53 protein-coding genes, 2 tRNA genes and 1 pseudogene (1 of these 56 running past the window's edge) are annotated in these 55,472 nt (G+C 66.0%); 28 read left to right on the forward strand and 28 right to left on the reverse strand.

The window, feature by feature from the left end; genetic code table 11:
* The 4 genes in view from AC3WT0_RS12940 to AC3WT0_RS12955 are tightly spaced (each overlapping or abutting the next) and all read left to right on the forward strand, a layout consistent with a single transcriptional unit that may run on beyond the window.
* Positions 1–284, forward strand: the 3' portion of a protein-coding gene (locus tag AC3WT0_RS12940) for a hypothetical protein (protein ID WP_492753813.1). 49 nt of this gene lie to the left of the window's left edge; the window shows 284 of its 333 coding nt (coding positions 50–333); its start codon lies off the left edge, out of view; the stop codon is at positions 282–284.
* Positions 284–574 (forward strand): hypothetical protein, encoded by a 291-nt coding sequence (locus tag AC3WT0_RS12945; protein WP_492753814.1) that lies wholly within the window; start codon positions 284–286, stop codon positions 572–574. The genes AC3WT0_RS12940 and AC3WT0_RS12945 overlap by 1 nt, the downstream gene beginning before the upstream one ends.
* Entirely contained in the window at positions 571–1,305 is a 735-nt protein-coding gene (locus AC3WT0_RS12950) for a Lar family restriction alleviation protein (RefSeq protein ID WP_492753815.1), read from the forward strand. Before AC3WT0_RS12945 ends, AC3WT0_RS12950 begins: the two co-directional genes overlap by 4 nt.
* Positions 1,302–1,487 carry a helix-turn-helix transcriptional regulator gene (locus AC3WT0_RS12955; protein ID WP_492753816.1) on the forward strand — a complete coding sequence of 62 codons (186 nt, stop codon included), beginning with the start codon at positions 1,302–1,304 and terminating at the stop codon, positions 1,485–1,487. Before AC3WT0_RS12950 ends, AC3WT0_RS12955 begins: the two co-directional genes overlap by 4 nt.
* On the opposite strand, the gene AC3WT0_RS12960 is transcribed toward AC3WT0_RS12955, so the two are convergent.
* Entirely contained in the window at positions 1,484–2,827 is a 1,344-nt protein-coding gene (locus tag AC3WT0_RS12960) for a tyrosine-type recombinase/integrase (protein WP_492753817.1), read from the reverse strand. The genes AC3WT0_RS12955 and AC3WT0_RS12960 overlap by 4 nt on opposite strands.
* Positions 2,828–2,993: 166 nt before the next feature.
* Positions 2,994–3,083 (reverse strand) — tRNA-Ser (locus AC3WT0_RS12965).
* Positions 3,084–3,233: 150 nt separating this feature from the next.
* On the opposite strand from AC3WT0_RS12965, the gene AC3WT0_RS12970 reads away from it, so the two are divergent.
* Positions 3,234–3,986: a DUF1134 domain-containing protein gene (locus AC3WT0_RS12970; protein ID WP_492753818.1), complete on the forward strand. Its 753-nt coding sequence runs from the start codon at positions 3,234–3,236 to the stop codon at positions 3,984–3,986.
* A gap of 51 nt (positions 3,987–4,037) precedes the next feature.
* Here the strand turns inward: AC3WT0_RS12970 and AC3WT0_RS12975 are convergent, their stop codons facing one another.
* The 3 genes from AC3WT0_RS12975 to AC3WT0_RS12985 form a co-directional block, all read right to left on the reverse strand.
* Complete coding sequence (locus AC3WT0_RS12975) at positions 4,038–4,406, reverse strand: DUF1428 domain-containing protein (protein ID WP_492753819.1); 369 nt, start codon at positions 4,404–4,406, stop codon at positions 4,038–4,040.
* 18 nt (positions 4,407–4,424) lie between these two features.
* On the reverse strand, positions 4,425–4,826 hold the full coding sequence (locus AC3WT0_RS12980; protein WP_492753820.1) for a DUF1801 domain-containing protein: 402 nt from the start codon (positions 4,824–4,826) through the stop codon (positions 4,425–4,427).
* A 72-nt stretch (positions 4,827–4,898) separates the two neighbouring features.
* Entirely contained in the window at positions 4,899–5,813 is a 915-nt protein-coding gene (locus AC3WT0_RS12985; protein ID WP_492753821.1) for a LysR family transcriptional regulator, read from the reverse strand.
* A gap of 108 nt (positions 5,814–5,921) precedes the next feature.
* Between AC3WT0_RS12985 and AC3WT0_RS12990 the strand changes: the two genes are divergently transcribed.
* The gene (locus AC3WT0_RS12990) at positions 5,922–7,091 is read left to right on the forward strand and encodes an MFS transporter (protein WP_492753822.1); all 1,170 of its coding nucleotides are present in this window, start codon (positions 5,922–5,924) and stop codon (positions 7,089–7,091) included.
* 17 nt (positions 7,092–7,108) lie between these two features.
* On the opposite strand, the gene AC3WT0_RS12995 is transcribed toward AC3WT0_RS12990, so the two are convergent.
* Positions 7,109–7,504: a winged helix-turn-helix transcriptional regulator gene (locus AC3WT0_RS12995; RefSeq protein WP_492753823.1), complete on the reverse strand. Its 396-nt coding sequence runs from the start codon at positions 7,502–7,504 to the stop codon at positions 7,109–7,111.
* A gap of 91 nt (positions 7,505–7,595) precedes the next feature.
* Here AC3WT0_RS12995 and AC3WT0_RS13000 point away from each other — a divergent pair, with 91 nt between their 5' ends.
* A complete protein-coding gene (locus AC3WT0_RS13000) occupies positions 7,596–8,174 on the forward strand; it encodes an FMN-dependent NADH-azoreductase (protein WP_492753824.1) in 579 nt (192 codons plus the stop codon).
* Positions 8,175–8,210: 36 nt separating this feature from the next.
* Here AC3WT0_RS13000 and AC3WT0_RS13005 read toward each other — a convergent pair whose 3' ends face one another.
* From AC3WT0_RS13005 to AC3WT0_RS13020, 4 genes are all read right to left on the reverse strand, one after another.
* Positions 8,211–9,359: a DSD1 family PLP-dependent enzyme gene (locus AC3WT0_RS13005; protein ID WP_492753825.1), complete on the reverse strand. Its 1,149-nt coding sequence runs from the start codon at positions 9,357–9,359 to the stop codon at positions 8,211–8,213.
* Positions 9,356–10,618 carry a D-arabinono-1,4-lactone oxidase gene (locus AC3WT0_RS13010; RefSeq protein WP_492753826.1) on the reverse strand — a complete coding sequence of 421 codons (1,263 nt, stop codon included), beginning with the start codon at positions 10,616–10,618 and terminating at the stop codon, positions 9,356–9,358. The genes AC3WT0_RS13005 and AC3WT0_RS13010 overlap by 4 nt, the downstream gene beginning before the upstream one ends.
* Positions 10,619–10,744: 126 nt before the next feature.
* The gene (locus AC3WT0_RS13015; protein WP_492753827.1) at positions 10,745–11,902 is read right to left on the reverse strand and encodes an NAD-dependent formate dehydrogenase; all 1,158 of its coding nucleotides are present in this window, start codon (positions 11,900–11,902) and stop codon (positions 10,745–10,747) included.
* A gap of 271 nt (positions 11,903–12,173) precedes the next feature.
* Positions 12,174–12,677, reverse strand: a complete 504-nt coding sequence (locus tag AC3WT0_RS13020; RefSeq protein WP_492753828.1) for a Dps family protein — start codon at positions 12,675–12,677, stop codon at positions 12,174–12,176.
* 209 nt (positions 12,678–12,886) lie between these two features.
* On the opposite strand from AC3WT0_RS13020, the gene AC3WT0_RS13025 reads away from it, so the two are divergent.
* Genes AC3WT0_RS13025 through AC3WT0_RS13035 form a run of 3 tightly spaced genes read left to right on the forward strand, consistent with a single transcriptional unit; the run spans position 12,887 to position 15,271 of the window.
* A complete protein-coding gene (locus AC3WT0_RS13025; RefSeq protein ID WP_492753829.1) occupies positions 12,887–13,987 on the forward strand; it encodes a DUF47 family protein in 1,101 nt (366 codons plus the stop codon).
* 11 nt (positions 13,988–13,998) lie between these two features.
* A complete protein-coding gene (locus AC3WT0_RS13030; RefSeq protein ID WP_492753830.1) occupies positions 13,999–15,012 on the forward strand; it encodes an inorganic phosphate transporter in 1,014 nt (337 codons plus the stop codon).
* A gap of 22 nt (positions 15,013–15,034) precedes the next feature.
* Positions 15,035–15,271, forward strand: a complete 237-nt coding sequence (locus AC3WT0_RS13035) for a hypothetical protein (protein ID WP_492753831.1) — start codon at positions 15,035–15,037, stop codon at positions 15,269–15,271.
* Here the strand turns inward: AC3WT0_RS13035 and AC3WT0_RS13040 are convergent.
* From AC3WT0_RS13040 to AC3WT0_RS13050, 3 genes are all read right to left on the reverse strand, one after another.
* Positions 15,268–15,924 carry a response regulator transcription factor gene (locus AC3WT0_RS13040; protein WP_492753832.1) on the reverse strand — a complete coding sequence of 219 codons (657 nt, stop codon included), beginning with the start codon at positions 15,922–15,924 and terminating at the stop codon, positions 15,268–15,270. The genes AC3WT0_RS13035 and AC3WT0_RS13040 overlap by 4 nt on opposite strands.
* Positions 15,925–15,982: 58 nt before the next feature.
* On the reverse strand, positions 15,983–16,351 hold the full coding sequence (locus tag AC3WT0_RS13045) for a response regulator transcription factor (RefSeq protein WP_492753833.1): 369 nt from the start codon (positions 16,349–16,351) through the stop codon (positions 15,983–15,985).
* A gap of 76 nt (positions 16,352–16,427) precedes the next feature.
* On the reverse strand, positions 16,428–18,320 hold the full coding sequence (locus AC3WT0_RS13050) for a PAS domain-containing sensor histidine kinase (protein ID WP_492753834.1): 1,893 nt from the start codon (positions 18,318–18,320) through the stop codon (positions 16,428–16,430).
* 327 nt (positions 18,321–18,647) lie between these two features.
* Between AC3WT0_RS13050 and AC3WT0_RS13055 the strand changes: the two genes are divergently transcribed.
* The gene (locus AC3WT0_RS13055; RefSeq protein WP_492753835.1) at positions 18,648–21,116 is read left to right on the forward strand and encodes a TonB-dependent receptor; all 2,469 of its coding nucleotides are present in this window, start codon (positions 18,648–18,650) and stop codon (positions 21,114–21,116) included.
* 99 nt (positions 21,117–21,215) lie between these two features.
* Here AC3WT0_RS13055 and AC3WT0_RS13060 read toward each other — a convergent pair whose 3' ends face one another.
* Both AC3WT0_RS13060 and AC3WT0_RS13065 read right to left on the reverse strand, forming a co-directional pair.
* Positions 21,216–22,556 (reverse strand): HAMP domain-containing sensor histidine kinase, encoded by a 1,341-nt coding sequence (locus AC3WT0_RS13060; protein WP_492753836.1) that lies wholly within the window; start codon positions 22,554–22,556, stop codon positions 21,216–21,218.
* A 6-nt stretch (positions 22,557–22,562) separates the two neighbouring features.
* The gene (locus AC3WT0_RS13065) at positions 22,563–23,237 is read right to left on the reverse strand and encodes a response regulator transcription factor (protein WP_492753837.1); all 675 of its coding nucleotides are present in this window, start codon (positions 23,235–23,237) and stop codon (positions 22,563–22,565) included.
* Positions 23,238–23,351: 114 nt separating this feature from the next.
* Between AC3WT0_RS13065 and AC3WT0_RS13070 the strand changes: the two genes are divergently transcribed.
* The 3 genes from AC3WT0_RS13070 (at position 23,352) to AC3WT0_RS13080 (ending at position 27,195) form a co-directional block, all read left to right on the forward strand.
* Complete coding sequence (locus tag AC3WT0_RS13070) at positions 23,352–23,756, forward strand: hypothetical protein (protein ID WP_492753838.1); 405 nt, start codon at positions 23,352–23,354, stop codon at positions 23,754–23,756.
* Between the two features lie 89 nt (positions 23,757–23,845).
* Positions 23,846–25,849 (forward strand): TonB-dependent receptor family protein, encoded by a 2,004-nt coding sequence (locus AC3WT0_RS13075; RefSeq protein ID WP_492753839.1) that lies wholly within the window; start codon positions 23,846–23,848, stop codon positions 25,847–25,849.
* Entirely contained in the window at positions 25,849–27,195 is a 1,347-nt protein-coding gene (locus tag AC3WT0_RS13080; protein WP_492753840.1) for a PepSY-associated TM helix domain-containing protein, read from the forward strand. Before AC3WT0_RS13075 ends, AC3WT0_RS13080 begins: the two co-directional genes overlap by 1 nt.
* An 88-nt stretch (positions 27,196–27,283) precedes the next feature.
* Here the strand turns inward: AC3WT0_RS13080 and AC3WT0_RS13085 are convergent.
* Both AC3WT0_RS13085 and parE read right to left on the reverse strand, forming a co-directional pair.
* A pseudogene (locus tag AC3WT0_RS13085) lies at positions 27,284–27,757 on the reverse strand (FxDxF family PEP-CTERM protein); the annotation flags it as partial.
* A gap of 300 nt (positions 27,758–28,057) precedes the next feature.
* The gene (gene parE, locus AC3WT0_RS13090; protein WP_492753841.1) at positions 28,058–30,043 is read right to left on the reverse strand and encodes a DNA topoisomerase IV subunit B; all 1,986 of its coding nucleotides are present in this window, start codon (positions 30,041–30,043) and stop codon (positions 28,058–28,060) included.
* Positions 30,044–30,352: 309 nt separating this feature from the next.
* On the opposite strand from parE, the gene mgtE reads away from it, so the two are divergent.
* The gene (mgtE, locus tag AC3WT0_RS13095; protein ID WP_492753842.1) at positions 30,353–31,723 is read left to right on the forward strand and encodes a magnesium transporter; all 1,371 of its coding nucleotides are present in this window, start codon (positions 30,353–30,355) and stop codon (positions 31,721–31,723) included.
* A gap of 196 nt (positions 31,724–31,919) precedes the next feature.
* Here the strand turns inward: mgtE and AC3WT0_RS13100 are convergent, their stop codons facing one another.
* Together AC3WT0_RS13100 and AC3WT0_RS13105 are read right to left on the reverse strand one after the other, a co-directional pair.
* The gene (locus AC3WT0_RS13100) at positions 31,920–33,251 is read right to left on the reverse strand and encodes a M24 family metallopeptidase (RefSeq protein ID WP_492753843.1); all 1,332 of its coding nucleotides are present in this window, start codon (positions 33,249–33,251) and stop codon (positions 31,920–31,922) included.
* The gene (locus tag AC3WT0_RS13105) at positions 33,248–33,907 is read right to left on the reverse strand and encodes a GcrA family cell cycle regulator (protein WP_492753844.1); all 660 of its coding nucleotides are present in this window, start codon (positions 33,905–33,907) and stop codon (positions 33,248–33,250) included. Before AC3WT0_RS13105 ends, AC3WT0_RS13100 begins: the two co-directional genes overlap by 4 nt.
* A 60-nt stretch (positions 33,908–33,967) precedes the next feature.
* Here AC3WT0_RS13105 and AC3WT0_RS13110 point away from each other — a divergent pair, with 60 nt between their 5' ends.
* Positions 33,968–34,795: an ABC transporter permease gene (locus tag AC3WT0_RS13110; RefSeq protein WP_492753845.1), complete on the forward strand. Its 828-nt coding sequence runs from the start codon at positions 33,968–33,970 to the stop codon at positions 34,793–34,795.
* Positions 34,796–34,870: 75 nt separating this feature from the next.
* On the opposite strand, the gene AC3WT0_RS13115 is transcribed toward AC3WT0_RS13110, so the two are convergent.
* Positions 34,871–35,191, reverse strand: coding sequence for a DUF8200 family protein (locus AC3WT0_RS13115; RefSeq protein WP_492753846.1), 321 nt, complete (start codon positions 35,189–35,191; stop codon positions 34,871–34,873).
* 118 nt (positions 35,192–35,309) lie between these two features.
* Here AC3WT0_RS13115 and AC3WT0_RS13120 point away from each other — a divergent pair, with 118 nt between their 5' ends.
* From AC3WT0_RS13120 to AC3WT0_RS13155, 8 genes are all read left to right on the forward strand, one after another.
* Entirely contained in the window at positions 35,310–36,293 is a 984-nt protein-coding gene (locus tag AC3WT0_RS13120; protein ID WP_492753847.1) for an AraC family transcriptional regulator, read from the forward strand.
* Between the two features lie 21 nt (positions 36,294–36,314).
* Complete coding sequence (locus AC3WT0_RS13125; protein ID WP_492753848.1) at positions 36,315–37,025, forward strand: dienelactone hydrolase family protein; 711 nt, start codon at positions 36,315–36,317, stop codon at positions 37,023–37,025.
* 13 nt (positions 37,026–37,038) lie between these two features.
* Complete coding sequence (locus AC3WT0_RS13130; RefSeq protein WP_492753849.1) at positions 37,039–37,419, forward strand: nuclear transport factor 2 family protein; 381 nt, start codon at positions 37,039–37,041, stop codon at positions 37,417–37,419.
* 104 nt (positions 37,420–37,523) lie between these two features.
* Positions 37,524–37,889, forward strand: coding sequence for a MerC domain-containing protein (locus AC3WT0_RS13135; RefSeq protein ID WP_492753850.1), 366 nt, complete (start codon positions 37,524–37,526; stop codon positions 37,887–37,889).
* A 43-nt stretch (positions 37,890–37,932) separates the two neighbouring features.
* On the forward strand, positions 37,933–38,394 hold the full coding sequence (locus AC3WT0_RS13140) for a Fur family transcriptional regulator (RefSeq protein ID WP_492753851.1): 462 nt from the start codon (positions 37,933–37,935) through the stop codon (positions 38,392–38,394).
* Positions 38,395–38,469: 75 nt separating this feature from the next.
* A complete protein-coding gene (gene dxs, locus AC3WT0_RS13145; RefSeq protein ID WP_492753852.1) occupies positions 38,470–40,395 on the forward strand; it encodes a 1-deoxy-D-xylulose-5-phosphate synthase in 1,926 nt (641 codons plus the stop codon).
* Positions 40,396–40,463: 68 nt separating this feature from the next.
* The gene (locus AC3WT0_RS13150) at positions 40,464–41,747 is read left to right on the forward strand and encodes an alginate export family protein (RefSeq protein ID WP_492753853.1); all 1,284 of its coding nucleotides are present in this window, start codon (positions 40,464–40,466) and stop codon (positions 41,745–41,747) included.
* A gap of 45 nt (positions 41,748–41,792) precedes the next feature.
* On the forward strand, positions 41,793–43,076 hold the full coding sequence (locus AC3WT0_RS13155; RefSeq protein ID WP_492753854.1) for a methyltransferase family protein: 1,284 nt from the start codon (positions 41,793–41,795) through the stop codon (positions 43,074–43,076).
* A gap of 6 nt (positions 43,077–43,082) precedes the next feature.
* Here the strand turns inward: AC3WT0_RS13155 and AC3WT0_RS13160 are convergent, their stop codons facing one another.
* The 3 genes from AC3WT0_RS13160 to AC3WT0_RS13170 are packed head-to-tail and all read right to left on the reverse strand — an operon-like array spanning position 43,083 to position 45,607.
* Positions 43,083–44,471: a glutamate--cysteine ligase gene (locus AC3WT0_RS13160; protein ID WP_492753855.1), complete on the reverse strand. Its 1,389-nt coding sequence runs from the start codon at positions 44,469–44,471 to the stop codon at positions 43,083–43,085.
* 42 nt (positions 44,472–44,513) lie between these two features.
* Entirely contained in the window at positions 44,514–45,263 is a 750-nt protein-coding gene (locus AC3WT0_RS13165) for a 16S rRNA (uracil(1498)-N(3))-methyltransferase (RefSeq protein ID WP_492753856.1), read from the reverse strand.
* 8 nt (positions 45,264–45,271) lie between these two features.
* Entirely contained in the window at positions 45,272–45,607 is a 336-nt protein-coding gene (locus AC3WT0_RS13170) for an ArsR/SmtB family transcription factor (RefSeq protein ID WP_492753867.1), read from the reverse strand.
* A 110-nt stretch (positions 45,608–45,717) separates the two neighbouring features.
* On the opposite strand from AC3WT0_RS13170, the gene AC3WT0_RS13175 reads away from it, so the two are divergent.
* The gene (locus AC3WT0_RS13175) at positions 45,718–46,464 is read left to right on the forward strand and encodes a glucose 1-dehydrogenase (RefSeq protein ID WP_492753857.1); all 747 of its coding nucleotides are present in this window, start codon (positions 45,718–45,720) and stop codon (positions 46,462–46,464) included.
* A 126-nt stretch (positions 46,465–46,590) separates the two neighbouring features.
* Here the strand turns inward: AC3WT0_RS13175 and glnA are convergent, their stop codons facing one another.
* The 5 genes from glnA to AC3WT0_RS13200 all read right to left on the reverse strand — a co-directional run bounded on the left by glnA (position 46,591) and on the right by AC3WT0_RS13200 (position 52,735).
* Complete coding sequence (gene glnA / locus AC3WT0_RS13180) at positions 46,591–48,003, reverse strand: type I glutamate--ammonia ligase (protein ID WP_492753858.1); 1,413 nt, start codon at positions 48,001–48,003, stop codon at positions 46,591–46,593.
* A gap of 34 nt (positions 48,004–48,037) precedes the next feature.
* Positions 48,038–48,376, reverse strand: coding sequence for a P-II family nitrogen regulator (locus AC3WT0_RS13185; RefSeq protein WP_492753859.1), 339 nt, complete (start codon positions 48,374–48,376; stop codon positions 48,038–48,040).
* Between the two features lie 159 nt (positions 48,377–48,535).
* Positions 48,536–50,692 carry a PQQ-dependent dehydrogenase, methanol/ethanol family gene (locus AC3WT0_RS13190; protein ID WP_492753860.1) on the reverse strand — a complete coding sequence of 719 codons (2,157 nt, stop codon included), beginning with the start codon at positions 50,690–50,692 and terminating at the stop codon, positions 48,536–48,538.
* Between the two features lie 66 nt (positions 50,693–50,758).
* On the reverse strand, positions 50,759–51,592 hold the full coding sequence (gene map / locus AC3WT0_RS13195) for a type I methionyl aminopeptidase (RefSeq protein WP_492753861.1): 834 nt from the start codon (positions 51,590–51,592) through the stop codon (positions 50,759–50,761).
* A gap of 72 nt (positions 51,593–51,664) precedes the next feature.
* On the reverse strand, positions 51,665–52,735 hold the full coding sequence (locus AC3WT0_RS13200; RefSeq protein WP_492753862.1) for a DUF5694 domain-containing protein: 1,071 nt from the start codon (positions 52,733–52,735) through the stop codon (positions 51,665–51,667).
* 95 nt (positions 52,736–52,830) lie between these two features.
* Between AC3WT0_RS13200 and AC3WT0_RS13205 the strand changes: the two genes are divergently transcribed.
* The 3 genes from AC3WT0_RS13205 to AC3WT0_RS13215 all read left to right on the forward strand — a co-directional run bounded on the left by AC3WT0_RS13205 (position 52,831) and on the right by AC3WT0_RS13215 (position 55,198).
* The gene (locus tag AC3WT0_RS13205; protein WP_492753868.1) at positions 52,831–53,589 is read left to right on the forward strand and encodes a competence/damage-inducible protein A; all 759 of its coding nucleotides are present in this window, start codon (positions 52,831–52,833) and stop codon (positions 53,587–53,589) included.
* Positions 53,590–53,633: 44 nt separating this feature from the next.
* Positions 53,634–53,707: transfer RNA gene (locus tag AC3WT0_RS13210), tRNA-Gly, on the forward strand.
* A gap of 183 nt (positions 53,708–53,890) precedes the next feature.
* Positions 53,891–55,198: a tyrosine-type recombinase/integrase gene (locus tag AC3WT0_RS13215; protein ID WP_082665000.1), complete on the forward strand. Its 1,308-nt coding sequence runs from the start codon at positions 53,891–53,893 to the stop codon at positions 55,196–55,198.
* The last annotated feature ends 274 nt before the right edge of the window (positions 55,199–55,472 follow it).

Consider the following 55,472-nt stretch of genomic DNA (forward strand, 5'->3'; position numbering starts at 1 on the left):
TCGCTGAACTGGATAAGCGCTTCGGAGATCTTGAGCGCCAGGTCGCCATTCTCGCCTTCGCCAAGTCCGAGTGCGCCACACGAGACGCTGAGATCGAGAGGCTGACCGCCGCGCGCAATCTCGCTTACGGCTTGCTGTGGGGCATGTCGATCGACCGGCGGCGCGTCAGCGATGACCTTGCTGCCCGAGCGCGTGAAACTCTGCTCGCGACCATGAGCAAGGACGATCAGCGCGCCGGCATCGACGCCGCCCGCGCCGCCCTCTCAAACAAGGATGCTGGATGATGAGCAGGGGGCTTAGGAGCAACGGTCTTCCGCATGACGTGAAAGCGCCGGATGGCTTCCTTCTAGGCGGTTGGCGGCGAGTGTCGAAGGGTGGATACATTCGCCTCGGCGGTACGCGCTGGACGCACCCCAACCTCGCCGATCACGTGGGCGAATACTGCTTCGTCCACGTCGATTGCGGATGGGCCACAGAAGCGTCGTTCACCTTCGACGAAAAGCATCAATGGCAAGGGCCATGGAACGGTCAGCAGTTCAAAAATGGCCGTATCCCGTTGGAGATCGTCCAATGACCACTGAAACGAACGACACGCCTCCGGGGTGGAAACTGGTGCCGGTGGAGCCGACTAAGGAGATGACGGCGGCCTGCCTTCGGTATGCGCGCGTTGAAATCGATGTTCCGTCGATGATCTGGTCTGCCATGCTCGCCGCATCCCCCGAGCCACCCGCCCGCCATCTGCCGAGCAGGGAGGCGATTGTCGCGGTGCTGGCGGCAATCGAGCAGGCGCATTTCGATGATCAGCTTCTGCCGAAGCTGGATTGTCGCGAAATCGATGCTCTGGTCGCCACCCTCCTCTCCCTCCTTCGCGGCGATGCGGGCCACAATGAAGGCCAGCCTTTAATAGCGGAACGCGCCGATCCCAACGAGATGGTTGAGCTTCTGCCGTGCCCGTTCTGCGGGGCGACTTCCGACCTTTTGCTAGAGGCGATGACGCGCGCCAGTGACGATTTGTCTTGGTGGTCTGTCGAATGCACGGGATGCGGCGTCGAAGTCACCGACGATGAAAGTCAGGAGGCGGCTAACCGGCATTGGAACAAGCGCACCCCTACCACCGACCGCGAGAAGCTGGTCAGGGCCGTGGTGGAGCGGTGTGCGGGGCTAGCAAAGACTGGATGGGTCTCAGCTGATTATGATGTCGTCGGCGTCGCGGATGCTGACGTTTGCATGAAGCTATGCGAGCACATCACCTCCGCCATCCGCTCTCTCAATATCGACGATCTGGTGAAGGAGACCGGGAAGTGAGCACCGACAGGCTGCTGCGGCTCGATCAGGTGAAAGACATCACAGGAATCGGGAAGACGATGATCTATCGCCTCATCAGGGAGGATCGCTTTCCGAAGCCTTTCAAGGTCGGGGGATCGGCCAGCCGGTGGAGCGAATCCGAAGTGCTTGAATGGCGCGATGCGCAGAGAATTGCCGCCTAGAGCCTCCCGGCGCCGGTCGCCGCGTAGCGGATCGGTTGCCCGAGATGGATTTCCGGCGGCCACATATCGCCGACCAGCATATCCGCCCATTCCTGCGCTAGCTCGCGCCGACGCGGCATATAGGCCGCGCGATTATAGGCGCTTTCCACCTTGTTGTGCGGGACGTGCGCCAGCATCAGGTCGATAATCGGGCGGTCGGGAGATGCGCCGTTCCCGCCTTGCTCACGCCACGCGCGATCGGCGCGCTCATTCATGATCGTGGAGAAGGCCGCGCGAAACCCGTGCGGCACGTGCCGGCCGTGATAGCCGGCGCGGATCAGCAGCGCGCGGATCGTGTTCTCGCTGATCGGTTGGTGGAGGTGGCGCTCGCCGGGAAACAGCAGAGGCAGGTCGCCGGTCAGCCGGTGGAGAATCAGCAGCAGATCCACAGCCTGCCGCGATAGCGGGATGATGTGGTCGCCGCCGTCCTCGAGCTTGCGTTCCTCGTCGCCCTTCATGCGCGCGGCGGGGATGATCCAGAAGGGATCGGGTGCCTCGCCCGTCTTGAAGTCGATGCCGCTGATTTCCGCCCATGCCGCGAATCGAAGCTCGCCGGGCCGGCAGGATGTCAGCGCGAGGAAGCGCAGCGCGAATTTCGTGATCGCGCGGCAGCGCTCGCCCTCGCAGTCGATCAACATCTGGCGGACCGGCGCAAGTTCGGTGATCGCCGGCTGTCGCTTGGAAGGCGGCTTGGGCGTGAGCGCCTTGCCAAGGCTGGCGGCGGGGTCGGCCTTGGCGACGCCGGCCGCAATGCCGAAGACGAACACCGACGAGATGCGCGAGCGCACGCGGTGGGCTGTCTCGATCGCGCCACGTGTCTCGATCGCAGTGAGCAGGTCGAGCAGCTGCGGCGCTTCGATGGCCGTGATCGGCAGGGAGCCGATTTCGGGGAACACATCGTTTTCGAGACTATCGATCACATCTTGCGCGTGAACCTTGCTCCAACGCGGCAGGCGCTTCGCGTGCCAGGCGCGCGCGACATTCTCGAAGGTGTTTTCGCTGGCGGCGACATTGGCCTTGATGCTGACCCGCTTTTGCACGGCCGGATCGCGACCGTCCCGCAACAGCGCCTTCGCCGCGTCCCGCGCGGCGCGCGCATCGAGCAGCGACGTCGAGGGATATGTGCCCAGCGTCAGGGTCTTCTGGCGCGGCTTGCCCGCCGAGTTCACGCCATAGGTGTAATTCATGCGCCAGCTTTTCCCGCCGGCCGAACTGACGTGCAGATAAAGCTGCGCCGAGTCCGTTAGCTTGTATGGGCGCTCCTGAGGCTTCGCTGCCTTGATCTTCGCGTCGTTGAGCACTGCCGATCCCCGATACCATGTTTGCGGCGGGCGATGCCATGCGCCTTACCATGTCGAGGTGTGGACGCCTGCGAACAGGCGCGAACCCCGACTGGCCCAAAGTGGCCCCGAAAACGGCAGAAATCAAGGGTTTGTGAACGACTACGAACCGGCGCGGCGGCAGTCTTGGCGGAGACGGAGGGATTCGAACCCTCGATACGGTCACCCGTATGACGCTTTAGCAAAGCGTTGGTTTCAGCCACTCACCCACGTCTCCGGGTCGCTTGGCAGACGGGGGCTATAGCGAGGCATTTCGGGGCAATCAACCGACTCGTTCCAGCGCATATTTGATTCGCCTCATCGTCGATTCATTGTGGATTCAGGCGGATCGGCGTTAGATTCCGGCCTTCTGGTGGGGGATGGTGCGATGAGGACCCAAATTTTGCGCGTGGTGACCGCGTCGGTTGCTTTGCTGTCGATTCTGGCGGCGCCGGCGTCGGCGCAGGTGCGCACGGTCGATCCCAACACCGCGATCGACGCAGACGTCACCCCGCCCGCGCATCAGGCCGATGCGGTGCCTTACGACAACGCCGCCGTCGCCGATCCGGCGCAGCAGCCGGCGGCGCCGCCCCCCGGCGCGCCGCTCGCCCCCGTGCAGGCCGCGACCGCGCCTGCCGGAGTCGATGGCACGAAGCCGACCACCTATCACCGGGACGATCTGATCGGCGCGGCCGAAGGCGTGTTCGGCAAGGGCGCGAAGGGCCTCGCCGGGATCATCGAGAAGATCCTGAAGGATCAGGGCGAGCCCAATGCCTATATCGTCGGCCGCGAGGCCGGCGGCGCTTTCGTCGCGGGGCTGCGCTACGGATCGGGCACGCTGTTCCACCGGATCGAAGGACAGCGCCCGGCTTACTGGACCGGGCCGTCGATCGGCTTCGATGCGGGCGCCAATGCGGGCAGCACCTTCGTGCTGGTCTATAATCTCTATGACAGCCAGGATCTCTACAAGCGTTTCCCGGCGGGCGAGGGCAACGCCTATTTCGTCGGCGGCTTCACGGCATCCTATTTGCGGCGCGGCGATGTCGTGCTGATCCCGATCCGCCTCGGCGTCGGGGTGCGGCTGGGCGCGAACATCGGCTATATGAAGTTCCGCGAGAAGCAGAACTGGGTGCCTTTCTAGGCGGCGCGGTATCGATCCCTCGGGCGAGGACGTCACCCTCAACTATCTATTTCAGGCGGACGATGGCTTGCGTCCCATCGTCGCGATGGGCTGGAAACAGCCAAGAATGAGGCGTTTCGCATCGAACGGCGGATCGCCGGCCGAATCCATCCGCGGATCCTGGTGCATCCGTTCCTCGGCGGCCTCGAAACTCGCCTTGTCCGGCCAGACCTGCCAGGTGAAGACGATCTTCTCGCCGTCGCTGGCGGCCACGGCCTTGCGGAAATCGGTCTGCCTGCCGTCGGGGATGAAATCCTCCCAGCATTCGACGATCTCGATGCAGCCATATTCCCGGAAGAATTGCGCGCCGCTCTCCGCCCAGCGGCGATAGGCGTCGAGGCCGCACGCCGGCACGGGGATGACGAGACCGCAGACGTACATGCATCTCCTCCTCTTCGTTCAGCCCCCGGCCTCGTCGAGGCGGCGGCGAATGTCGCGATAGGCAGCGGCGATGAGGTCGCCGAGCGCGGCCTCATCGGGCATCCGGTCGACCCGCAGCTTGACGTGGCGCATGCGCTTGCCGCCGCCTTCCAGCAGGCCGGCCGGATCGTCGAGGAACGCGCCGAAGAAAAAGCCGATATTGGCATGTTCGGCGTGGGCATCGACATAGGCGAAGGCCGCGTCCCCGGCGCAGGCGGTCGGGCGGCCGTCGTGGATCAGTTCGCGCATGTCTCCGCCACAGGCGCGCAGCCGCCCGAACCAGGGCTCGGCAAGGCCGCGCAGCGCGTCGCCACGGCCGAACCACGCCGCGATTTCCGGATCGCGCCGGCGGGCGGCCGGAAAGCGGAAAAGCGCCTCCATGCCCCTGAATGTGCCAGCCGCGGTCCTGTCCGGCAAGCCGGCGGCAGTCTGGATCGCGCCGGGCAAGCGCCTTCAGGCCGACCGGGGCGACGGGCGCAGCTTCTCGACCAGGAAGTCGACGAGCGCACGGACGCGGGCGGGCATGTCGGCGCCGCCCAGGAACAGCGCGTGGATCGCCTCGACATCGCCGGGATTATAGGCCTCGAGCAGCGGGACGAGGCGGCCGGCGGCGACGTCGGCGTCGATGTGGAAATTGCCGACGCGCGTGATGCCGACGCCGTCGAGCGCGAGCTGCACCAGCGTCTCGCCATTGTTCGCGCTCATATTGCCGCCGATCGCCAGCACATGATCGCGGCCCTCCTCGCGGAACGGCCAGCCCGGCTCGGCGCGCCGGAAATTGAAATCGAGGCAATTGTGCCGGGCGAGGTCGGCCGGGGTCGCGGGCGTGCCGTGGCGCGCAAGATAGGCGGGGGAGGCGATCACGGTGCGGCCGGTGTCGCCCAGCCGCCGCGCGGTCAGCGGGCTGTCGGGCAGGGGGCCGAAGCGGATCGCCACGTCGGTGCGGCCGCCGAGAATGTCGGCCAGTTCGTCGCTCAGCTCCATGTCGACATGGATGCCGGGATAGCGGGCAACGAATTCGGCGAGCAGGGGCACGATGACGAGACGGCCATGCGCTGACGCCATGCTGATCCGCACGCGCCCGCGCGGGCTGGCCTGATCGGCGATGGTGCTTTCGGATTCCTCGATATCGGCAAGGATGCGCCGCGCATCGCGGGCAAAGGCCTCACCTTCGGCGGTGAGGCGCAGCGTCCGCGTCGTCCGTGCGATCAGGCGCACGCCCAGTCGCGCTTCGGTGCGCGCGACGATCCGGCTGACGGCCGAGGGCGTCAGCCCTATCGCGCGTGCTGCGCCGGAAAGGCTCCCTTCGTGCGCGATCGCGACGAAAGTCGCCATGTCGCCGATCCTGTCGATGCCGTCGCGTTTCATTTGTGAAGTTATTGCACAGATATTGGTCCCGAACACGCTCTAATCGGCGATGCTGCGATGCGCCATATGCGTGTACGGAATAGAAAAGGCTTTCAGGGCGCTTCGCAGATGAAACTCAATCCCCCGCTTCTCGCGCTGGCGATCGGTGCCTTTGGCATCGGCGTCACCGAATTTTCGCCGATGGGCATGTTGCCGCTGATCGCGACCGATCTCGGCGTCTCGATCCCGTCGGCCGGTCTGCTCGTCAGCGCTTACGCACTTGGCGTGCTGATCGGCGCGCCGCTGATGACGCTGGGCTTCGCCCGGACGGGGCGGCGCACGCTGCTCGTCGGGCTGATGGGCATCTTCACGCTGGGCAATCTGCTGTCGGCGATCGCGGACAGCTATGCGCTGCTGATGGCGGCGCGCATCGTCACCTCGTTCAACCACGGCGCTTTCTTCGGCGTCGGATCGGTGGTCGCGGCCGGCATCGTCCCGCCAGAGCGGCGCGCGGCGGCGGTGGCGGCGATGTTCTCCGGCCTGACGATCGCGACGATCGGCGGCGTCCCGCTCGCGACATGGGTGGGCGAGGTGATGGGCTGGCGCGCCGCCTTCTGGGGCATTGCGGGAGTCGGCGCGGTGGCGATGGCGGCGCTTCGCTTCGCGCTGCCGCCGCTTCCGGTCGAGGCGGGAGGCGACATGGCGGCGGAGCTTCGCGTGGTGCGGCGCGGCCCGGTGCTCGCCGCGCTGGCGCTGACGGTGATCGGCGCCAGCGCGATGTTCACCGTGTTCACCTATATCGTCCCGATCCTGAAGACCGAGACGGCGGCGTCGACGGGCTTCGTCACCGCGATGCTGGTGCTCTACGGCGTCGGCCTGACCGTGGGCAACTGGGTGGGCGGCCGCTTCGCTGATCGTTCGGTCGACGGCACGCTCGTCGCCGCGCTGCTCGCGCTGGTCGGCCTGCTCGTCGCCTTCGCGATCGGCATGCGCTGGGAAGCGAGCGCGGCGCCGCTGATCTTCCTCTGGGGCGTTGCGAGCTTCGCCGTGGTCCCGCCGCTGCAGATGCGCGTCATGGAGCAGGCAAGCGAGGCGCCCAACCTCGCCTCGGCGCTCAACATCGGCGCCTTCAACCTCGGCAATGCGATCGGCGCGGCGCTGGGCGGCGGGGTGATTGGCGCCGGGCTGGGCTATCCGATGGTGTCGGTCGCCGGCGCATTGATGGCGGGCGCCGGGCTGGCGATGCTGTTCGTGCTGCGTCGCCCTGTCCGCGCGCCGGCGGGGGAGTGCGCGGCCTGAGTAAAGCGGCGCGCGCGTCAGTCGCGCGCGTCGAACGCCTGGCGGTGGGCCTCGATCTCGGGCACATGATCGCGCACCCAGCCGCCGATGGCGAGCCCTTGCAAGGCCAGCGAGGTACCGAGCGGGGTCAGCGCATATTCGACCTGCGGTGGAACGGTGGGGTGGACGGTACGGCTGACCATGCCGTCGCGCTCCAGGTTGCGCAGCGTGCGCGTCAACATCTGCTGCGATATGCCGCTGATTGCGCGGCGCAACTGGTTGAAGCGCAGCGGCCCGTCGTTGAGCGTGACGACCACCGGCAGCGTCCAGCGATCGCCGATCCAGCCCAGATGTTCGGCGATGCGCGTGCAGGTCTGGCGATCCTGCATCGCCGTGCGCGGTTCGGTGCGGGGGGCAGGGGCGGTCATCTGCATGTGACTAGGTCCGGAAAATATGCGTTCTTGGCCGGTCTGGCCGGGCTGCATAGCTATTTGGGGTCGCTGAACCAATCTGGACAGACCCTCTATGAAACTCCTGCATCTCGATTCCTCCGTGCAGGCCGAAAACTCGGCCAGCCGCGCGCTTTCCGCCGCCATCGTCGATCGCCTCGGTGCGCTCGATCCTGCGTTGGAGGTCGCCTATCGCGATCTTGCTGCCGATCCGCTGCCGCACCTGACGCTCGATCGCTTCGCCAGTGACGAAGGGCAGGCGGTGCTCGAACAGTTTCTGGGCGCCGACATCGTCGTGATCGGCGCGCCCATGTATAATTTCGCGATCCCGACCCAGCTGAAGGCTTGGTTCGATCATATCCTCGTCGCCGGGCGGACCTTCCGTTACGGGGCCGAGGGCGTCGAAGGCCTTGCTGGCGGCAAGCGCGCGATCATCGCCGCGTCGCGCGGCGGCCTGTATGGCGAAGGCAGCCCGACGGCCGCGTTTGACCATGCCGAACGCCATGTGCGCGCAATGCTGGGCTTCGTCGGGGTGACCGATCTCGACGTGATCGTTGCCGAGGGCATCGCCTTCGGCCCCGACCAGCGCGAAGCGGCGATCGCAGCCGCGCTCGACCGGATCGCGGCTATCGAGCCGACGCCGCTCGCGGCGTGATGCTCCTACGGACCAGGCTGGTGCCGCGCAACCGAACTACGCCGATCGCCCGCGTGCGGTGACCGGCCAGATCGCGACCAGGCGGTCATCCTCGACGACATGATAGGCGTCGTAGAGATTGACCGTCGGGTCGCAGTGCGGCGCGGCCAGCGTCAGGCGTGAACCCAGCGCCGGCGCGGTCTCGCCCGTCGGCGGCACCACCGCGCCATGCTCGTCGCCCATGAAGACATAGGCGCTGCCCGGTGCAGCGCCCGCGCGGATCGGCGGCGGACCGGCGTCGGCGGAAAAGGCCTTGAGGCCGGCATCCGCGGTCGAAAGATAGGGCGTGTTGGCGCTGATGATCGTCGCGTCGACCATCAATGCAGTCTCGAAGGGCGCGGTGCCGCTGCCGTCGAGGTCGCAGTCGCCATATTCGCGGTCCATGAAGATGTAGGAACCGGGCTGCAATTCGGTCAGTACGCCCAGCTCGGCGTCGATCGCGTGCGTGCCCGTGCCGCCGCCGGTGACGACAGGCGGCGCGATGCCTGCCTCGCCCAGCGCATCGACGATCGATTTCAGATAGTCGGTGCGTTCGACGATCGCGGTGTGGCGATCGGCATAGCGTGCGATATGCTGCTGGATGCCGCAATAATATTGCACGCCGCGCCAGACGAGCGCGGGATGCGCGGCGATGCGCAGCGCGAGATGAACGGCATCGGCGAGCGAGACCACGCCGGTTCGCCTGATCCCCGGATCGATGTCGACGAACAGCGCCAGCGTCACGCCCGCCGCGCCTGCCGCTTCGGCCAGCGCATCGAGCGCGGCTTCATTGTCGACGACGAGGCTGAGCGCCGGGATGCGCCCGGCCAGCGCGATCGCACGCGCGATGCCCTGCGGCGTGACCACCGGCGAGGTGATGTGGATATCGTCGATCCCCGCCTCGGCCAGCGCCTCGGCCTCGCCCAGCTTGGCGCAGCACAGGCCGACCGCGCCCGCCGCGATCTGCGCCTTGCCGATGTCCGCGCTCTTGTGCGTCTTGGCATGGGGGCGGATCGCCAGATTATGGACGCGGCCGAACGCGGCCATCTTCGTAATGTTGCGCAGCAGGGCGGCACGATCGACGATCAGCGCCGGAGTGTTGAGCCGCGCGCGCGAACCCGGCTGGCCGATCAGATGGCCATGCAGCATCGCCGAGGCCGTGGTCATAGCGAAAATGCGAAAAGCTGGCGGAGATGATCGTTCATGAACTTGCCCCCCGGATCGAACCGCTTTCGGACGCGCCCGAATTCGTCCGCCCCGGGATAGAGCGCCAGCACGTCCTCGCTCGTCAAGCCATGGCGCTTGGCCCAGTGCGGGCGGCCGCCATGCGCGCGCAGCACGGCTTCCAGATCGGCGAACGCTTCCTGCCAGCGCATCTTCGCATATTGGTGGATCGAGATCGAAGCGCATGGCCCGGCGTGGAAGGGCGACAGCCAGATGTCGTCGCCCGCGACCAGCCTGAACTCGAAGGGGAAGATCAGCGGCATCCGCTTCGCCCGGAGCCGCGCGACGACGGCGCGCAGCGCGGCGGCGGCATTGGCGCGCGGCACCTCATATTCCATTTCCTCGAAGCGGACGGTGCGGTCCGACGGGAAGATACGCCAGGCCGGCCCCGCCCGGCCGCCCGGCTTCCACAGGCGCATCAGGCTGCGCTGGATCCACGGCACGGCAGCGGGCGCGATGCGCGCAAGCTCGCAGCCGGCGCGGAAGATCGCCTCGCCGCCCTCTGCGCCATGCAGATCGCACGGGTCGGTCGGGTGGAGCGTCTTGAGCACGACATGGTCGGCATGGGGGAAGAAGAAGAACTCCATATGCCGCGTCGCCGCCGCCAGCGCATCGAGCTGGTCGAGCACTTCGTCGAGCGCGACGACGCGGTTGCGTTCTTCGAGATATAGCGCCGGGATCACACCGATCCGCGCGCGCGTGACCACGCCGATCATGCCGAGCGACAGGCGCAGCGCCTCGAACAGCGCGGGATCGGTCTTGCGGTCGGCGCGGACGATCGCGCCGTCCGGCCCCATCGTCTCGAAGCCGAGCGCCAGCGTCGCCAGTGATCCCAGATCCTGCCCCGTGCCGTGCGTGCCTGTCGCCAGCGCGCCGCACAGCGCCTGCGGGTTCACGTCGCCCTGGTTGGCAAGCGAAAGCCCTTCGGCCCACAGAGCCTCGGTCAGCCGCGCGAGGCTCCAGCCTGCCGGCGCTTCCACGCTTTGCCGGTCGGGCGCGATCGTCAGGCCGCCTTCCATGTCGGCAAGCGAGACGAGCGCGCCCTCGGTCGCGCAGAGCGGCGTGAAGCTGTGCCCCGCGCCGGTGACGCGCACCCGGTCGGCACTGCGCACCACCGCTGCCAGCTCGTCGGCATCGCGCGGCCGCGCGATCGTCGCGGGCCGGGCGGCGACGCTGCCCGACCAGTTGCGCCATTCCGGCATCTCTTCCCAAGCCTCCCGCCATGCGGTCGATGCGCTTTCATGCCGCAGCGGCGCGGCGCGATGAAGCGCAAAAAAGGCCCGGCCGCGCGGGAGGGCAGCCGGGCCAGCGGGGGGCGGGAAGGGCGGTTACTTCACGTCGTAGCTATGCGCGCCGGTGCCGGCGAAGCCGCCGCCCGCGACGATCAGATATTCGTCGCGGATCGGCCGGCCCTCGAGGAAGCATTCGAGGATCTCGCGCGTGCCGGCGGCATAGCGCGCCTGCGCCGACAGCGAGGTGCCCGAGGTGTGCGGCGTCATGCCGTTGTGCGGCATGGTGCGCCAGGGGTGGTCGGCGGGGGCGGGCTGGGGATACCAGACATCGCCCGCATAGCCGGCGAGTTGGCCGGTCTCGAGCGCCGCGACGAGCGCATCGGTGTCGATCAGCTTGCCGCGCGCGCAGTTCACGATGTAGCTGCCGCGCTTCATCTTCGCGAAGAAGTCGGCATTGTACATCGTGTCGGTGGCCGGGGTCAGCGGCGTGTGGATCGACACCACGTCGCAGGCAGCGGCAAGCGCTTCGGCCGACGGGTGATAGGTGAGGTTCAATTCCTTCTCGACCGCTTCGGGCAGGCGATGGAAATCGTAATAATGGAGACCCACGTCGAAGGGCTTCATGCGGCGCAGCACGGCGAGACCGATGCGCCCGGCGGCGACCACGCCCACCTGCATCCCTTCGACATCGTAGGAACGCGCGACGGCATCGGCGATGTCCCAGCCGCCCGACCGGGCGATGTCATGCTGCGGGATATAATCGCGGACGAGGCTGAGGATCATCATCACCGTATGCTCGGCGACGCTGATCGAGTTGGAGAAAGTCACTTCCGCGACGGTGATGCCGCGCTCGGCGGCGGCCTTGAGATCGACATGGTCCGAACCGATGCCGGCGGTGATGGCGAGCTTGAGTTTGGGCGCCTTGGCGATGCGCTCGGCCGTAAGATAGGCGGGCCAGAAGGGCTGCGAGATGACGACGTCGGCATCGGCCAGCTCGCGCTCGAACGCCGAATCGGGACCTTCCTTGTCCGAGGTGACGACAAGGGTGTGGCCCGCCGCTTCGAGGAACTTGCGCAGTCCCAGCTCGCCGCTCACGTCGCCCAGCAGTTCGCCCGGCGTGAAGTCGATGCCGTGCGGGGTCGGCGTCGTCTGGCCGCCGGGATAGCCCGCGATGGTGGGCACGTTTTCGCGCGCGTAGCTGGCCGGATGGCCCTTGGCCGAATCGGGATAAAGAACGCAGACGATCTTCGCCATGATGATGCTCCTGATAGTCGATCGCCCCCCGGGGGATTGGGGGCTGCGGCCAATCTAGGGCGACATCGGGGACGGTTTATTGTATACGCGTGTATATATTAGCACCTAAGTGCCAGGGTCCCGCTTGAGATCGGCACCGGCCGGCCGCTACGCCGCCGACGACGAACGGGATCTTACGTCTTTCCAAAGGGAGAGGCCTGGGAAGCGAACTTCCCAGGCCTCGCTGGCCCGGCTGGGCGGGGGGAGGGGCGGGTGCCGGGCTCAGTGTCTCCTAGCTGCGCGAAGCCTCGAACAGGAACCACGCGCGCCGCTCGGCATCGTCGGTCCAGTCGTCGATCAGCGCTGATGTCGCGTTGTCGCCGGCTTCGTCGGCCAGTTTCTTCGCGCTGCGAAGCTGGTGGACGAGCGCGACATTGTCCTCGCGCAACTCGGCCAGCATCGCCGCCGGGGTCACATAGGCCTCGTCATTGTCGGCGGTGGTTTGGTGGCGGCCGATGTCGCCGATCGAGCGCAACGTGGTCGCGCCGATCTTGCGCACGCGCTCGGCGATCGCGTCCGTCGCCGCGAAGATCTGGGTCGCCTGTTCGTCGAACATCAGATGATAGTCGCGAAAGTGCGGGCCCGAGACGTGCCAGTGGAAATTCTTGGTCTTGAGGTAGAGAGCGAAGACGTTGGCCAGCGTGGCGTTGAGCGCTTCCGCCACCGACTGGACCTCGTTCGACCTGATGTCGGTCGGTACGGCCAGATTCTTGTCGATGATGCTCGCCGTCGCCATTTCTTCTGCTCCACTTCTCTGCTGCAGAAGTTATGAAGCTGGCGCTCGCGATTCTGAACTATACGTAGGTATCGACGGTGCCGGTTAGTGGATTTCGGCGAGGTCCGGGGTGTCGATCAGCCGCAAGGCCCTTATTGGCCTCGCTGACATAAAATTGTAACAACCCGCGCAGCGCGCTGGGAGTCGGGGCCATAAGACAGATTGCAGCATTGCCGTACCGGACCGAAGGCAATGCGATCGATGCGCCGTTCCGCGTCCTTCTGGTCACGTCGCGCGAAAGCAAGAGGTGGGTGATTCCCAAGGGAAACCCGCCGCCCGGCCTGTCTGCGCATGCCGCCGCCGCGCTCGAGGCGGAGGAGGAGGCAGGGGTGCGCGGGCTCGTCTGCCCGACGCCGCTCGGCTCCTATCGCTATCGCAAGCGTCGCCGCACCGGTGCATCCCTCATGATCGACGTCGATGTCTTCCCGCTCGCGGTGCGCAACGAACTGCCGAGCTGGAAGGAACAGGGCGAGCGCGAAAGATGCTGGTTCAGCCTCGCCGAGGCCGCGGCGGCGGTCGAGGAGCCGGACCTGCGCGATCTCATCCGGTCGTTCGGCCCATCGGAATTCAAGGCGGCGACGCAGCGCTTCGGGCTGCTCACCACCGTTGCTCAGAAATCGAAGGTGAATCACATGTTCGCATGGTTTCAGCGGCTACTGCCCAGGACCGGCAATTTCTTCGAAATGTTCGAGGCGCACGCGATCACCGTGGTCGCCGGCGCCGACGCGCTTTCGCGTTTGCTGGAAGACGGTAACCCCGAACATATCCGCGAGGTGATCGAGCGCGAGCAGGATGCCGACGAGATCATCCGCGAGATGCTGCGCACCGTCCGCGAGACCTTCCTGACGCCCTTCGACCGGAGCGCGATCATCAGCCTGATCGGCTCGATGGACGATGCGATCGACGAGATGCAGGCCGCCGTGCAGGCGATCGACCTGTACGAAGTCACGGTCTTCGAACAGGAAATGAAGGACATGGCGGCGATCGTCGTCGATGCCGCGCGCCTTACGGCCGAAGCCATGCCCCTGCTGCGCGACGTTGCCCGCAACGGCAGCCGCCTCCACGAACTGACCGAACGGCTGGTGCGGATGGAAAGCCATGCGGATGAGATCCACCGCGTAGGTCTGAAACACGCCTTCCAGCAGCTGGGGCCGCGCGATCCCGTGCTGTTCGCCGTTCACCGCGAGCTCTACAAGCATCTCGAGCGGATCGTCGACGCATTCGAGGATGTCGCGAACGAGATCGACGGCATCGTGATCGACCACGCCTGATCGCGCGACCCATGCACGATCTCGCCTTGCCCCTGCTGATCGGCCTGATCGTCGTCGCGCTGGCGTTCGACTTTCTGAACGGCCTCCACGATGCCGCCAATTCGATCGCCACGGTGGTCGCCACGCGGCTGCTGAAGCCCGTTCACGCCGTCGCCTTCGCGGCGGTCTTCAACTTCGCGGCCTATTTCCTGACGATCGCCTTTCCCGCGCTCCACAAGGTGGCGGATACGATCGGGCAGGGGCTGATCGACAAGAATCTCGTCACCCCCGCCGTGGTGTTCGGCGCGCTCGTCGGCGCGATGTTCTGGAATGTGGTCACCTGGCTCAAGGGCATACCATCCTCGTCCAGCCATGCGCTCGTCGGCGGGATGATCGGGTCGGGCGTGGCGCATGCCGGGCTGACCAGCGTCAAATGGGCGGGGCTCAACAAGACGCTCATCGCCATCGTGCTGTCGCCCACGCTCGGGATGATCCTCGCGATGCTGATCATGCTGCTGACCAGCTGGCTGTTCAAACGCGCCTCGTCGCGGTCGGCCGAACGCAGCTTCCGCGCGCTGCACCTCATATCGTCGGGCGCCTATTCGCTCAGCCACGGCCTCAACGATGCGCAGAAGACGATGGGGATCATCACCGTGCTGCTCTATTCGACCGGCTATCTGCGCGGCGCGTTCGAGGTGCCGCACTGGGTGGCGGTGAGCTGCTACATCGCGATCGCGGCGGGCACGCTCACCGGCGGCTGGAAGATCATCGAGACCATGGGATCGCGCATTACCAAGCTGTCCCAGCATCAGGGTTTCAGTGCATCGCTCGGCGGCTCGATCATCCTCTTCGGCGCGTCATGGCTCGGCATTCCCGTTTCCACGACGCACACGATCACCGGTTCGGTGATCGGCGCGGGGGTGGCGCGGCGCGCCTCGGCGGTGCGCTGGGGCGTGGCGAGCAACGTCGTCGTCGCCTGGGTGATCACTATCCCGGCGTCGGCGGCGGTGGGCGCGCTCTTCTACTGCCTGACGCGGCTGTTCTGAGGAGGGGGGACCGGTGGAAGAGTTGACCCTCGCGCTCTTCGTCGCAGATCTCCTCCTCGTCGCGGGCGCTTTCTATTGCCTCGTCTTTTTGCGGTGGCGGGCGGCGGGCGGCTGCGGGATCGTCCTGCTCGGGTCGTTTCCCCTGCTGCGGCTGGCATTGGGGGGCGAATTTCGGATCAATGCGCTGCTGATCCTGCTCGCCTCGGCCGGGCTCGCGATCTTGGTGGCGTTCGGTCGGTTCGGCCCGACCGGACGCTAACCGTGGTTGTAGCGCGACACGGCTTCGCGCACGCCCAGCGCCTCGGCCATGCGGACGAGGTCGGCGAGCGATTCCGCCTCCATCTTGCGCATCATGTTGCCGCGATGGATCTTCACCGTGATCTCGCTCAGCTCGAGCTTGCCCGCGATCTGCTTGTTCATCAGCCCGGCCGCGACATAGCCGAGCACGTCACGCTCGCGCGGGGTCAGGCATTCGTAGCGGGCACGCAGCGTGGCATCCTCGCGCTCGCGCATCCGGCGTTCCTCGTCGCGCGCAACCGCCTCGTCGATCGCGGCGAGCATCGCCTCGTCGTCGAAGGGCTTCGACAGGAAGGTGACTGCGCCGGCGCGCATCGCGCGCACCGTCATGGGTATGTCGCCATGGCCGCTGATCAGGATCACCGGCAGCGTCGTATCGCTGTCGAGCAGCTCCTGCTGGAAATCGAGCCCGTTGGCGCTGCCGAGCTGGACGTCGAGCACCAGGCAGGCGGCATTGTCCGACGCGTCGTCGGCCAGGAAATCCTCGGGCGCACCGAAACCGTTCACATCATAGCCCGACGAGCGCAGCAGGCTGCCGAGCGAATCGCGGACGTCGGCGTCATCGTCGATGATGCAGACAAGGCGGCTGCCACTGACTTGGTTCACGGCCGTCATTTTGCCCTCCTTTGCTTCAACCCCTGTGCCCGACGGGCATGGCGCAATCTATAGCCGCTCAGGCGGCGAGCAGCGCCTCGACCTCGTCGAGCAGCAATTCGGGATCGGTCGGTTTGGTCACGAAAGTCGCGATACCCAGTTCGCGCGCGGTGGCGCGCGCCTCGGGCGTCGGGAATGCGGTCATCAGGATCACGGGGATATTGTAGCCCTTGCGGCGCAGCTCGCGCTGAAGCTCCAGCCCGTCCATCCCCGGCATGTGCAGGTCGGTGATCAGGCAGTCCATCACCGGCAGGCTTGTCGATGCCAGCAGGGCTTCCGCGCCGTCGAAGCCATGAATGTCGATTCCCGCAGACCGGAAGAATGCACCGATACTGTCGCGAACATCCTGATCATCATCGACAACGCAGATAACAGACCCTGTAGGCACTTCGTTCACTCCCGCCGCGGCTGGTCCGCAGCCTCATGCTCATAAATGGCACGCCCGGCGCGCCTTCCCTATCATATTAAGATGTTATGCCCGGCGCCTCGGCCATCGCCGCGACGGGCAGCGTGAAGGCAACGGTCGCGCCGGCGCTCTCGTTATTCTCCGCGGCGATCCTGCCGCCCTGCGCCTCGATGATCGACCGGCAGATCGACAGGCCCATGCCCATGCCTTCTGCCTTGGTGGTGAAGAAGGGCTCGAAGATGCGCGGGGCAGTGTCGCCGGGGAAACCCGATCCGCTGTCGCTGACGGCGATGCGGATCATGCCGTCGTCCGCCGGCGCGGCGGCGATGCTCAGCACGCGATCGGCCGGCGGCGTATCGCGCATCGCCTGCATGCCGTTCATGATCAGATTGACCAGCACCTGCTGCACCTGGACGCGGTCGGCCACCACGGCCGGGGCATCGTCGATGCCCGTCTCGCGCAGCGTGACGCCCGCAGCACGCGCCTCGCGCTGGACGAGCGCCACCGCATCCTCGACCAGTTCGCCGAGGTCGAGGCGCTCGGCCTGCGGCGGCGTCTTGCGCGCCAGCGCCCGGATGCGCGCGATCACATCGGCGGCGCGCGTGCCGTTGGCGCCGACCTTCTCGAGGCAATCCTCGACCTCGGCCAGGTCGGGCTCGGGGCGCGACAGCCAGCGGCGGCCCGACTTGGCATAGTTGATGATCGCGGTCAGCGGCTGGTTGACCTCGTGCGCGATCGAGGCGGCGAGCTGGCCCAGCATCGACACGCGCCCGGCATGCGCCAGCTCGGCCGATGTCTGCTCCAGCCGCGCGCGCGCCTCGTTGCGCTCGGTCACGTCCGCCGCCATAACCAGCATGTGCGACCAGGCCCGGCTTTCGGGCAATTCGGTCACGCGCAGCACGATGTCGACGATCCTGCCGCTCAGCGTCGTCAGTCTGGTCTCGACCTCCGCCGATCGCTCGCCACCCGCCAGTGCGCCGAGCAGCGCGGCCATCGATTCCAGCGCTTCTCCGGGATAGCGGCCGCACAGGTTTGAACCGATCAGCGCCTCGCGCGACGACGCGTCGAACAGGGCGATCGCCGCCTGATTGGCGTTGCGGATCACCGCCGCGCGCGCGCCGGCCTGCACCACTTCGGGCTGTTGCGCCAGCCAGCTTGCTGCGTTGGCGCCGGGCGGAATGGTATCGGTCAGGATGTGCATCGCCTCCGACCAGTCGGATTCCCAGGCCGCGAAGCCGGCGGTGTCGAAGATCGCGCGATAGCGCTGCTCGGATGCACGGCGTTCGGTGTCGGCGCGGCGCTTCTCGGTCAGGTCGCTGCTCGATTCGATCACGCCGATCGCACGACCGCCGGGGTCGCGGCGCAGCAGCCAGCGGCTCGCCAGCACCAGCCGCGTGCCGTCGCGCCGCGTGCGCGCCACTTCGCCCGACCAGTGGCCTTCGCGTTCGAGCGCCGCCGTCACTTCCTCGACGGGAAAGCTGCAATGGAGCAGCTCGTCGCGGCGCCGGCCGATCGCTTCGCGCCGCGTCCAGCCATAGAGATGCTCGGCGCCTTCGTTCCAGTGCAGGATCGTGCCGTTCATGTCGCGGATGATGACGGTGTCGTGCGAAAGTTCGAGGATGCGCGCCTGTTCGCCGAGCGTGGTGCGCGTCGCCTGATCGCGCATCGACAACAGCGTGGTGATCGTGATGGCGATCATGCTGACCGCGAAGCGCGACAGCGAACCGTCGGTCGGCGCCGCCAGATGCCCGCCGAGGAAAGCTACGATCGTCAGGAAGCTCGTGCCGAGTCCGGCCGCGATAACGGCGCGCCGGCCAAGCGGCGCGACCAGCAGGATGACCGCGATGTGAAGCACCGCGATCGCGCCGTCGAGCTTGCTGAAAAGATCGAAGGCGAAGATCGCGAGCGCAAGCAACAGCGCGCTTCCGACCAGCAGGCGCTTGCGGATCATGCGGCGGGCCATGGGGTCAGCGCGACCCTGCTTTGTCTGTCGGCACGGCGTTTCGCTCCAACGGCGGCGAAACGATCGTAGGCGGCCGCACGCCTTGCGGCCAGACTCAATTCATAGTTCAATCTGCGACCCTCCGACGGCGGCGAGTCTAACCGCGCGATCGACAGGGATAACCCATACCAACGCATTAGGCGCGTTCGCGCGCTGCGCCGAAGATGAAACGAAAATGAAACATCGCGGCCGACGGCTTCACCAAAACGTCAAATGAGAGTCGCCAAGCGGTCTTAGAGCCGCCCTCGGTCAACCTAACCGGGGCACTCAACTCCAATGAAGAATATCAAACTGGCTCGCGCCTTCTGGCTGGCGAGCGCCGGCATTCTTTCCGGCGCACTGTTCGCCGGCAACGCCTATGCGGCCGACGATGCGGCGCCTGCCGCCGCCACCGCGCCTGTCGCCGATGCGGCTGATGCCGGCGGCGAGGGGCTGGGCGACATCGTCGTCACCGCCACCAAGCGCGAGACCAACCTGCAGAAGACGCCGATCGCCATATCGGTGGTGAGCGAGAAGACGCTGACCGATCGTCACGTCCAGAGCCTGATCGATCTTGCCGACGGCGGCATCCCGTCGCTGCGCGTCGCGACCTTCGAGGCGCGCCAGTCGGCGCTGACCGTCGGCATCCGCGGCATCGTTCCCTTCGACGCCAATCAGACGGCGCGCGACCAGGGCGTCGGCGTCTATGTCGACGGCGTCTATCTCGGCCGCCAGCAGGGCCTGAACGCCGCGCTGTTCGACGTCCAGCGCATCGAGGTGCTGCGCGGTCCGCAAGGCACGCTGTTCGGCCGCAATACCGAAGGCGGCGCGGTCAGCATCGTCACCAAGGATCCGACCGGCGAGTTCGGCGGTCGCCTGACCGGCGGATTCGGCAATTATGGCAGCTACAGCACCGAGGCGCATGTCGATCTTCCCGCCGTCGGCAACCTCGCGGTCAAGCTCGACGGCCTGATCCAGCATCAGGACCCGACGGTGAAGAACCCGATGTCGGGCCAGGCCGGCTGGAACCAGTATAACCGCGTCGGCGGCCGCATCTCGGCCAAGTGGACGCCCACCGACAACCTCACCATGCTGCTGTCCTACGACAAGGCGAAGGACGAGAACACGCCCTTCTACAGCCAGCTCGTCAACTACAACCCCAACAATTATCCCGTCGCCACGCTGGCGCAGATCAACGCCAATGGCGGCAAGCTGCCTGCCGGCTTCATCGCGCCGCTCTCGCCGCTCGTCACGGTCAGCGGCGATCATCGCATGAAGGTCGCCGACATCGGCGTGCCGCAGCAGCCGAGCGTCGATCGTACCGAAGGCGTCGCCTTCACGATCAAGTACAAGATCAGCCCCGACATCGAGCTCCGCTCGATCACCGGCGCGCGCAACGTCACGACTGATCAGTGGGACAATTCGGGCGGCGCGCACCGCACCGTCTTCCTGCCCAACGCCAACTTCAGCCGCTACAGCCTCTCCTTCCTCCACCAGAATCAGGTGAGCCAGGAATTCCAGCTGGTCGGCAGCCTGCCGCAGATCGACTATGTCGCCGGTCTCTACTATTTCAGCGAAAATGCCCGCGAAGAAGCGGCGACGCCGAGCAGCAACAAGTGGAATGCCGACGGCACCGGCTACACCATCAACAGCGAATCGGTCTTCGGCCCGATCACCTCGGCCAACCAGGGCTGGGATCGAGCGTCCTGGTTCCGTCAGCGCGGCAGCGAAGCCAGCGCACACAGCTATGCCGCCTTCGGCCAGTTTACCTTCACCCCGGATGCGCTGGGCGACATCGTCCACCTGACGGCGGGCGGCCGCTACACGCGCGACAAGCGCAACGGCACGCTCTACATCGTGCAGGGCAAGACGACGAACTTCACCTTCGACTACGACAAGGGCCGGTTCGACCCGATGGTGACGCTGGCCGTCGATGCGGCGCCGGGCGTCAATCTCTACGCCAAATATTCGACCGGCTATCGTGCCGGCGGCGCGAACGACCGCTCGCAGACCTTCACCGCCTTCGGCCCGGAAGTGGTCAAGTCGTATGAAATCGGCGCCAAGACCGATTTCTTCGATCACCGCGTCCGCCTGAACGTCGCGGGCTATCTGATGGACCGCACGGGCACCCAGACCGACTTCGACAATGTCGATACCAACCCGGCGAGCCCGACCTTCAACCTGCACACCGAAGAAACGCGCAACGCGCCGGGCAAGTCGAAGATCCGCGGCGTCGAGGCCGATCTGACGGTCAACCCGGCCGAGGGGCTGACGGTCGGTGCCTCCTATGCCTATACGCATACGAAGGTGCCGCCGACGCCGAACCCCTTCCTCAACAACCTGCCCTTCCAGGTCTATGTCGTCTATACGCCGAAGAATGCGGCGTCGGGCTTCGTCGACTATTCGCTGCCGGTCAGCGGCAACGGCATGGGGCTGCGTCTGCACCTCGACGCCAACTATGCCAGCCCGCAGCGCACCTTCCAGGCGGAATCGGTGCAGAGCGACTCGAGCTTCATCGTCAACGGCCGCCTCGCGCTCGCCGACATTCCGATGACGGGCGAGAAGACCAAGCTGACCGTGGCGGTGTGGACGCGCAACCTGTTCAACGAGACGCACATCTATCGCCGCTCGGCCGCCAACTCGTCGCCGACCGCGACCTATGCCAACGGCGTGCTGACCGGCTACAGCTATGGCGGCGTGCTTGGCGACTATGCCAACTTCAACCCGCCGCGCACCTTCGGCGTGGAAGCCACGCTGAACTTCTGATCGCGCTGACACGAAGAGAAGATGGCCCGTCCGGCACCCGCCGGGCGGGCCTTCTTTCTGGTGGCGCTCAACCGGATCGACGGCCGGGCAATGGCGCTCTCAAGCCACCGGCAATATCACGGTCACCGCCAGCCCCGGCGCGGCGTCGGAAAGGATGACGCGTCCGCGATGGAGCCGCGCGATCGCCTCGACCAGCGCGAGGCCCAGCCCGTGCCCGCGCTCGGTGCCGCTGCCGACGCGGCCGAAGCGCCGCATCGCCTGCTCGCGCTCGCCGGCGGCGATGCCCGGGCCATTGTCGATGACCAGCAGGCGCGCCTCCTTGCCCTCGCGGCTCACCGCGACGCCGATGCGCGCACCCGGCTGGGTATGGCGCAGGCTGTTCTGGATGAGATTGAGGATCAGCTGGGTCAGCAATTGCCTGTCGCCCTCGATCTGTGTCGGCGGGCAGGGGCCGGGCTCGATCGTCCGCCCATCGTCGGCCGCGACGGGCTCCATCATCGTCGCGACTTCCTCGGCCAGCGCGCCGAGATCGATCCGCGCGAAGCCCGCGCGCCGATCGCCGCCCTCGACTTCGGCAATGCGCAGGATCGCGGCGAAGGTCGCGAGCAGCGTGTCGCATTCGGCGATGCATGCCCCGATCTTTGCGCGCTCGCCTGCGTCGGCGGTCTCGTCTGCGATCAGCGACAATTGTCCGCGCAGCCGCGCCAACGGCGTCCGCAACTCGTGCGCGACGTCGTTGGAGATATTGCTGATACCGTGCATCAGTTCCGTCACGCGGTCGAGCATGCGGTTGAACGATCTTGCCTGTTGCCCGAAGGCGTCGTTTCCGTCCCCCACGGGCACACGCCGCCGCATGTCGCCGTCGACGATCGCCTCGGCGGTGCTGCGGATCGCCTGGATTCGCGCGGCGATCAGCATGCCGAACAGGCTGATCCCGCCGAGCACGATGAGGATGATCGCGCCGAAACCGGTCACGAAGATGCGCAGGCGGTGACTGTCATAATTGTCGAACGGTTCGGTCTCGCCGACCGTCACCAATGTCAGCCCACCCTTGACGCGGCGCACCAGCGCGCGGCCGGCGGACAGCCCTTCCAGCCCGTCGGCCGCAGTGAGGGTCGAGAAACCTTGCGGGGGCAGGCGCGCCAGTTCGATATTGCCGCCCAGCCGCTTGCCCGTCTGATCGATCAGCAGGAAGCCGATGTCGCCCGTGTCGCGCTCGCCGGCCAGATCGTCGATTCGCTCGATCATCTCTTTCAGATTGTCATGCGGCGCGACGCCTTCGACCGCATAGCTCAGCGCCGAGATGCGCCGGTCGACCAGCGCGCAGATCGTGAGATGCGTCGCGAAATAGCTGGCGACGCCGGTCGCGGCCGTCGCAGTCATGAACAGGATGATGAAGGCGATCGTCAGCGCGCGCAGCGATCGCAGCGGGTTGAGCAAGCCGCCTCAGCCCTTCAGCATATAGCCGACGCCGCGCAGCGTCGCGATCGCATCATCCTCGCCCGCCGCCGACAGGCGCTGGCGCAGCCGGCGGATATAGACGTCGACCAGATTATGCTCGGGCTCGAAATCATAGCCCCATACCCGCTCGATCAGCATCGCCCGTGTCAGCACCGTGCCGGCGTTGCGCGCCAGTTCGGCGAGCAGGTTGAACTCGGTCTTGCCCAGATCGATCGGCGTTTCCTCTACCCAGGCGCGATGCTTGGAGGGGCTGACGCGGATGCGTCCGGCGCGGATCGTCTCGCTGCCGCCGCTGGCCCAGTCGCGCCGCCGCGCCACGGCGTTCAGCCGCGCGTTGAGCTCCTCCACCGGTACGGGCTTGACCAGATAATCGTCGGCGCCGGTCTCCAGCCCTTCGATCTTGTCCTGCATATGGCCGAGCGCGGTGAGCATGATCACCGGCACACGATTCTCGTTGCCGCGCAGCCGTTCGAGGAAGGACATGCCGTCGAGCCCGGGCATCATGCGATCGAGGATCACCGCGTCATACTGGTCGCGGCCGACCGACTGCAGTGCCTCGCGCCCGTCGCGCGCCAGCTCGACCTTGTGGTCCAGCCGTCGCAGTTCCTCGGCCAGCGTGGGGCCATAGACATGATCGTCTTCGACGAGCAGCAGGTTCATGGAAATACGCAGGCCTCGGCTGTGCAGATGCTTCTCCTATAGGCGTTGGCATGGGCCTGCGCCACTGCGCACGCGGCTCGACAAGCGGGATTTTGCGTCCTACCACCCACGGCCATGCACGGGGGCAAGCTCGATATCGACCGGATCGGTGCGCGCGTCGCGCTCGGCCTCGTCGCGCTGGCACTGCTACTCCGCGTGTTGATCCCGGCCGGTTTCATGCCGGCGGCGGGCCAGGGCTTCGCGATCGAGCTCTGCACGGGCATGGGTGCGACGCCCGCGTGGGTCGATGCCGACGGCAAGGTCCACAAGGGCCGGCCCGACAAGGGCAGCGCTGCCGATCATCCCTGCGCCTTCGCCGGTTTCGGCGCGCTGGTCGATCTGCCCGCGCCTGCCGCCACGCCCCCGCTGCCGCTCCCGCCCGTCGCTGCGCCGCTCGTCGCGCGCGTCGCGGCGGCGTCGGTCGGGCAGGGGCTCGCGGCCCCGCCGCCGCCCCAGACGGGCCCCCCAACCAGCCTCTGACCTTATCGGGCGCCCCCTCGGCATGTGCGGGGCGGCGCAATCTGCATGAATCCGCATCTGCGTGCGGATCAGGTCAAGGCATTGAAATCATGAATATTTATCTGCGTCTCTCGGCCAGCGCCTTCGCGCTCGCCGCCACCGCCGTCCACGCCGAAACCGAGCGTGAAGCCGAGCCGATTGTCGTTACAGCTCAACAGCTTAACGACGAAGCCCGCATCGCGATCGACAAGATTCCGGGCGGCGTCGACCTCGTCGATTCCTCATCCTTCACCGACAAGCTAGCAGTAAACCTCAGAGACGCGCTGGCTTTCTCCCCCGGCGTTTACACTCAGCCGCGCTTCGGCCAGGAAGTTCGCATCTCGATCCGCGGATCGGGGATCAGCCGCGGCTATCATATGCGCGGCCTCACGCTCCTGCAGGACGGCATCCCGATCAACCTCGCCGACGACAACGGCGATTTCCAGGAGTTCGACCCGCAGGTCTTCGAACGGATCGAGGTCTATCGCGGCGCCAATGCGCTGCGCTTCGGCGGCTCGACATTGGGCGGCGCGATCAACGCCGTGACGCCGACGGGCCGGACCGCGCCAACCCTGGACGTCCGGCTCGACGGCGGCAGCTATGCCACGATCCGCAGCAAGCTGGCGGCGGCCTATGCCGACGAAAGCGGCGACGCCTATCTTGCCTTCACCACCGATCATTCGGACGGCGACCGTGAGCATGACTGGCGCAGTTCTCTGCGCCTCAACGGCAATGCCGGGCTGCGGCTGGGCGACGGGATCGAGACCCGCTTCTATGCGACGCTTAGCCATATCAAGCAGCGCCTGCCGGGCTCGCTGACCCTCGATCAGGCGCTGACGACGCCCAAATTGTCGTTGCCTGCGAACGTCAGCGGCGATCAGCAGCGCGACATCGATTCGATCCGTCTGCAGAATCGCACGACGCTCGACCTAGCCAGTGGCCAGATCGCGTTCGGCGCCTTCCTCAACCTCAAGCAGCTTTTCCACCCCATCTATCAGGTGGTCGATCAGAAGAGCACCGATCGCGGCCTGTTCGCCAATGCCGATCTGTCGGGCGATGTGGCGGGGCTGCCCTGGGAAATGTCGTTCGGTACGCAGGCGCGCTTCGGCACGGTGGCGGCCAAACAGTTCGTCAACGTCAGCGGCAAGCGCGGCGCGATCACCGCCAATGCGCGCCAGACGGCCTATACCGTCAACAGCTATGGCGAATTGCGTGTGAAGCTGATTGAGGCGCTGACGCTGATCGCCGGCGGCATCTACACGACGGGGCAGCGCAAGATCGACAATCGGTTGACCCCCGCGCGTAGCGGCACTGCCGATTTCGACGGCTTCGCGCCCAAGTTCGGACTGCTCTTCCAGCCGCTGTCCGCGATCCAGTTCTACGCCAATTACAGCCGCTCGATTGAGTTGCCGGGCTTCATCGAACTGTCGCAGACGCCGTCGGGCGGGGTTCCCGGATTCGCGCCGGTCGATCCGCAAAAGGCGTGGACGATAGAGATCGGCACGCGCGGCAGGCTGGGTATCGCTTCGTGGGATATCAGCCTTTATCGCGCGCGGATTCGCGGCGAGCTGCTTCAATATGCGCTTGCGCCCGACATCCCGGCATCGACCTTCAACGCCGATCGGACGCGGCACCAAGGGGTAGAGGCAGGGCTGGACCTGCAATTCGCCCCCTGGCTGCGGCTGCGGCAGGTCTATCAGTTCAATGATTTCCGCTTCCGGGCGGACAGCCAATATGGCGACAATCGCCTGCCGGTGGTGCCCAAGCAGCAATATCGCGCGGAGGTTCGCCTGGGCAGCGATGTGGTAAGCGTCTCGCCCAATGTCGAATGGACGCCCACCGGTGCCTGGGCGGATTATCAGAACAGCGCTCGTGCGCCCGGCTATGCTCTGTTGGGCATTGGCGGCGAGGCGAAGGTCGCCAAAGGGATGACGGCGTTCGTCGACGTCCGCAACATCACCGGGAAAAAGGCGGTCGGCGACATATCCGCCGTGCTCCTGGCGACGTCCACGACGGTCGCTTACTATCCGGTCGAGCGCCGCGCCGTTTATGGCGGCCTGCGGGCGTCTTTCTGATGGCGACGATCGCCCCTGCGCGTCCGGCGCTCCCCGAGGGGGGCGCCGGCAGCGATTCGATCTTCCGTTCGGTCTGGCGCTGGCATTTCTATGCCGGGCTCGCGGTGCTTCCCTTCATGCTGTGGCTGGCGGCGACGGGAAGCCTCTATCTCTACAAAGCCGAGATCGAGGCGACGGTTTATGCCCGGTGGAGCCATGTCACGCCGAGCGGGGCGCCGCTGCCGATCGATGGGATGGTCGCGGCGGTCGAGCGGCAGTCGCATGCGCGCGTCGTCCAGGTGATGCGCCCCGTCGATCCGGCAGCAAGCTGGCGCATGACGTTGAAGCAGACGGACGGTGTGCGCCGCCTCGCCTTCATCGACCCGTGTCGCGGGGCGGTGCTGGGGCAAACCCGCGACGGCGGCGTCATGCAGTTGGTCCGCGATCTCCACAGCCTGATCATCACCGGCCCGATCGGAAACGCAGTGATCGAGATCGTCGCGGGATGGGCGGTCATCCTCGTGCTCAGCGGCCTGTATCTTTGGTGGCCGCGGCGGGGCAGCCCGGTGCTGGGACTTCGCGGCCGCCCCGGCGGGCGTCTGTTCTGGCGGGATCTGCACGCATCGGTTGGGCTGACGGCGGCAGCCGTGATCCTGTTCCTCGCGGTCACCGGGATGCCGTGGACCGGCATCGCCGGGAAGCAGCTCCAGACATGGGTAGCGGCTCGCGGACTGGGGCGGCCGAAATCGCCCGGTCCCAATCCGTGGGAAGTCGCGAAGGCGCACGATCATGATGCGCGTCAAAGCCTGCCCTGGTCGATGCAGGCCGCCGCGCTGCCGGATGGCCATGGCGCGGGGGATATCGGCCCGGCGCGCGCCGCCGCCATCGCTGCGGACAGGGGACTGGGCGCACCGTGGACAATGACGCTGCCTGCCACGCCCAAGGTGCCCTACATCATCTCGCAGGCCATCGTCCGTGCCGATGATGCGCGCGTGCTCTACATCGATGCATCCGACGGGAGGGTGTTGCAGGATGCACGATACGCTGGCTTCGGTGCTGGCGCACGCACGATCGAATGGGGGATCGCCGTCCACCAGGGGCAGCAATATGGTGAGTTGAACCGGCTGCTCATGCTCGGCGGCTGTATGTCGATCGTCCTGCTTGCGCTGACTGCGCCCTTGCTGTGGTGGAAGCGCAGGCGGAACGGACGCCTCGAAGCGCCGCCGCGCGCGACCGATCGGCGCATGGCTCGCAATATCGCGACGATCATGGTGCTGGTGGGGCTGCTGTTTCCGCTTACCGGCTTGTCGATGCTGGTCGCGCTCGCCGGCGAATGGCTGTGGCGATGTCTGTGCAAAGCGGCTTGACGGGCATCGGCCGCCACCCGTCCCGAATGCAAACAGAAAGGGGGCGACCTTTCGGCCGCCCCCTCGCTTTCCGAACGTATCGCCGAGATCAGGCGAGAACGATCTTGGTCGCCTTGCGACGCATCGCGCCGCCGACGAGGCCGAAGCCGCCGATCATCAGAGCCCAGGTCGCCGGCTCGGGAACCGCAGTCGGGCGATAGTTGAGCGTGCCGCTATAGGCACCGCCTTCGACGCCCCAGCTTCCGGTGACGTAGATGGTGTGCGTGCCGGCACCGATCGAGGTGTTGGCAAGCGTCCACAATTCGGTCGTGCCCGACATCTGCTGAACGAAGTCGACGCCATCCAGCTTCACGCTGGTGATGGCGACATCGAAGAAGCCGGTGAGGTCGATCGAGACCACCGAGCCGCTCGCGTCACCGGCATAAGGCACGGTGAAGACGAACTGGTCGGCGATCGCGCCCGACGCCGCGCTCGACTGGCCGAAATCGACCGAGCCGCCCGTGGCGGGAACGCTGAGATTGATAACCGCAGCGCTGGCTGGCGCGGCGATGGCAGCGGTCGCGAGCAGCGCCGCGCTGATGAGATACTTGGTCATACACTACCCCCATGTACGTAGCATGCCGAAGCCGAATCACAGCGACCGCCTTCGGATGAGTCATCTATTAACGACCTGGTAACTTTTGTCGCCTCCGAAATTTCGTTCCGGCCGCGAAAAAATGGTTACCACTGCAATGGCTTGTCCCAAATGAGGACAAGCTAACCGTAAACAACGGACAGGTGCGGTTTCTGCAACCGGAAATCGCGTTGCGCGGCCAGCCATCTCGCGCCGGCCTCGATTCGCATCCGCGCGATTCGCGCCGAATCAGGCGTCGATCGCTTCCTCGTCGAGCCGCGCCGCATTTTCCTGGATGAACTGGAAACGATGCTCGGGATTCTTGCCCATCAGCCGGTCGACCAGATCGCGCACGCCGGCGCGCTCTTCATATTCCTGCGGCAGGGTGATGCGGATCATGCTGCGCGATGCCGGGTCCATCGTCGTTTCGCGAAGCTGCTGGGGGTTCATCTCGCCGAGGCCCTTGAAGCGGCTGACCTCGACCTTCTTGCCCTTGAAGGCTGTCGCTTCCAGCTCGGCACGATGCGCATCGTCGCGCGCGTATGCGCTCTTGCCTCCCGCCACGAGGCGGAAGAGCGGCGGCTGGGCGAGGTAGAGATGCCCGCGCCGGACGAGATCGGGCATCTCCTGGAAGAAGAAAGTCATCAGCAGGGTCGCGATATGCGCGCCATCGACATCGGCGTCGGTCATGATGACGACGCGCTCATAGCGGAGATTGTCGGGCTGGAAGCGGTCGCGCGTGCTGCAGCCGAGCGCCTGGATAAGATCGGCGATTTCCTGGTTGGCCGAAATCTTGGCGCTGTTGGCCGAGGCGACGTTCAGGATCTTGCCGCGAATTGGCAGGATCGCCTGCGTCTTGCGGTCGCGCGCCTGCTTGGCCGATCCACCCGCGCTGTCGCCTTCGACGATGAACAGCTCGGTGCCGGCGGGATCGTCGGCCGAGCAATCGGTCAGCTTGCCGGGCAGGCGGAGCTTGCGCGCCGAGGTCGCGGTCTTGCGCTTGACCTCGCGCTCGGCCTTGCGGCGGAGGCGCTCGTCCATCCGGTCGAGCACGAAGCCGAGCAAAGCGCGGCCGCGGTCCATATTGTCCGAGAGATAATGGTCGAAATGATCGCGCATCGCGCGCTCGACGAGCGTCGCCGCCTCGGGACTGGTCAGCCGGTCCTTGGTCTGGCTCTGGAACTGGGGGTCGCGGATGAAGACGCTGAGCATCAGCTCGTCGCCGGTCATCACATCCTCGGCGCTGATGTCCTTCGCCTTCTTCTGCCCGACCAGTTCGCCGAAGGCGCGGATGCCCCTGGTCAGGGCGGTGCGCAGCCCGGCTTCGTGCGTGCCGCCGTCGGGCGTGGGGATGGTGTTGCAATACCAGCTATAGCTGCCCTCGCTCCACAGCGGCCAGGCGACGGCCCATTCGACGCGGCCCTGCGCATCGGGGAAATCCTGGCTGCCGGCGAAGAAATCGGCGGTCGCGCATTCGCGATTGCCGATCTGCTCCTTCAGATGATCGGCAAGCCCGCCGGGGAACTGGAACACTGCTTCGGCAGGCGTATCGTCGCTGATCAGCTCGGGGGCGCACTTCCAGCGTATCTCGACGCCGGCGAAGAGATAGGCCTTGGAGCGGACGAGCCGGTGGAGGCGTGCGGGCTTGAAGTGCATCTCCGGCCCGAAGATTTCGGTATCGGGCACGAAGGAGACGCTGGTGCCGCGCCGGTTGGGCGTGGCGCCGAGGCGTTCGAGCGGGCCGAGCGTCACGCCGCGCGAGAAGCGCTGGCGGAAAAGCTCCTTGTTGCGCGCGACCTCGACGACCGTATCGCTCGACAGCGCGTTGACCACGCTGACGCCGACGCCGTGGAGGCCGCCCGAGGTGGCATAGGCCTTGCCGGTGAACTTGCCGCCCGAATGGAGCGTCGACATGATCACTTCGAGCGCCGACTTGTCCGGAAACTTCGGATGCGGATCGACGGGGATGCCGCGACCGTTGTCGACGATGGTCAGCCGGTTGCCGGGCTCCAGCGTCACTTCGATCCGCGTCGCGTGGCCGGCAACCGCTTCGTCCATCGCATTGTCGAGCACTTCGGCGGCAAGGTGGTGGAAGGCGCGCTCGTCGGTGCCGCCGATATACATGCCGGGGCGACGGCGGACCGGCTCGAGCCCCTCGAGAACCTCGATCGACGAAGCGTCATAGGCGTTGCTGGTCTGCGAAGCGCCGCCGGGCGCGAAAAGATCGTCGGACATGCGCCAAGCTATAGGAAGCACCCGGCGCCGGTGACAAGGGCGGGGCGCCGGCGACGCGAGTCGATACACCGCCGCGCCGGTCCGATATGGCCGATTTTTCATCTCCGCAGCGCTTGACCAAAGCGGCCGCTCATCCCATTGCGGCTGCGTAGCGACCGGGCATTCCGCCCGGGCGCGCCCAAGGAAACCCAACCCCAATGCCGAGCGACAGTAGTCGATTGTCATTGCCGTCACGGCTGATCGCGGCCTGATCCTTCAAGGGTTGGCTCACCGCGATGCGCCCGTGGCGGCGGATCGTGAGGTGAGATTATGGAAGATGTTCGTGTCGCGAGCGGCGCATCGGTGGATGTCGCGCTCTTTGCCAATCTGATCGACGCGCATGCCGCCGATATCGTCGCCATCCTCAACGAGGAGGATGAGGCGACGGCGGCGACGATGCTGTCCTATCTGCCGATCGAGCGCGCGGTCGATGCGTTCGACCGCCCCGAGCTGACGCGCGCGGGCGAATTGCTGCTCGATCTGCCGCAGGATCGCGCGGGGCAGATATTGAAGGGCATGGCCGACGACCGCGCCGCCGCCGTGCTGCGCGATCTGGACGGCGAGGACCGCAGCGCGCTGCTCAAGCTCGTCGATTTCGACAGCGCCTGGCCGCTCAAGCGCCTGCTTTCCTACCCCGAGCATAGCGCCGGCAGCATCATGTCGACCGAGTTCGTCAGCGTGCCCGCCGGCTTCACCGTGGCGGAGACGCTGCGCCATATCCGCGAGGTCGAGCATACGCGCGAGACGGTCTATGCCATCCACGTCATCGATCCGGCGACGCGCGCGCTGATCCGCGTGGTGACGCTGCGCCAGCTGATCATGGGCGAGCCCGAGCAGCCGATCCTCGATATCGCCCCCGATCGCGAGCCGATCACCGTCGAGGCCGATACCGATCAGGAGGAAGTGGCGCGGCTGATCTCGATCCACGATCTGCTCGCGGTGCCGGTGGTCAACGAGCGCCGGCAGGTGCTGGGGATCGTCACGGTCGACGACGTGATCGACGCGATCGTCGTCGAGAGCAGCGAGGACGTGCAGAAGTTCGGCGGCGTCGAGGCGAGCACCGAGCCTTATCTCGATACCGGGTTCCTCGGCATGTACCGCAAGCGCGCCGGCTGGCTGTGCGCGCTGTTCATCGGCGAGATGCTGACCGCGAGCGCGATGCAGCATTTCGAGGACGAACTGGCCAAGGCCGTGGTGCTGACGCTGTTCATCCCCCTCATCATGAGTTCGGGCGGCAATTCGGGATCGCAGGCGACATCGATGCTGATCCGCGCGCTTGCGCTGGGGCAGCTCCGGCTGCGCGACTGGTGGCGCGTGGCGCTGCGCGAGTTGCCGATCGGCGTCGCGCTGGGCGCGAGCCTTGGCGTGATCGGCGTGATCCGCATCGCGATCTGGCAGAATCTGGGGATCTTCGATTATGGCCAGCATTGGGAACTGATCGCGCTGACCGTCGGCGTCGGGCTGGTCGGGATCGTCACCTTCGGCTCGCTCGCCGGATCGATGCTGCCCTTCCTGCTCAAACGGCTCGGTTTCGATCCGGCAAGCGCCTCGGCGCCCTTCGTCGCGACGCTGGTCGATGTGACCGGGCTGGTGATCTATTTCAGCGTCGCGCTGATGATCCTCAAGGGCACTTTGCTCTAGCGCGGCATCGTCACGCTGGTCGGTGTAGGGAATGGTGGAAAAGCGCCATTCCCGCCGCTGGAAGTTGACAAAATTGAGAGGCTGGAGCGCGTCTCTCAACTTCGGATCGCGGGCGATGTCAAAGAACGGGCGCGGGCGCCGGTGCAGGTCTAGCAAAGCGGCGCGGTTGTAGGACAGCGTCCCGAGCGGCCGCCGTTCAACGCGGGATCAGCAGGAAATTCTTCTGGCGGCCGTCGAGGAAGCGGAGCGACTGGCCGTCATAATAGGCGTCCTCCTCAAGCCGGAAGGTGACTTTCTGGCTGCCCCATTCGGGCACGGCGCGCGTCGCGTTGAGCTCGACCGACCAGGCGGTGTCGGGGTGGATGCGATAGCTGCCTTTGGGATCGTCGCCCTGATTGTCCCAGAAGCCGATCGCCGGGCCGGCGGCGTGGCCGTGGAAGCCGATCGGGTGCGAATAGATGGTCGGTTCAAGCCCCCCGGCGATCGCGGTGGCGCGCGCGCGGGCGAGCACCTGATTGCCGGTATCGCCGACCCGGAAGGCGGCGATCAGCGCGTCCTGCACGCGATTGGCATCGGCCATCCCGGCCTTGAGCCCCACCGGCGCGTCGCGCTCGCCATCGCGCAGCACATAGGCGAGATGCTGGGTGTCGGTGTTGAGGCCGAGATAGGTGATGCCGAAATCGGTCCACAGCATGTCGCCCTTCTGGATGACATGATCGCCCTCGAGCGCGTCGGCCTCGCCCTTGCGGAAAATGGCGACCGAGGGCTGGAACCAGGTCGACAGGCCGAGCGCGGCGATGCGTTCGCGATACCACCAGACGACGTCGGCGGCCGTTGTCTTGCCGGGCTTGATGACCTTGGCCGAAAGCCCTTCGGCAATGATCGCGTGGGCGATACGGACGATCGTCGGATAGGCCTTGAGCTCGGCCGGGGTGCGATGTTCGAGCCAGCCGATGGCAAGCGCGTCGGTCTCGACCACGCGCTGGCGAAGCGCGGGCGGGAGCGCGTCGGTGAAGGCGCGATACTGGCTGAGCGTCATCCCGTCGCCGAAGGCGGACAGTGCCGAGCTGTTGATCGCGATCTTCTTCGGGTTGCGCGCGGCGACGATCTCGGCCGCGGCGCGCCATTGGTCGGGCTGCTTCTTCGGATCCCAGGCGGGAGAGAAAAGCCCGGCAAGTCCGTAGCGGCTGACGGTCAGCCGCTCGACCGGGCGGCCGTCGCCCGGATCGAAGAAGATGAGGATCGTCGTGCGCCGCGCGTGCATGCTCTCGGCATCCAGCATCGTCTGGACGACGGGATCCTCGAAATATTCGCGCGCGACGAGCACCCACATGTCGACGCCTTCGGCGCGCATGAGCTGCGGCACGATCGTATCGAGCCGCTCGGCCAGCCAGGCATCCTGAAGCGTCGCGCGTTCGCGCAGCTTGAGGATCGGAGGCAGCGGAGGGTTGCTTGACTCAGGAGCATCCGCCGCGCCGACGAGCAGCGCGAAAAGCCCCAGCGCAAGCGCCCCCCTGAGCGGCCTCACCGGGCGCGCGGCCCGCCGAACGAGATGGGCGGCGGCGCGCGGCGATCGCGACGCGGAAGCTGCGCCTGATAGGCCTGACCGCAATGGCCGATGCAATAAGGGAAGCCGGCATTCACCGGCTGGCCGCAAAAGTGGAAATCCGGCTCGCCCGGATGGCCGATCGGCCATTTGCAGATCTTGTCGTTGAGATCGAGCAGGCTGGTCTTGCCCGCAACTTCGACGCCCGGACGCGCGGGGACGAGACGGCGCGGCGGCGCGGGCGGGATCGGCGCCTGCTGGTCGCCGGGGCCTTGGCGAAGGAAGCCGCCGGGGCCGACCGAGCGCAGCACCGGTTCCGCCGGAGTCGCAGACGCGGCGGCGGCCGGTGCGGTCTTGGGCTCGGCAGGCGCTGGGACGGGAGCCGGCGCGGCACGCGGCGCGGCCGGGCGCGGCGGAGCTGCCTCGGCAGCGGGCTTGGGCGCGGCCTTCTTCGGCGCGGGCGACGCGGCTTCCTTTTCCTTTACGGGCGAGGGGCGCGACTGGAGGCCAAGGCGATGCGCCTTGCCGATCACCGCGTTACGGCTGACCCCGCCGAGTTCCTCGGCGATCTGGCTGGCGGTCAGCCCGCTTTCCCACATCTTCTTGAGCTGTTCGATACGCTCGTCGGTCCAGGACATGACGTTCCTTCAATCTGAAAATCTTGCAGGCCAAGCCGACAGCCGATAGGCGATCGGACCATGAGCGACCAGTCCCAATCCGGAATCCGCTTCGCCCCCGGCGAAGCGTCGATCAAGCGTGTGAACTGGCCGGGCCTTGTCGCCCTCTATGTGAAGGAGGTGCGGCGTTTCTTCAAGGTCCAGCTCCAGACCATCTGGGCGCCGGCCGTCACCAACCTGCTTTTTCTCGTCATCTTCACCGTCGCGCTGGGCGGTGCGGGCAAGACGGTGCTCGGCCATCCCTTCGCCGATTTCGTCGCCCCCGGGCTGATCGTGATGGGGATGATGCAGAATGCCTTCGCCAATGCCAGCTTCTCGCTGCTCGTCGGCAAGATACAGGGCACGATCGTCGATTATCTGATGCCGCCGCTGTCCAGCGCCGAAGTGCTCGCGGGGCTGGTGGGCGCGGCGGTGACGCGCGCCGCACTGGTCGGGCTGGTGCTGTGGACGGCGATGGCGCTGTGGCCCGGCGTCCATGTGACCCCGCGCCATATCTGGGCGATCTTCTGGTTCGGGCTGAACGGCTCCCTGTTCCTGGCGACGCTGGGCGTGCTCACCTCGATCTGGGCCGAGAAGTTCGATCACGCCGCGACGGTCAGCAATTTCGTCGTGGCGCCGCTCGCCTTGCTGTCGGGCACCTTCTATTCGGTCGATCATCTCGCGCCGGCCTTCCGCGCGATCAGCCACGCCAATCCCTTCTTCTACATCATCTCGGGCTTCCGGTACGGATTTCTGGGCGAGGCCGACTCGCCGATCGCAGTCGGGGCGATCCTGCTGCTCGTCATCAACATCGCGATGCTCGGCATCGCCTATGCGATGCTGCGGAGCGGGTGGAAGCTGAAGAACTGAAAACGGAACGGCCCCGTCGCCTGGAGGCGACGAGGCCGTCATGCACGCCCCGTCGCCGGGGAGCGGATCGCCGGATCAGTTCGACGCCGTCTGGGCCGCGGCGTGGCCGGCCTTGGCGTTGCAGCGCGCGAGGCTCTCGGCATCGAGGCTTGCTTCGCCGACGCTCAGCGCGGTGACGACGGCGGTGCGCGACAGCGTGGCGCAGGCGCGCTGCATCGCAACCTGGCGCGCGTCGCCGGGGCCGGTGCAAGTCGTGCCGCTGCAGCTCCACAGCGAGTCGCCGACGACGATCTTGGCGGGAAGGCGGGCATCGGCGCCGAACTGCGCCTGTGCGCTGGGGGCAGCGATCGCGGGGGCCGCGACCAGCATCATGGGGAGGAGGAAGAAGCGAGTCATCGAAGGTCTCCAGTCACAGATAAGCTCTTGGCTATTTTCCTCTCCTACACCTTGTCGATTAGACGTATAAGCGGTATAAGGCCAGAATAATATTCCAATCGTCCAGAGGAGAGAGACGTTGGACCCGATCGACGACGTGTTCAGCGCGATGCGCGTCCGAAACGCGCTTTACTGCCGGATCGAAGCGACGGCGCCGTGGGGCGTCGCCTTCGTGCGCGGCAAGGCGGCGCGCTTCGGGCTGGTCGTGCGCGGCGGATGCTGGCTGACCGTCGAGGGTGAGGAGCCGCTCGCGCTGACCGCTGGCGATTGCTACGTCATCGTCAATGGCGCGCAATATGCGTTGCAGGACCGGCCCGAGAGCCCGACGCGCTTCTGCTATGATGCGTTGCGGCAAAATGCCAGTCATGTCGTGCATCTCGACGGCGGCGGCGAGGCAGCGACGGTGGTGACGGGCTGGTTCCGCTACGACTCGGTCTCGATCCAGCCGCTCGTCGACCTGATGCCGACCCTGATCCACGCACGCATGGATGCGGCGGGGGCCGAGATCCTCCAGCGCACGCTGCAATTGCTGGCGATCGAGACGGCGCGGCAGAGCCTGGGATCGACGACGGTGGTCAGCAGGCTGGCCGACATATTGTTCATCCAGGCGATCCGCACCCATGCCGAGGCCGAGGGCGATGCCGCCAAGGGCTGGATCGGCGCGCTCGGCGACCACAAGCTGTCGCGCGCCTTCGCGGCGGTCCACGCGCATGTCGATCGCGCCTGGACGGTCGAGGAACTGGCGCACGAGGCGGGCATGTCGCGATCGGCCTATGCCGCGCGCTTCAAGGAGCGGGTGGGGCTGTCACCGCTCGAATATGTCACGCGCTGGCGGATGTTCCGCGCGGGGGCCTTGCTGCGCGACGGGCGGCTGTCGATCGCGGAGATCGCGATCCGGGTCGGCTATGAGAATGAATCGGCCTTCGCCAAGGCGTTCAAGCGCACCACCGGGATGACGCCGGGGGCCTATCGGCGGGGTGATCGCGAGATACGCTTCTCGCGCCGTTCCTTGCCTCTCGCGCCGATCGATCCCAAAGCGGACGGGCAGGCGATCGCCGCCTGAGTCTTCTGCGGGAGTGCGGCCATGGGCGCGTATATCGACTATTCCGACGGCGATCGGACCTTCCAGGCCTATGTCGCGAAGCCCGCAGGCGACGACGCGGCGCCCGCAATGCTGGTGATCCACACGATACGCGGCCAGACCGACGCCGAGCGCGAGCGGGCCGACCAGTGGGCGGCGAAAGGCTGTGTCGGCATCGCGGTGGACGTTTACGGTAAGGGGCGTGCAGGGGCGGATCCGGCAGCCAATCTCGCGCTGATGGGCGAATGCCTGGGCGATCGGGCGATGCTGCAGCAGCGGCTGCTCGCGGCGGTGGCGTTCGCGAGGGGGCTGGAGGGCGTCGATCCCGCGCGCGTCGCGGCGGTCGGCTATTGCTTCGGCGGGCTGTGCGCGCTCGATATCGCGCGGAGCGGCACCGGGGATGTCGCGGGCGTGGTCAGCGTCCACGGGGTCTTCCATCCCAACGGCCTGCCGCCCCGGCCGATCGCGACCAAGATCCTCGTCTGCCACGGCTATGCCGATCCGCATGCCCCGCCCGAGGCGATGATCGCGCTGGCGGGCGAACTGACCGACGCCGGCGCCGACTGGCAGATCCACGCCTATGGCCATGTGAAGCACGGCTTCGCCAATCAGGGGTTTGACGCGCCCGAGCGCGGTGTCGTCTATGACGCGGTGGCCGATCGCCGGTCGCGCGCGGCGATCGACGCCTTCGTGGCGGAACTGTTCGCGTGTTAGGTGGGGGCTCAAGATGTCGCTACGCGCATTGATGATCGAGATGTTCGACGAGATGGTCGCGAAGAAGAATATCGACCTCGTCCCGCATTATTATCATCCCGATTTCAGGCTTTGGACCAACGGGCTCGAGCAGGATTATGCCGGTTTCCTCGACGGGCACCGGGCGGTCTATGCGACCGAAATCAGCTATCGGCTGCGCTACGACGACGAAACCTGGGTCGAGAATGGCGATCGGCTTGCGGTGAGGCTGTGGATCGCGACGGAACGGCCGGGCGAGGCGCCGGTCGAGTTCGAGGTCGTGCTGATCGCGATCTACAAGGACGCGCGGATCTGGCGGCTGTGGGAAACCACCTCCCCGGACTGGCGGAAGGAAAAGGCGTTCGAGGACTATTGAGGCGGGATCGCGGCCTGCGTGGCGCGATCATACCAAATATCGCGCCATGTTATGTTGTAACCTGACCTCATCCGTGCCACATAGGCGCCGCTGTGGAGTCGCGGATGAACGAGATATTGTCGCGGGAGGGGATGCTCGACCGGCTGGCCATTGGCCTGTCGGGGCTTTGCGTCGTCCACTGCCTTGGCACCGCGGTATTCCTCGGGCTGGTTTCGGCGGGCGGCAGCCTGTTCAGCCACGAGGTCCACGAAGTCGGCCTGCTGCTGGCGATGCTGCTCGGCGCGTTCGCGCTGGTGCGCGGGGTTCTGGCGCACGGCATGATGATCCCGGCGGCGATCGGCGGGCTGGGGCTGGGCGTGATGGCCGGCGCGCTGGCGCTGCCGCACGACGGGACCGAGGCGATCTACACGGTGATCGGCGTGCTCATCCTTGCGCTCGGCCATGATCTCAATCGCCGCGCGGTAAGCTGAACCCCTTATTGCGGGCGGCGCCGCCAGGCCTTACATTCCGTCCATGGCGCATCCGCACAAACATCATCCCAATGCCGGACCCGAACTGGCCGAGGCCGCGCGCGTGGTGCTCGAGCAGTCGGGCGAGCAGTGGACGGCGATGCGCGCGAGCATTTTCGAGGCGCTGGCCGGATTCGGCCACCCTGCATCGGCCTATGACATTGCCGAGGCGGTCTCCAAGGCCGAGGGACGGCGCATCGCCGCGAACAGCGTCTATCGCATCCTCGACCTGTTCGTGGGCGCGAACCTTGCCCGGCGCGTGGAAAGCGCCAATGCCTATGTCGCCAACGAGCATCCGGGCTGCCTGCACGACTGCATCTTCCTCGTCTGCGACAATTGCGGGCAGACGACGCATATCGATGACGACCGGCTGGCTGATGGGGTGCGCAACGTCGCCGAGAAAAGCGGTTTCGCGCCCGAGCGGCCGGTAATCGAAGTGCGCGGCCGCTGCGCCGATTGTCACTGAAACGCAATCCAGACCTGCGTAGGAATCGACACGACATTTCCTCTGGGTTAGAGAGCCGGCTTAAAGAGGAATTTCATGGCCGATCTACCCGCGACGCCGCTGCTTGACACCGTCAAGACCCCGGACGACCTGCGCCGCCTTCATCCCGACCAGCTACGCCAGCTTGCGGACGAACTCCGCGCCGAGACGATCTCTGCCGTGGGCAGCACGGGCGGGCATCTGGGCTCGGGACTCGGCGTCGTCGAGCTGACGACCGCCATCCATTATGTGTTCGATACCCCGCGCGACCGGCTGATCTGGGACGTGGGCCATCAATGCTACCCGCACAAGATCCTGACCGGGCGCCGCGACCGCATCCGCACGCTGCGCCAGGGCGGCGGCCTTTCGGGCTTCACCAAGCGCGCCGAAAGCGAATATGACCCGTTCGGCGCGGCGCACAGCTCGACCTCGATCTCGGCGGCGCTGGGCTTCGCGGTCGCCAACAAGCTGGCGGGCCGGCCGGGCAAGGGCATCGCGGTGATCGGCGACGGCGCGATGAGCGCCGGCATGGCCTATGAGGCGATGAACAACGCCCAGGAAGCCGGCAACCGCCTGATCGTCATCCTCAACGACAACGACATGTCGATCGCGCCGCCGGTGGGCAGCCTTTCGGCCTATCTCGCGCGGCTGATCTCGTCGTCCGAATATATGGGCCTGCGCAGCCTGGCACGGCGCTGGTCGCGCAAGCTGTCGCGCCGCGCCTCGGCGGCGGCGGGGCGCGCCGAGGAACTGGCGCGCGGTTTCGTCACCGGCGGGACGCTGTTCGAGGAACTGGGTTTCTATTATGTCGGCCCGATCGACGGCCATAATCTCGACCATCTGATCCCGGTGCTCGAGAATGTCCGCGATGCCGAGGAAGGCCCGATCTTCGTCCATGTCGTGACCAAGAAGGGCAAGGGCTATGCCCCGGCCGAGGCCGCGGCGGACAAATATCACGGCGTCCAGAAATTCGACGTCATCACCGGCGCGCAGGTCAAGGGGCCGCCGGGGCCGCCCGCCTATCAGAATGTCTTCGCCGACCAGCTGATCAAGGAAGCCGAGGCCGATCCGGCGATCTGCGCGATCACCGCCGCCATGCCTTCGGGCACCGGCCTCGATCGTTTCGCCAGGGCCTTCCCCGACCGCACCTTCGACGTCGGCATCGCCGAGCAGCATGCGGTGACCTTCGCGGCGGGCCTCGCGGCGGAAGGGATGCGGCCTTTCTGCGCGATCTATTCGACCTTCCTGCAGCGCGCCTATGACCAGGTCGTGCATGACGTGGCGATCCAGAACCTGCCCGTCCGCTTCGCGATCGACCGCGCCGGTCTGGTCGGCGCCGACGGTGCGACGCATGCCGGCAGCTTCGACGTCACCTATCTCGCCACCCTGCCCAATTTCGTGGTGATGGCGGCGGCGGACGAGGCCGAGCTGGTCCATATGGTCCATACCTGCGCCCGGCATGACAGTGGGCCGATCGCGGTGCGCTATCCGCGCGGCGGCGGCATCGGCATCGACCTGCCCGAGACGCCCGAGGTGCTGGAGATCGGCAAGGGCCGCATGGTCCGCGAAGGCAAGACCGTGGCGATCCTGTCGCTCGGCACGCGGCTCGAGGAAGCGCTGAAGGCCGCGGACCGGCTCGAGGCGCAGGGCCTTTCGACCAGCGTCGCCGATCTGCGTTTTGCCAAGCCGCTCGACGAGGCGCTGATCCGCCGCCTGCTTACCACGCACGAAGTGGCGGTGACGATCGAGGAAGGCGCGATCGGCGGCCTCGGCGCGCATGTGCTGACCTTCGCCAGCGACAATGGGCTGACCGATGCGGGGCTCAAGATCCGCACGCTGCGCCTGCCCGATGTCTTCCAGGATCAGGACAAGCCCGAGACGCAATATGCCGAGGCCGGGCTGGATGCCGATGCGATCGTCGAGACGGTGCTGAAGGCGCTGCGCAGGAACAGCGTCGGCATGATTGAAGGCGCACGGGCCTGAGCTCAGCGCGGCGCGCGCGGAACAGCCACGCGACGGTCAGCTACTGGCTGTTTCTGTTAGCGCTACCGTTGAGCGGCAGCGCGGCGGCGGCCGAGGAGGAAGGGTTCGCTCTCTCCGGCAATGTCCGTGCGCGTTACGAATATCTCTCGGGCCAGCCGCGTGCCGGTTTTGGCAATCCCGACCAGATGCTGTCCTTTCGCACGAATCTGCTGGCGACCTACACGACGGGCGGCGGCGTGCAGCTGGGACTGGGGGTGGCGGACAGCCGCGCCTATCTCGACGAGGCGGACAGTCCGGTCACGACGAGCGAGGTCAATGCCGTCGAGCTTCAGCTCGCTTATCTGCTGGTTCCGCTCGCCGAGGGCGCGACGGTGCGGATCGGCCGGCAGGTCGCCGATCTCGGATCGCGGCGCTATGTCGCCTTCGACGATTATCGCAATACCGCCAACGGCTTCACGGGGATCAGGAGCGATTTTCCGATCGCCCGGAAAGTGCGCGCTTCGGTGGTCGCCTTTCTGCCGCAACGTCGGCTGCCCGATGATCAGGACGGGTTGCGCCACAATCACGTCGTCGTCGATCGCGAGAATTTTCACACGGTCTTTGCGGCCGGGGTCGTAGGTGTGCACGATCTGCTGCCCCGGGTCGATGCCGACTTCGCTTATTACGCGCTGTTCGAGAAGGATGCGGGGCGCAGCCGTACGCGCGACCGGCATCTGCACACGATGACGGCGCGGCTGTTTCACGAGCCCCGCCCCGGGCACATCGACTTCGAGATCGAATATGCCCGCCAGTTCGGGACAGTGAGCGAAAGCGATCAGCCGGCGGCCTTGAAGCGGGACGTGTCGGCCTGGTTCGTCCACGTCGAGATCGGGCGTCAATGGGCGGGCGACTGGGACCCGCGCCTTTCCGCCGAGATCGAATGGGCGTCGGGCGATCATGGCGGACGACATTTCAACCGCTTCGACACGCTTTATGGATCGCGGCGGCCCGATCTGGGGCCGACGGGGATTTTCGGGGCGCTGACGCGCGCCAACATCATCGCACCCGCATTGCGCGGCGAGGTGACGCCCGACAAGCGCAGCGATGCCTTCATCGCCTGGCGGCCCCTTTGGCTCGCATCGCGCACCGATGCCTTCTCGGCGACGGGCGTGCGCGACCGGGCAGGGCGATCCGGGCGCTTCGCGGGGCATCAGATCGAGGCGCGGATTCGGCGCTGGCTGGTGCCCGAACGGCTGCGTGCCGAGGTAAGCGCCGCTACGCTGTTCAAGGGGCATTTCCTGCGTGATGCTCCCAACGCAACCGACACGGGCGACAGCAAATATGTCGCCATGGCGCTGACGGCTTTCTTCTAACCCGGCTTCACGCGATGCTTACCAATATCGGCTAGGCGACTGGCCATGGGCGATGCGCGCGATCCCAGACCGAAATCCGCCGTCAGCGGCGCGGTGGGCCTTGCCGGGCTGTGCGGGCTGGGCCTGTGGTTCGCGCTCGCGCGCCGGTTCGGCATGGATGGGCCCTATTCGGCACTTGCGGGGCTGGCATGCAGCGCGCTGCCGATGCTCATCTGGTCGATCGCGATCGACAAGGTCCACCGCAACGCCAGCACGGGAATCGACTGGGATCGTCCCGCCCGGTCGCTGTCGGAGACGATCGACCTCAGCCTAACCAAGCTGGCGGGGCTGTGGACGACGTGGGGCGGCATCGCGATCGTTTATATGGTCGCGCGCTGGTACTGGACCGGGGGCTATGCCTTCGCGATGCAGTTGTTGGGGGCGGTCGCGCCGTTCCTGATCCTGCTTTCCGCGCCTTATGTGATCTGGCTCGACCGGCGATTGGTGGAGCCACGCGACGGGGCCTGGGCGCTCGGCATGTGGCTGATCGGGCAGGGCAGGGACAGGCCGGCGATCGCCGAACATCTGCGTCAATGGGCGGTGAAGGGCTTCTTCCTCGCCTTCATGCTCTCGATCGTGCCCGGTGGCTTCGCCGATGCCGTGCGCGCGCCGTGGGGCGAGATCATCGCCAGTCCCGTCGCGCTGTCGCGCTTCCTGATCACGCTGATGTTCATGATCGACGTGCAGATCGCGACCGTCGGCTACATGCTGACGCTCAAGCCACTCGACGCGCATATCCGGTCGGCCGAGCCGACGATAGCCGGATGGGTCGCGGCGCTGATCTGCTACCCGCCCTTCGTGCTGATGGCGAATGGCGGGCCGCTCGACTATCACCCTGCGACGGCGGACTGGGCGCTGTGGCTGGAGGGCTGGCCGGTCGCGCAGGCGGCGCTGGGGGCGGTGCTCGTCGGCCTCACGGCCATCTATGCCTGGGCGACCGTGGCGTTCGGCATCCGCTTCTCCAACCTCACGCATCGCGGTATCCTGACGCACGGGCCTTATCGCTTCACCAAGCATCCGGCCTATCTGTCGAAGAACATCTTCTGGTGGCTTTCGACGCTGCCTTTCCTCGCGACCAGCGGCAGCCTGACCGATGCGGCGCGCAACTGCGCGCTGATGGCCGCAGTGGCGGGGGTCTATTGGTGGCGCGCGAAGACGGAGGAGGCGCATCTGGGCGCCGACCCCGCCTATCGCGACTATGCCGGATGGATGAAACGCAACGCGCCCATCCCGCGCCTGATCAGGCGGCTGCGCGGCGGCGGACGAGCCGAGGCTCAACCCGCCGAATAGGGCGCGTCAGAAGCTGTAATATTGATAGACCTTCGACAGGTCGCCGTTCCAGTCGCCGTGATAATGATCGAGCAGTTCCTGCGCGGGGACCTTGCCCGTGGCGACGATCTGGCGGAGCGGCTCGAGGAAGCCCGCCTCGCTGTCGCCGACGCTGTTGAGGCGCGCGCGGGCGTTCAGGCCCTTGCCGGCGATGTCGAGCACTTCGCCGGCGATGTCGCGAAGCTTGCCGCCGCCGGGGAGGGGCGCATCCAGCGCCAGCTTCGGCACCGCGTCGCGCAGCGCCTGACGCTCGTCGAGCGACCAGTGCTTCACCAGATCCCAGGCCGCGTCGAGCGCGCCCTGATCATAGAGCAGGCCGACCCACAAGGCGGGGAGCGCGCAAATCTTGTTCCACGGGCCGCCATCGGCGCCGCGCATCTCAAGGAAGGTCTTGAGGCGGACCTCGGGGAAGGCGGTCGACAGATGATCGGCCCAGTCCGACATCTTCGGCTTCTCGCCGGGCAGCGCGGGCAATTCGCCTTTCAGGAAGTCGCGGAAGCTCTGGCCGGCGGCGTCGATATACTTGCCGTCGCGGAAGACGAAATACATCGGAACATCAAGCGCATAATCGGCATAACGCTCATAACCGAAGCCATCTTCGAAAACGAAGGGCAACATGCCGGTGCGTGCCGGATCGGTGTCCGACCAGATATGGCTGCGATAGGAGAGGAAGCCGTTGGGCTTGCCCTCCTTGAAGGGCGAGTTGGCGAACAGCGCGGTCGCCAGCGGCTGGAGCGCGAGACCGACGCGGAACTTCTTCGCCATGTCCGCTTCGGACGCGTAATCGAGATTCACCTGGATGGTGCAGGTGCGGAACATCATGTCGAGACCCATCGAGCCGACGCGCGGCATATGGTTCTTCATGATGACGTAGCGGCCCTTGGGCATCATCGGCAGTTCTTCGCGCGTCTTGTCCGGCCACATGCCGAGGCCGAGGAAGCCAACGCCCATGCGGTCGCCAACCGCCTTAACCTGTTCGAGGTGACGGCCGGTCTCGGCGCAGGTCTCGTGCAGATTGTCGAGCGGGGCGCCCGAGAGTTCGAGCTGGCCGGCGGGCTCGAGGCTGACGGTGCCATCGGGGCCGGACAGCGCGATGATGTTCACCGTGCCGTCGGGGCCACGCTCTTCCACTGGCTTCCAGCCATATTTGGTGAGGCCGATGAGGAGGGCGTGGATGCCGCCGCGTTCCTCATAGGAGGGCGCACGGTGGCTGTCCTTCCAATAGACGAACTTCTCGTGCTCGGTGCCGATGCGCCAACGCTCGGCCGGTTTCTCGCCGCTTGCGAAATAGCCGACAAGTTCGTCCCGGCTTTCGATCACCGGCTCGTCGACGCTCGATTCCTCTCTGGTGCTCATGGCGCGCCTCTAGAGCCTAAATTGCCCGGGTGGAAATGGATTTTATTTTACAACCGTCCAATGGCCGGCAACGGCCATCCAGACGGCGGTTGCGGCGATCGCCGCGGTCTCGGCGCGGAGGATGCGCGGCCCCAGCGAAACGGGCACGGCGTCAGGCAATGCGCGGATCATTTCGCGCTCGGCAGGATCGAATCCGCCTTCGGGGCCGACGAGGATCGCGGCCGGGCCCGGGCGGATTACGGTCGGGAAAGGCGCGCCGCCTTCCTCATCCGCGAAATAGAGCGTTCGGCCCGCAGGCCAGCTTCCGATCAGCTTCGCCAGCGGGGTCAGCGGATCGAGCAGCGGAAGGGCCGTCCGTTCGCACTGCTCGGCCGCCTCGATCATGTGCGCGCGCAAGCGATCGGCATTGAGCTTGTCGACGACGGCGCGTCGCGTCGCGACCGGAATGAAGCGCGCGACGCCCAGCTCGGTCGCCTTTTCCGCGACCAGATCGATGCGGCCGCGCTTGATCGGCGCGGCGCAGAGCCAGAAATCGGGAACCGCCTCGCGCGGCCCCAGATGCGCGGTGATGCGCAGCACGAGGTCGCGCCTGGCGACAGCGACAGCCTCGGCCAGCCATTCGCCGCTTCCGTCGTCGAACAGGCGAACGGGCGCGCCGGGCTTCAACCGCATCACCGAGATGAGATAATGCGCCTGCGGGCCCGACAGCGGGAGATCGATGCCCTCGGCAAGCGGCGCTTCGACATAAAGGCGCGGGGTGCTGTCGGGCGGCCAGGCAGGCGTTGCGGGCATCGACGCGATCAGGCCGGCGGGTTGCTGCGCGCATGCGCATCGAGGATCGCCGCGATCAGGCCGGGGAAGCGTTCGTCCATCTCACCGCAGCGCGACATGTTGCGCATTTCGACGCCCTGGCGTTCGGACCGGATCAATCCCGCCTCGCGCAATATCTTGAAATGATGGGACAGCGAGGATTTGGGAATGGGGCGTTCGGCGAGCGTGGCGACCGACGCGCAATTGGGCACCGATCCCGCGCAGGCGATCTCCGCAAAGATCGTGGCGCGCACCGGATCGGACAGCGCGTGGAGCACCGCCTCCAGCCGCACGTCTTCGATCGAGGGATGAAAGATCGGCCTCATAAATTTCACGTAGGGGGTCTTGTCCAAGGGTTCAATAGTTCTAGATTCCCGAACTATGGGACGATGACCGCCATCCGGCAGCCGGCCCCATCGAGAGAAGGAATAGAATCATGTCGAAGCTCGCAGGCAAGGTCGCGGTCGTTACCGGCGCATCGAAGGGGATTGGGGCCAGCATCGCAAAGGCACTGGCGGCCGAAGGCGCTGCCGTGGTCGTCAACTACGCGTCGAGCAAGGCCGGCGCCGACCTGGTCGTGAAGGCGATCACCGAGGCGGGCGGAAAGGCCGTGGCCGTTCACGGCGACGTCGCCAAGGCCGATCAGGCTGAGGGCATCATCGACGCGGCGATCGCCAATTTCGGCAAGCTCGACGTGCTGGTCAACAATTCGGGGGTTTATGACTTCGCACCGATCGAGGAGGTGACCGAGGATCATTATCGCAAGATGTTCGACGTCAATGTGCTGGGCGTGCTGCTGACCACGAAGGCGGCGATCAAGCATCTCGGCGAGGGCGCGAGCGTGATCAACATCTCGTCGGTGGTGACCAGCCTGCGTCCGCCGGCCTCGTCGGTCTACACCGGCACCAAGGGTGCGGTCGATGCGATCACTGGCGTGCTGGCGGTCGAGCTGGGCGCACGCAAGATCCGCGTCAACGCGATCAACCCCGGCATCGTCGAAACCGAGGGCACGCACGCGGCCGGCTTCATCGGATCGGAATTCGAGACCAATGCCGTGTCGACGACGCCGCTGGGCCGGGTCGGCCAGCCGGACGACGTCGCCGCCGTCGCAGTGTTCCTTGCGTCGGACGACGCGCGCTGGGTCACCGGTGAGAAACTGGTCGTCAGCGGTGGGCTGCGCTGAGAGGCTTGAAGTCCGCTCCGGTTTTTTGCCGGATCGGGCGCGGTCCCGCTTGCGCGAGCATCGGAAATGCAAAACCCGCCCCCGCGCTGAGCGGGGACGGGCCTTGCTGTCCCGATCGGTGGGCGATCAGGCGGAGTAATACATGTCGTATTCGACCGGGCTAGGGGTCATTTCCCAGCGCGCGACGTCGCCGCGCTTGATCTCGATATAGGCTTCGATCTGGTCCTTGGTGAACACGTCGCCCTTGAGCAGATAGTCGAGATCGGCCTCGAGGCTGTCGAGCGCTTCGCGGAGCGAACCGCAGACGGTCGGCACCTGGCTCAGTTCCTCGGGCGGCAGATCATAGAGGTTCTTGTCCATCGCCTCGCCGGGATGGATCTTGTTCTGGATGCCGTCGAGGCCTGCCATCAGCAGCGCCGCGTAGCAGAGATACGGATTGGCGAGCGCATCGGGGAAGCGGAACTCGACGCGCTTCGCCTTGGCGCCGGCGCCATAGGGGATGCGGCACGAGGCCGAGCGGTTGCGCGACGAATAGGCGAGCAGCACGGGGGCCTCGTAACCCGGGACCAGGCGCTTGTAGCTGTTGGTCGTCGGGTTGGTGAAGGCGTTCAGCGACTTGGCGTGCTTGACGACGCCGCCGATGAAATAGAGGCACATGTCCGACAGGCCGGCATAGCCATTGCCCGCGAAGAGCGGCTTGCCCTTCTCCCAGATCGACATGTGGGTGTGCATGCCCGAGCCGTTATCTTCCTTGATCGGCTTCGGCATGAAGGTCGCCGTCTTGCCATAGGCCTGCGCGACCATGTGGACGACATATTTGTAGATCTGCATGCGATCGGCGGTGGTGACGAGTGTGCCGAAGGTCAGGCCCAGCTCGTGCTGCGCGGCCGCGACCTCGTGGTGATGCTTGTCGCAGGGCAGGCCCATCTCGATCATCGTCGAGACCATCTCGGCGCGGATGTCGGTGGCGCTGTCGACCGGCGCGACGGGGAAGTAGCCGCCCTTGGCGCGCGGACGGTGGCCCAGATTGCCGCCGTCATAGCTGGTGCCGGTGTTGGTCGGCAGCTCGACGTCGTCGATCTTGTAGTAGCTCGTCGCGTAGCTCGTCTCGAACTGCACGTTATCGAACATGAAGAATTCGGCTTCGGGGCCGACATAGATGGTGTCGCCGATGCCGGTGGCCTTCACATAGGCCTCGGCGCGCTTGGCGGTCGAGCGCGGATCGCGGGCGTAGAGCTCGCCGGTCGACGGTTCGACGACATCGCAGAAGATGATCATCATCGGCGTGGCCGAGAAGGGATCGACATAGACGGCGTCGAGATCGGGCTTCAGGATCATGTCCGACTCGTTGATCGCCTTCCAACCCTCGATCGAGGAGCCGTCGAACATCAGGCCGTCGGTGAGTTCATCCTCGCCGATCACGCCCGACACCATGGTCAGGTGCTGCCACTTGCCCTTCGGGTCGGTGAAGCGAAGATCGACCCACTCGATCTCCTTTTCCTTGATCTGCTTCAGCACGCTTGCGGCAGAGTTCGCCATTCGTCCTATTCCTTCTGGAGCGGTTCGAGAGAGATCAGATCGCCTCGGCGTCGCGTTCGCCGGTGCGGATGCGCAGTACGGTTTCGACCGGGAGGACGAAGATCTTGCCGTCGCCGATGCGCCCCGTCTGCGCTGCGGCGGCAATAGCCTCGACAACACGCGGCGCCTGATCGTCGTCCACCACCACCTCAAGTTTCACCTTGGGCAGGAAATCGACGACATATTCGGCACCGCGATAGAGCTCGGTATGGCCTTTCTGGCGGCCGAACCCCTTCGCTTCGGTGACAGTGATGCCGGAAACGCCGACGTCGTGAAGGGCTTCCTTCACCTCGTCGAGCTTGAACGGCTTGATGATCGCCTCGATCTTCTTCACGGCTCTCCCATCCCCCCAACGCTTACGCGTGCTGCACTCGCTTACAATAAGCGTGCCACCGGAGGACTTGCAAGGAGCCTAGCTTTTTTGCGGATTCCGGCGCGGAATCGTGCATCAATTAAGGGCAGAGTACGAGACTCTGCCCAAAATTGAGGCAGTTCAGTGTGCGGCTGCGAGCGATGCGCCGTTGGCCTTCATCCATTGGGACTGGCTGATGACATATTGGCGCACGGATTCGGCGCTGCCCGAGTCGAGCGCATGGGCGAAGCTGACCATGCCCTGGTCCTTGAGCGCACCGCCGATGACGATCGATTGCCAGAGCTTCGCATCGGCCAGCGCCGCCGAACGCCGCAGATCGGGGGTGACGCCGCCGCCGCCCGCCTCCGCGCCGTGGCAGACCGAGCAATAGCGCCCGAACATCGCCTTGCCCTGCGCAAGCTGCGCCGGCGGGGCGGTCAGCGGCGGCGGGTTGAAGGCCGCGGCCTGCGCGGCCGGCAGTGCGGGGAGCTTCACCGTGCCGCCGAGCTTGAGGACGATGAGGCGGGGAATATCGGGCACCTGCGCGCTCGGCCCGCCGGCAAGGCCGGCGCTCAGCGGCCATGCGCCGCCGCGCCCGGTGGTGAAGGCGACATATTGCTCGCCGCCGATCGTGAAGGTCGACGGTGCCGCCATGACGCCGGACTGGACGGGGAGCGACCAGAGCAGCTTGCCGCCATCGGCCGACCATGCACTGAATGCCCCGAGCGCGCTGCCGCCGAAGACGAGATTGCCGGCGGTCGACATCAGGCCGCCATTCCACGGCGTCGCGAAATCGACGCTCCAGCGCGCCTTGCGCGCGACCGGATCCCAGGCGACGAGCTTGCCCTTGGTCGCGGCGACCGCAGCCTTGATGAAATTGGCATCGGGCGGCAGGCCGTTTTCGGACACGTTGACGCCGACATTGAAGCCGATCGGCCCGGCCTTGGCATCGGCGGCCGAGAGCGGGGGCAGATAGGCGAAGCCGATCTCGTTCGCGGGGATGTAGACGAGACCCGTTTTGGGGCTGAAGCTCATCGGCTGCCAGCTGTGCGCACCGATCGGAGCGATGCTGGAGATGAAGGGCTTGCCGGTCTTGTAGTAGCGCGCTGCCGGATTCTCGATCGGGCGGCCGGTCTTCAGATCATAGCCGCTGGCCCAGTTGACGTTGGCCACGAAGGGATCGGCGCTGATCAGCTTGCCGTCCTTGCGATCGACGACGAAGAAGAAGCCGTTCTTGGGCGCGTGGAGCAGCACCTTGCGCGTCGCGTCGCCCAGTTTCAGGTCGGCGAGGATGATTGGCTGGGTCGCGGTATAGTCCCAGCTTTCGGCGGGCGTTTCCTGATAATGCCAGAGATATTCGCCCGTCTCTGGCTTGAGCGCGACGATCGAGGAGAGGAAGAGATTGTCGCCCTGGCCTTCGGAGCGCAGGCCGTGGTTCCATGGGCTGCCATTGCCGACGCCGAGATAGAGCTGGTCGAGCTCGGGATCATAGACGATCGCATCCCACACGGTGCCGCCGCCGCCCGACTGCTTCCACTGGCCGTTCGCCGACCAGGTCGGGAAGGCGGTCTTGAGGATCGCGTCCGATGCCTCGCCGTCCGCGGCGCCGGTGGGGTTGGGGACGGTGTAGAAGCGCCATTTCTTCTTGCCGGTGGCGGCGTCATAGGCGGTCACATAGCCGCGCACGCCGAATTCGGCGCCGCCATTGCCGATGATCACCATGTCCTTCACCACGCGGGGGAAGCCGGTGATCGTGTAGGGCTTGCTGTTGTCGGTGGTCTGCTGGGTCCAGACGGGCTTGCCCGTCCTGGCGTCGAGCGCGATCAGCCGGCCGTCGATGGTGCCGACATAGATGCGGCCCTTCCACACCGCGACGCCGCGATTGACGACGTCGCAGCAGGCCTGGACGCCCTTGTCGCGCGAAACCTGCGGATCATAGTCCCACAGCTTCTTACCCGTGGCGGCATCATAGGCGAAGACCTTCGACCAGGGGCCGGTGAGATAGAGCGTGCCATCGACGACGACGGGCGTCGCTTCCTGTCCGCGCGGATCGGGGAGATCGGCGAACCATGCGATGCCGAGCTTGCCGACATTGCCGGCGTTGATCTGATCGAGCGGGCTGAAGCGCTGTTCGGCATAGCTGTAGCCGGCCGAGGGCCAGTCGCTGCCGTCGCCGCCGGTGACGAGATAGGCGGCATCGACGCGATCGGCGCCTCCCTTGCCGTTATTGGAACCGGTCGTCTGGCCGCACCCGGCCAGGGCAAGCACCATCGCAATCAGGCAAAGCCGTCCACGCATCCCTCATCCTCCCGCGATCATTGACGATCGTCGGGGACGAGTTTGTCACGCTGCTTTACAGCAGTGTCAATAAGGTGGGTGGTCGAGGCCCGCCGGGCTCTTGGTGAAGATCTCGCAGCCATCCTCGGTGATGCCCACCGAATGCTCGAACTGCGCCGACAGGGAGCGATCGCGTGTCACCGCCGTCCAGCCGTCGTCGAGCACCTTCACGTCGGGGCGGCCGATGTTGATCATCGGCTCGATCGTGAAGAACATGCCGGGCTTCAGCTCCGGCCCCGTTCCCGGACGGCCGGCGTGGACGACCTCGGGCGCGTCGTGGAACAGGCGGCCAAGGCCGTGGCCGCAGAAATCGCGGACGACGCCGTAGCGATGCTTCTCTGCATAGCTTTGGATCGCATGCGCGACGTCGCCCAGCCGGTTGCCGGGCTTGGCCTGCTCGATGCCGAGCATCATCGCTTCGTAGGTCACGTCGACAAGGCGCTTCGCCTTCACGCCGACATCGCCGACCAGATACATGCGGCTGGTGTCGCCGTGCCAGCCATCGACGATCACCGTCACGTCGATATTGACGATGTCGCCATCCTTCAGCGTCTTGGCGCCGGGGATGCCGTGGCAGACGACATGGTTGATCGAGATGCAGCTGCTGTGCGCATAGCCGCGATAGCCGAGCGTCGCGGGCACGCCACCGCTACGAATCGCGAAGTCGCGCACCATATCGTCGAGCGCGTCGGTCGCGACGCCCGGAACGACGTGCGGCACGAGCATGTCGAGCGCTTCCGCCGCGATTCGGCCGGCCTTGCGCATCCCTTCGAATCCCGCCGCGTCATGCAGCTTGATGGCATTGGTGCGGGTGAGGGCGGTGGCGTCGGTCGCGGCGATATAAGTGGTCATGCCCGCCATATAGCGCCTGCGGCCGCATTTTGACAGATGTGCATTGACGCGCGCGGCACCGGCCCGCTCCCAAACCCGCTCCTACCGCGCCAGGAACGCGGCAGCGTCGACCAGCTTCATGTCGGACATCATCGCCAGATAGGCGTCGAAATAGGGCTTGTGCGACGCGCCCACGATGGCGAGCACGCGCCCGCCCGGATGATTGCCTGACGCGGCCCGGATATTGGCGATCATGCGCAGGTTGCGCGTTTCCCACCACGCGACGTAGCGACGGCCCTGACGCTGCGCGGAAGGCTCGACGAGCGCGCGGCCGAAATCGGCCTCGACATATTGGCGCAGCACATCGGGCCGGTTCATGAAGCGATAGAGCGCAAGCACCGAGGCAGGGCCGTCGAGCGCCTTCTCCATATTCGCCGCCTGCTGCGCGAGGGGCGGACGATCGCCGCTCCACACCGATTTCAGCACGTCGTCATAGCCGGGAGGCGCTGCGGCCGTGATGCGATCGGCGGTGTGATCGTCGCACGCGCAGACGCGCTCGAGCCCCAGCCGCGCGGCGAGCGCGGCGCCGATCAGATAATTCTCGTTGTGGAAGGTCGAGATGGTGACGAGCATGTCGGCGAGCGACGCAGTGATGCCGTCGCCCGCGCGACGCTCGGCAGCGGGCAGGCGCAGCCACTGGACGAGCGCCGAGGCAGGGTCGCCGGCGGCCGCGAGCAGCGCGGCGAGGCGGCGGCGGTCGGCAGGCGTCGGGCTTGCCGGCCAATGGGCGAGCGCATCGCGCGCGGCGGCTTCGGCTGCGGGCGGGGCGAGGCCCATCGCGGGCCCGGCGACCGCAGTCATTGCCTTGAAGCGCGAGCAATAGTCGTTGGCGACCCCGGGGTAGACGGCGGCGTAAAGCGTAAGATGCTGACATTCCTCGCTCGACAGGCCCTCGACCGTGATCACGTCGGGCTTGAACGCAGCAAGCCGGTCGATCAGCGGGGCGAGCCAATCGGGCTGGAAGCTGTCCGCCAGGCCCGAAAGATGCGTGGTGCCGAGCACGAGGATCTCGGTGGGCTCGGCTACCTTTCCATGCCATTCGCGCGGATCGAAATCGGCGGCCGGCGCTGAGGTGGCGGACAGCAGCGCGAGCGCCGCAGCGAGAATCTTCATCGTCTCTCTCCCTGTTCAAGTGTATTATATAAGCAATACACATGCGAAGCAAGCGAGCGGCTTGCGTCCATCGCCCGGCAGGCTATGGCAGGGGCATGGGCGGCGAGCGCATCTGGACGGCGGGGCTGGTGGTGATCGGCGACGAGATTCTCTCGGGCCGGACGCAGGACCGCAATGTCGCGCAGATCGCGCTGTGGCTGAATCTGCAAGGCATTCGCCTTGCCGAAGTGCGCGTGGTCGGTGATACCATGGCGGCGATCGTCGAAGCGGTGAACCAGCTGCGCGCGCGCAACGACTATCTCTTCACGACCGGCGGCATCGGGCCGACGCATGACGACATCACCGTCGATGCGATCGCTGCGGCGCTCGGCGTGCCCGTGGTCATCCACCCCAAGGCACGCGCCGTGCTCGAGGGCTATTATGCGACGCGCGGCGGGCTGACCGAGGCAAGGCTGCGCATGGCGCGCGTGCCTGACGGCGCGTCGCTGATCGAGAATCGCATGTCGGGCGCGCCGGGCATCCGCCACGGCAATATCTTCATCATGGCCGGCGTGCCGCACATCACCGCGATGATGCTCGACGCACTGTCGGGTACGCTCGAGGGCGGCAAGCCGCTGATCTCCGAGACGATCGGCTGCTGGGTGCCCGAAAGCGAGGTGGCCGACCTGCTGCGCGAGACCGAGAAGGCGCACGATCATTGCCAGATCGGCAGCTACCCCTTCTTCCGCGAAGGGAAGGTCGGCGCCAATTTCGTGATCCGATCGACGAGCCGCGAAGCGATTGAGGCCTGCGCCGCCGATCTGGCCGCGAAGCTCGAAGCGATCGGTCGACCGCCGGTGATCGGCGGAATCTGACGCTTGCAAGCCAACCCGCCCGCCGCTAGGTGCGCTTCATCCGGGCGGGTGTAGCTCAATGGTAGAGCAGAAGCTTCCCAAGCTTACGACGAGGGTTCGATTCCCTTCACCCGCTCCAGAAGGCTGTTTCAGGCCGTCTCACACCATTTACAAAAGCAGAAAAATGGCGGTAATCTGCCATTTATCGGCTCGTTGCGTGTCATGGTATCTCATGGCAGCGCCTCGAAAAAGGGGCCCCTATCGGGGACGATTTTGCCGATTGCTCGCTCCAATTCGGAGCCGGCCAAATGGAGAGATCGTGATGCCGCTAACCGATTCTGCCGTTCGCCATGCTCAGTCGCGGGACAAGCCTTACAAGATGGCCGACAGCGAAGGACTCTATATCCATGTCATGCCGAACGGCAGCAAGCATTGGAAAATGAAATACCGATTCGACGGGCTCGAGAAGAAGATGAGCTTCGGACCATATCCTCGCGTCTCCCTTCGCGATGCACGCATTCAGCGCGACGAGGCGCGCAACATGATTACCAAGGGCATCGACCCATCCTATGAGAAGAAGCGCAACAAGCTGCGTGCCCACGTCAGCGTTGAAAATACCTTCTCCGGCATCTCCCGCGAATATTGCGACAAGCGCCGCCGCGATGGCGACAAAGCCTGGGCACCGTCGACTGCAAAGCGATGCGAGTATCTGCTCAGCCTTCTCGATAACAGCATCGGGAAAATGCCCATCCAGGAGATTGAGCCGATCGATGTCTTGGCGGCTGTCCGGAAGATCGAGGCGCAGGGCAAACTCGAAAGTGCGCGACGCACGATGCAATTAGCGGGGTCGGTCTTCCGCTACGCCGTCGCGACGGCGCGCTTGCGATCCGATCCTACGCGGGATTTGCGCGGCGCGCTCATCAATCCGACCGTTACTCATTATGGCGCCATCACCGATGCAAGCCAGGTTGGCCCGTTGCTGCGTGCAATCGATGCTTACAAAAGCCAGGGAATGACGGACTGGGCGTTGAAGCTGGCGCCGCACGTCTTCGTCCGCCCGGGGGAACTTCGAACGGCCCAGTGGGAAGAATTCGATCTTGAAGCACGCGTTTGGACCATACCCGCCGAGAAGATGAAAATGCGCAAGCCGCATCACGTGCCGCTGTCCCGACAATCAGTGGCCCTGATTGAGCAAATCCGTGAAATCACCCAACCTTGGAGTTACATTTTCCCATCCTTGTGGTCGAGAAAACGTCCGATGTCAGATAACACCCTGAACGCCGCGCTACGGCGGATGGGATATACCAGCAGCGAGATGACCGCCCACGGCTTTCGGGCGATGGCCAGCACCCTGCTAAATGAATCCGGTAAATGGTCTTATGACGCGATAGAACGGGCGTTGGCGCACGGTGATAACAACCGCGTGAGGGCCGCCTACCACCGCGGCGCGCATTGGGACGAGCGGGTAGCAATGGCTCAATGGTGGTCTGATTATCTGGACGAGTTGAGGGCGGGAAGCGGCGCTGGGGCTCGGGCATCCATTAACGCCGCCGAGGTTCGTCCAGACCCCAGTTCGGTGCTGATCCGGCCGGAGAATGGTTGGCGTCGTGCCTCACGACGTCGGCAATGAACGATCTCCCTTTTTGAGGCGTTCAGCACTTGCCGATTGCTGACTGGCAGGTCTTGGGAGGGCGGAACGCTATAGTTGCCATTTCCCCTGGCATCCTTGTGAGGGGCGCGGACGACAAAGCGGACGTTCCGCAGTCCATATTGCACCCCGGTAAGCTGCCGATCGTTCACATATTCGAATCGGCTCGCCGGCTGTAATGGGAGCCGGGAATCGTTCAAATCTGCGTTTCTCTTGAATGCCGCCTCTTGGTCGACTTTTCCTTAAATAGCAAAGC

The sequence above is a fragment of the Sphingomonas sp. EU05-FHT14C10 genome, from assembly GCF_058790595.1.

Excerpts from the sequence above, each read along its gene's own strand:
- AC3WT0_RS12945 (WP_492753814.1), top strand. The coding sequence starts at position 284 with ATGAGCAGGGGGCTTAGGAGCAACGGTCTTCCGCATGACGTGAAAGCG.
- AC3WT0_RS12950 (WP_492753815.1), top strand. The coding sequence starts at position 571 with ATGACCACTGAAACGAACGACACGCCTCCGGGGTGGAAACTGGTGCCG.
- AC3WT0_RS12970 (WP_492753818.1), top strand. The coding sequence starts at position 3,234 with ATGAGGACCCAAATTTTGCGCGTGGTGACCGCGTCGGTTGCTTTGCTG.
- AC3WT0_RS12975 (WP_492753819.1), bottom strand. The coding sequence starts at position 4,406 with ATGTACGTCTGCGGTCTCGTCATCCCCGTGCCGGCGTGCGGCCTCGAC.
- AC3WT0_RS12980 (WP_492753820.1), bottom strand. The coding sequence starts at position 4,826 with ATGGAGGCGCTTTTCCGCTTTCCGGCCGCCCGCCGGCGCGATCCGGAA.
- AC3WT0_RS12985 (WP_492753821.1), bottom strand. The coding sequence starts at position 5,813 with ATGAAACGCGACGGCATCGACAGGATCGGCGACATGGCGACTTTCGTC.
- AC3WT0_RS12990 (WP_492753822.1), top strand. The coding sequence starts at position 5,922 with ATGAAACTCAATCCCCCGCTTCTCGCGCTGGCGATCGGTGCCTTTGGC.
- AC3WT0_RS12995 (WP_492753823.1), bottom strand. The coding sequence starts at position 7,504 with ATGCAGATGACCGCCCCTGCCCCCCGCACCGAACCGCGCACGGCGATG.
- AC3WT0_RS13000 (WP_492753824.1), top strand. The coding sequence starts at position 7,596 with ATGAAACTCCTGCATCTCGATTCCTCCGTGCAGGCCGAAAACTCGGCC.
- AC3WT0_RS13005 (WP_492753825.1), bottom strand. The coding sequence starts at position 9,359 with ATGACCACGGCCTCGGCGATGCTGCATGGCCATCTGATCGGCCAGCCG.
- AC3WT0_RS13010 (WP_492753826.1), bottom strand. The coding sequence starts at position 10,618 with ATGCCGGAATGGCGCAACTGGTCGGGCAGCGTCGCCGCCCGGCCCGCG.
- AC3WT0_RS13015 (WP_492753827.1), bottom strand. The coding sequence starts at position 11,902 with ATGGCGAAGATCGTCTGCGTTCTTTATCCCGATTCGGCCAAGGGCCAT.
- AC3WT0_RS13020 (WP_492753828.1), bottom strand. The coding sequence starts at position 12,677 with ATGGCGACGGCGAGCATCATCGACAAGAATCTGGCCGTACCGACCGAC.
- AC3WT0_RS13030 (WP_492753830.1), top strand. The coding sequence starts at position 13,999 with ATGCACGATCTCGCCTTGCCCCTGCTGATCGGCCTGATCGTCGTCGCG.
- AC3WT0_RS13040 (WP_492753832.1), bottom strand. The coding sequence starts at position 15,924 with ATGACGGCCGTGAACCAAGTCAGTGGCAGCCGCCTTGTCTGCATCATC.
- AC3WT0_RS13050 (WP_492753834.1), bottom strand. The coding sequence starts at position 18,320 with ATGATCCGCAAGCGCCTGCTGGTCGGAAGCGCGCTGTTGCTTGCGCTC.
- AC3WT0_RS13055 (WP_492753835.1), top strand. The coding sequence starts at position 18,648 with ATGAAGAATATCAAACTGGCTCGCGCCTTCTGGCTGGCGAGCGCCGGC.
- AC3WT0_RS13065 (WP_492753837.1), bottom strand. The coding sequence starts at position 23,237 with ATGAACCTGCTGCTCGTCGAAGACGATCATGTCTATGGCCCCACGCTG.
- AC3WT0_RS13070 (WP_492753838.1), top strand. The coding sequence starts at position 23,352 with ATGCACGGGGGCAAGCTCGATATCGACCGGATCGGTGCGCGCGTCGCG.
- AC3WT0_RS13075 (WP_492753839.1), top strand. The coding sequence starts at position 23,846 with ATGAATATTTATCTGCGTCTCTCGGCCAGCGCCTTCGCGCTCGCCGCC.
- AC3WT0_RS13080 (WP_492753840.1), top strand. The coding sequence starts at position 25,849 with ATGGCGACGATCGCCCCTGCGCGTCCGGCGCTCCCCGAGGGGGGCGCC.
- parE (WP_492753841.1), bottom strand. The coding sequence starts at position 30,043 with ATGTCCGACGATCTTTTCGCGCCCGGCGGCGCTTCGCAGACCAGCAAC.
- mgtE (WP_492753842.1), top strand. The coding sequence starts at position 30,353 with ATGGAAGATGTTCGTGTCGCGAGCGGCGCATCGGTGGATGTCGCGCTC.
- AC3WT0_RS13105 (WP_492753844.1), bottom strand. The coding sequence starts at position 33,907 with ATGTCCTGGACCGACGAGCGTATCGAACAGCTCAAGAAGATGTGGGAA.
- AC3WT0_RS13110 (WP_492753845.1), top strand. The coding sequence starts at position 33,968 with ATGAGCGACCAGTCCCAATCCGGAATCCGCTTCGCCCCCGGCGAAGCG.
- AC3WT0_RS13115 (WP_492753846.1), bottom strand. The coding sequence starts at position 35,191 with ATGACTCGCTTCTTCCTCCTCCCCATGATGCTGGTCGCGGCCCCCGCG.
- AC3WT0_RS13125 (WP_492753848.1), top strand. The coding sequence starts at position 36,315 with ATGGGCGCGTATATCGACTATTCCGACGGCGATCGGACCTTCCAGGCC.
- AC3WT0_RS13130 (WP_492753849.1), top strand. The coding sequence starts at position 37,039 with ATGTCGCTACGCGCATTGATGATCGAGATGTTCGACGAGATGGTCGCG.
- AC3WT0_RS13135 (WP_492753850.1), top strand. The coding sequence starts at position 37,524 with ATGAACGAGATATTGTCGCGGGAGGGGATGCTCGACCGGCTGGCCATT.
- AC3WT0_RS13140 (WP_492753851.1), top strand. The coding sequence starts at position 37,933 with ATGGCGCATCCGCACAAACATCATCCCAATGCCGGACCCGAACTGGCC.
- dxs (WP_492753852.1), top strand. The coding sequence starts at position 38,470 with ATGGCCGATCTACCCGCGACGCCGCTGCTTGACACCGTCAAGACCCCG.
- AC3WT0_RS13155 (WP_492753854.1), top strand. The coding sequence starts at position 41,793 with ATGGGCGATGCGCGCGATCCCAGACCGAAATCCGCCGTCAGCGGCGCG.
- AC3WT0_RS13160 (WP_492753855.1), bottom strand. The coding sequence starts at position 44,471 with ATGAGCACCAGAGAGGAATCGAGCGTCGACGAGCCGGTGATCGAAAGC.
- AC3WT0_RS13165 (WP_492753856.1), bottom strand. The coding sequence starts at position 45,263 with ATGCCCGCAACGCCTGCCTGGCCGCCCGACAGCACCCCGCGCCTTTAT.
- AC3WT0_RS13170 (WP_492753867.1), bottom strand. The coding sequence starts at position 45,607 with ATGAGGCCGATCTTTCATCCCTCGATCGAAGACGTGCGGCTGGAGGCG.
- AC3WT0_RS13175 (WP_492753857.1), top strand. The coding sequence starts at position 45,718 with ATGTCGAAGCTCGCAGGCAAGGTCGCGGTCGTTACCGGCGCATCGAAG.
- glnA (WP_492753858.1), bottom strand. The coding sequence starts at position 48,003 with ATGGCGAACTCTGCCGCAAGCGTGCTGAAGCAGATCAAGGAAAAGGAG.
- AC3WT0_RS13190 (WP_492753860.1), bottom strand. The coding sequence starts at position 50,692 with ATGCGTGGACGGCTTTGCCTGATTGCGATGGTGCTTGCCCTGGCCGGG.
- map (WP_492753861.1), bottom strand. The coding sequence starts at position 51,592 with ATGGCGGGCATGACCACTTATATCGCCGCGACCGACGCCACCGCCCTC.
- AC3WT0_RS13200 (WP_492753862.1), bottom strand. The coding sequence starts at position 52,735 with ATGAAGATTCTCGCTGCGGCGCTCGCGCTGCTGTCCGCCACCTCAGCG.
- AC3WT0_RS13205 (WP_492753868.1), top strand. The coding sequence starts at position 52,831 with ATGGGCGGCGAGCGCATCTGGACGGCGGGGCTGGTGGTGATCGGCGAC.
- AC3WT0_RS13215 (WP_082665000.1), top strand. The coding sequence starts at position 53,891 with ATGCCGCTAACCGATTCTGCCGTTCGCCATGCTCAGTCGCGGGACAAG.